The 56,525-nt window shown below is 66.3% G+C and carries 54 protein-coding genes and 1 pseudogene (2 of these 55 running past the window's edge); 40 read left to right on the top strand and 15 right to left on the bottom strand.

Annotated elements, in window-relative coordinates; all coding sequences use genetic code 11:
* A protein-coding gene (locus CFB35_RS25770) for an aldehyde dehydrogenase family protein (protein WP_089465732.1) crosses the window boundary here: on the top strand, positions 1-588 show its 3' portion. Its footprint begins 918 nt before the window's first position; only the last 588 of its 1,506 coding nucleotides appear in the window; the start codon falls outside the window, past its left edge; the stop codon is at positions 586-588.
* Between the two features lie 146 nt (positions 589-734).
* Here CFB35_RS25770 and CFB35_RS35110 read toward each other — a convergent pair whose 3' ends face one another.
* Positions 735-902 carry a hypothetical protein gene (locus CFB35_RS35110; protein ID WP_155634553.1) on the bottom strand — a complete coding sequence of 56 codons (168 nt, stop codon included), beginning with the start codon at positions 900-902 and terminating at the stop codon, positions 735-737.
* Positions 903-1,347: 445 nt separating this feature from the next.
* On the opposite strand from CFB35_RS35110, the gene CFB35_RS25765 reads away from it, so the two are divergent.
* The 6 genes from CFB35_RS25765 (at position 1,348) to CFB35_RS25740 (ending at position 7,076) form a co-directional block, all read left to right on the top strand.
* The gene (locus tag CFB35_RS25765; RefSeq protein WP_059584400.1) at positions 1,348-2,301 is read left to right on the top strand and encodes a choline ABC transporter substrate-binding protein; all 954 of its coding nucleotides are present in this window, start codon (positions 1,348-1,350) and stop codon (positions 2,299-2,301) included.
* Between the two features lie 61 nt (positions 2,302-2,362).
* On the top strand, positions 2,363-3,292 hold the full coding sequence (locus CFB35_RS25760) for a 3-keto-5-aminohexanoate cleavage protein (protein ID WP_059584402.1): 930 nt from the start codon (positions 2,363-2,365) through the stop codon (positions 3,290-3,292).
* An 89-nt stretch (positions 3,293-3,381) separates the two neighbouring features.
* Positions 3,382-4,347, top strand: a complete 966-nt coding sequence (locus CFB35_RS25755) for an L-carnitine dehydrogenase (protein WP_059584403.1) — start codon at positions 3,382-3,384, stop codon at positions 4,345-4,347.
* A gap of 10 nt (positions 4,348-4,357) precedes the next feature.
* Positions 4,358-4,846 carry a thioesterase family protein gene (locus CFB35_RS25750; protein ID WP_059584405.1) on the top strand — a complete coding sequence of 163 codons (489 nt, stop codon included), beginning with the start codon at positions 4,358-4,360 and terminating at the stop codon, positions 4,844-4,846.
* A gap of 56 nt (positions 4,847-4,902) precedes the next feature.
* Positions 4,903-5,859: an alpha/beta hydrolase gene (locus CFB35_RS25745; RefSeq protein ID WP_059584407.1), complete on the top strand. Its 957-nt coding sequence runs from the start codon at positions 4,903-4,905 to the stop codon at positions 5,857-5,859.
* A 23-nt stretch (positions 5,860-5,882) separates the two neighbouring features.
* Positions 5,883-7,076: a TauD/TfdA family dioxygenase gene (locus CFB35_RS25740; protein WP_059584408.1), complete on the top strand. Its 1,194-nt coding sequence runs from the start codon at positions 5,883-5,885 to the stop codon at positions 7,074-7,076.
* Positions 7,077-7,269: 193 nt separating this feature from the next.
* On the opposite strand, the gene CFB35_RS25735 is transcribed toward CFB35_RS25740, so the two are convergent.
* The 3 genes from CFB35_RS25735 to CFB35_RS25725 form a co-directional block, all read right to left on the bottom strand.
* Positions 7,270-7,569, bottom strand: coding sequence for a DUF4148 domain-containing protein (locus CFB35_RS25735; RefSeq protein WP_050012329.1), 300 nt, complete (start codon positions 7,567-7,569; stop codon positions 7,270-7,272).
* A gap of 214 nt (positions 7,570-7,783) precedes the next feature.
* On the bottom strand, positions 7,784-8,770 hold the full coding sequence (locus CFB35_RS25730) for an oxidoreductase (protein ID WP_059585085.1): 987 nt from the start codon (positions 8,768-8,770) through the stop codon (positions 7,784-7,786).
* Between the two features lie 166 nt (positions 8,771-8,936).
* The gene (locus tag CFB35_RS25725) at positions 8,937-9,227 is read right to left on the bottom strand and encodes a DUF3331 domain-containing protein (protein ID WP_006484717.1); all 291 of its coding nucleotides are present in this window, start codon (positions 9,225-9,227) and stop codon (positions 8,937-8,939) included.
* Positions 9,228-9,891: 664 nt separating this feature from the next.
* Between CFB35_RS25725 and CFB35_RS25720 the strand changes: the two genes are divergently transcribed.
* The 10 genes from CFB35_RS25720 to CFB35_RS25675 all read left to right on the top strand — a co-directional run bounded on the left by CFB35_RS25720 (position 9,892) and on the right by CFB35_RS25675 (position 20,519).
* Positions 9,892-10,656 carry an SDR family oxidoreductase gene (locus tag CFB35_RS25720; protein WP_089465806.1) on the top strand — a complete coding sequence of 255 codons (765 nt, stop codon included), beginning with the start codon at positions 9,892-9,894 and terminating at the stop codon, positions 10,654-10,656.
* Positions 10,657-10,735: 79 nt separating this feature from the next.
* Positions 10,736-11,578 carry an ureidoglycolate lyase gene (locus tag CFB35_RS25715; protein WP_089465731.1) on the top strand — a complete coding sequence of 281 codons (843 nt, stop codon included), beginning with the start codon at positions 10,736-10,738 and terminating at the stop codon, positions 11,576-11,578.
* Between the two features lie 23 nt (positions 11,579-11,601).
* Positions 11,602-12,879 (top strand): L-fuconate dehydratase, encoded by a 1,278-nt coding sequence (locus tag CFB35_RS25710; RefSeq protein WP_089465730.1) that lies wholly within the window; start codon positions 11,602-11,604, stop codon positions 12,877-12,879.
* A gap of 89 nt (positions 12,880-12,968) precedes the next feature.
* A complete protein-coding gene (locus CFB35_RS25705; RefSeq protein ID WP_089465729.1) occupies positions 12,969-13,745 on the top strand; it encodes an SDR family oxidoreductase in 777 nt (258 codons plus the stop codon).
* 12 nt (positions 13,746-13,757) lie between these two features.
* Positions 13,758-15,296 carry a sugar ABC transporter ATP-binding protein gene (locus CFB35_RS25700; protein ID WP_089465728.1) on the top strand — a complete coding sequence of 513 codons (1,539 nt, stop codon included), beginning with the start codon at positions 13,758-13,760 and terminating at the stop codon, positions 15,294-15,296.
* 26 nt (positions 15,297-15,322) lie between these two features.
* Positions 15,323-16,360 carry an ABC transporter permease gene (locus CFB35_RS25695; RefSeq protein WP_059584416.1) on the top strand — a complete coding sequence of 346 codons (1,038 nt, stop codon included), beginning with the start codon at positions 15,323-15,325 and terminating at the stop codon, positions 16,358-16,360.
* Between the two features lie 94 nt (positions 16,361-16,454).
* The gene (locus tag CFB35_RS25690; protein ID WP_059502372.1) at positions 16,455-17,396 is read left to right on the top strand and encodes an ABC transporter substrate-binding protein; all 942 of its coding nucleotides are present in this window, start codon (positions 16,455-16,457) and stop codon (positions 17,394-17,396) included.
* A 70-nt stretch (positions 17,397-17,466) separates the two neighbouring features.
* Positions 17,467-18,357, top strand: coding sequence for an amidohydrolase (locus tag CFB35_RS25685; RefSeq protein WP_089465805.1), 891 nt, complete (start codon positions 17,467-17,469; stop codon positions 18,355-18,357).
* A gap of 68 nt (positions 18,358-18,425) precedes the next feature.
* Complete coding sequence (locus CFB35_RS25680) at positions 18,426-19,193, top strand: FadR/GntR family transcriptional regulator (RefSeq protein WP_089465804.1); 768 nt, start codon at positions 18,426-18,428, stop codon at positions 19,191-19,193.
* Between the two features lie 180 nt (positions 19,194-19,373).
* Entirely contained in the window at positions 19,374-20,519 is a 1,146-nt protein-coding gene (locus tag CFB35_RS25675; RefSeq protein ID WP_089465727.1) for an alpha-hydroxy acid oxidase, read from the top strand.
* A gap of 51 nt (positions 20,520-20,570) precedes the next feature.
* Here CFB35_RS25675 and CFB35_RS25670 read toward each other — a convergent pair whose 3' ends face one another.
* Positions 20,571-21,812, bottom strand: a complete 1,242-nt coding sequence (locus tag CFB35_RS25670) for an FAD-binding oxidoreductase (protein WP_060314317.1) — start codon at positions 21,810-21,812, stop codon at positions 20,571-20,573.
* A gap of 713 nt (positions 21,813-22,525) precedes the next feature.
* On the opposite strand from CFB35_RS25670, the gene CFB35_RS25665 reads away from it, so the two are divergent.
* The 13 genes from CFB35_RS25665 (at position 22,526) to CFB35_RS25610 (ending at position 38,323) form a co-directional block, all read left to right on the top strand.
* A complete protein-coding gene (locus CFB35_RS25665; protein WP_124862821.1) occupies positions 22,526-22,804 on the top strand; it encodes a hypothetical protein in 279 nt (92 codons plus the stop codon).
* Positions 22,805-22,810: 6 nt separating this feature from the next.
* Entirely contained in the window at positions 22,811-23,536 is a 726-nt protein-coding gene (locus CFB35_RS25660) for an SMI1/KNR4 family protein (RefSeq protein ID WP_059584425.1), read from the top strand.
* Positions 23,537-23,965: 429 nt separating this feature from the next.
* Complete coding sequence (locus tag CFB35_RS25655; RefSeq protein ID WP_059585088.1) at positions 23,966-24,664, top strand: YfiR family protein; 699 nt, start codon at positions 23,966-23,968, stop codon at positions 24,662-24,664.
* Complete coding sequence (locus CFB35_RS25650) at positions 24,661-25,929, top strand: diguanylate cyclase domain-containing protein (RefSeq protein WP_059584426.1); 1,269 nt, start codon at positions 24,661-24,663, stop codon at positions 25,927-25,929. The genes CFB35_RS25655 and CFB35_RS25650 overlap by 4 nt, the downstream gene beginning before the upstream one ends.
* Before the next feature lie 86 nt (positions 25,930-26,015).
* The gene (locus tag CFB35_RS25645; protein WP_059584428.1) at positions 26,016-26,528 is read left to right on the top strand and encodes an OmpA family protein; all 513 of its coding nucleotides are present in this window, start codon (positions 26,016-26,018) and stop codon (positions 26,526-26,528) included.
* A gap of 288 nt (positions 26,529-26,816) precedes the next feature.
* Entirely contained in the window at positions 26,817-28,697 is a 1,881-nt protein-coding gene (gene tssF, locus CFB35_RS25640) for a type VI secretion system baseplate subunit TssF (protein WP_089465725.1), read from the top strand.
* Between the two features lie 133 nt (positions 28,698-28,830).
* Positions 28,831-30,969 (top strand): type VI secretion system Vgr family protein, encoded by a 2,139-nt coding sequence (locus CFB35_RS25635; RefSeq protein WP_059584432.1) that lies wholly within the window; start codon positions 28,831-28,833, stop codon positions 30,967-30,969.
* Positions 30,970-30,987: 18 nt separating this feature from the next.
* The gene (locus CFB35_RS25630) at positions 30,988-31,452 is read left to right on the top strand and encodes a DcrB-related protein (protein WP_059584433.1); all 465 of its coding nucleotides are present in this window, start codon (positions 30,988-30,990) and stop codon (positions 31,450-31,452) included.
* Entirely contained in the window at positions 31,449-35,747 is a 4,299-nt protein-coding gene (locus tag CFB35_RS25625) for an RHS repeat-associated core domain-containing protein (RefSeq protein WP_226094019.1), read from the top strand. The genes CFB35_RS25630 and CFB35_RS25625 overlap by 4 nt, the downstream gene beginning before the upstream one ends.
* 1 nt (position 35,748) lies before the next feature.
* Positions 35,749-36,372 carry a hypothetical protein gene (locus tag CFB35_RS34620; protein ID WP_124657679.1) on the top strand — a complete coding sequence of 208 codons (624 nt, stop codon included), beginning with the start codon at positions 35,749-35,751 and terminating at the stop codon, positions 36,370-36,372.
* A gap of 372 nt (positions 36,373-36,744) precedes the next feature.
* Entirely contained in the window at positions 36,745-37,185 is a 441-nt protein-coding gene (locus tag CFB35_RS25620) for an SMI1/KNR4 family protein (RefSeq protein WP_059584436.1), read from the top strand.
* Positions 37,186-37,246: 61 nt separating this feature from the next.
* Positions 37,247-37,603 carry a hypothetical protein gene (locus CFB35_RS25615; RefSeq protein WP_143328758.1) on the top strand — a complete coding sequence of 119 codons (357 nt, stop codon included), beginning with the start codon at positions 37,247-37,249 and terminating at the stop codon, positions 37,601-37,603.
* Positions 37,604-38,101: 498 nt separating this feature from the next.
* Positions 38,102-38,323, top strand: a complete 222-nt coding sequence (locus tag CFB35_RS25610) for a hypothetical protein (protein ID WP_059584438.1) — start codon at positions 38,102-38,104, stop codon at positions 38,321-38,323.
* Between the two features lie 100 nt (positions 38,324-38,423).
* Here the strand turns inward: CFB35_RS25610 and CFB35_RS25605 are convergent, their stop codons facing one another.
* Positions 38,424-39,077, bottom strand: a complete 654-nt coding sequence (locus CFB35_RS25605; protein ID WP_089465723.1) for a hypothetical protein — start codon at positions 39,075-39,077, stop codon at positions 38,424-38,426.
* Positions 39,078-39,863: 786 nt separating this feature from the next.
* Here CFB35_RS25605 and CFB35_RS25600 point away from each other — a divergent pair.
* The 6 genes from CFB35_RS25600 (at position 39,864) to CFB35_RS25575 (ending at position 45,360) form a co-directional block, all read left to right on the top strand.
* Entirely contained in the window at positions 39,864-40,982 is a 1,119-nt protein-coding gene (locus CFB35_RS25600) for a branched-chain amino acid ABC transporter substrate-binding protein (RefSeq protein WP_059584440.1), read from the top strand.
* Between the two features lie 183 nt (positions 40,983-41,165).
* Complete coding sequence (gene livH, locus CFB35_RS25595; protein ID WP_059584442.1) at positions 41,166-42,092, top strand: high-affinity branched-chain amino acid ABC transporter permease LivH; 927 nt, start codon at positions 41,166-41,168, stop codon at positions 42,090-42,092.
* Positions 42,093-42,103: 11 nt separating this feature from the next.
* A complete protein-coding gene (locus tag CFB35_RS25590) occupies positions 42,104-43,375 on the top strand; it encodes a high-affinity branched-chain amino acid ABC transporter permease LivM (RefSeq protein WP_059584443.1) in 1,272 nt (423 codons plus the stop codon).
* Entirely contained in the window at positions 43,372-44,145 is a 774-nt protein-coding gene (gene livG / locus CFB35_RS25585; RefSeq protein WP_059584445.1) for a high-affinity branched-chain amino acid ABC transporter ATP-binding protein LivG, read from the top strand. The genes CFB35_RS25590 and livG overlap by 4 nt, the downstream gene beginning before the upstream one ends.
* Complete coding sequence (locus CFB35_RS25580) at positions 44,145-44,846, top strand: ABC transporter ATP-binding protein (RefSeq protein ID WP_006484776.1); 702 nt, start codon at positions 44,145-44,147, stop codon at positions 44,844-44,846. The genes livG and CFB35_RS25580 overlap by 1 nt, the downstream gene beginning before the upstream one ends.
* Before the next feature lie 163 nt (positions 44,847-45,009).
* Positions 45,010-45,360, top strand: a complete 351-nt coding sequence (locus CFB35_RS25575; protein ID WP_059584447.1) for a VOC family protein — start codon at positions 45,010-45,012, stop codon at positions 45,358-45,360.
* 33 nt (positions 45,361-45,393) lie between these two features.
* On the opposite strand, the gene CFB35_RS25570 is transcribed toward CFB35_RS25575, so the two are convergent.
* From CFB35_RS25570 to CFB35_RS25560, 3 genes are all read right to left on the bottom strand, one after another.
* Positions 45,394-45,801, bottom strand: a complete 408-nt coding sequence (locus tag CFB35_RS25570) for a DUF2000 domain-containing protein (protein WP_059584448.1) — start codon at positions 45,799-45,801, stop codon at positions 45,394-45,396.
* Positions 45,802-45,845: 44 nt separating this feature from the next.
* Positions 45,846-46,703: an AraC family transcriptional regulator gene (locus CFB35_RS25565; protein WP_059584450.1), complete on the bottom strand. Its 858-nt coding sequence runs from the start codon at positions 46,701-46,703 to the stop codon at positions 45,846-45,848.
* A 73-nt stretch (positions 46,704-46,776) separates the two neighbouring features.
* Positions 46,777-47,754: an AraC family transcriptional regulator gene (locus tag CFB35_RS25560; RefSeq protein ID WP_059584452.1), complete on the bottom strand. Its 978-nt coding sequence runs from the start codon at positions 47,752-47,754 to the stop codon at positions 46,777-46,779.
* 41 nt (positions 47,755-47,795) lie between these two features.
* Here CFB35_RS25560 and CFB35_RS25555 point away from each other — a divergent pair, with 41 nt between their 5' ends.
* A complete protein-coding gene (locus CFB35_RS25555; protein WP_059584457.1) occupies positions 47,796-48,545 on the top strand; it encodes an SDR family oxidoreductase in 750 nt (249 codons plus the stop codon).
* 261 nt (positions 48,546-48,806) lie between these two features.
* Positions 48,807-49,451 carry a hypothetical protein gene (locus tag CFB35_RS25550; protein WP_059584459.1) on the top strand — a complete coding sequence of 215 codons (645 nt, stop codon included), beginning with the start codon at positions 48,807-48,809 and terminating at the stop codon, positions 49,449-49,451.
* Positions 49,452-49,467: 16 nt separating this feature from the next.
* Here CFB35_RS25550 and CFB35_RS35470 read toward each other — a convergent pair.
* Positions 49,468-49,626, bottom strand: a pseudogene (locus CFB35_RS35470) (AraC family transcriptional regulator); the annotation flags it as partial.
* Positions 49,627-49,717: 91 nt separating this feature from the next.
* Positions 49,718-51,019 carry an aspartate aminotransferase family protein gene (locus CFB35_RS25545; protein WP_059584461.1) on the bottom strand — a complete coding sequence of 434 codons (1,302 nt, stop codon included), beginning with the start codon at positions 51,017-51,019 and terminating at the stop codon, positions 49,718-49,720.
* Between the two features lie 77 nt (positions 51,020-51,096).
* Between CFB35_RS25545 and CFB35_RS25540 the strand changes: the two genes are divergently transcribed.
* Positions 51,097-51,981, top strand: a complete 885-nt coding sequence (locus CFB35_RS25540) for a LysR family transcriptional regulator (protein WP_059584463.1) — start codon at positions 51,097-51,099, stop codon at positions 51,979-51,981.
* Positions 51,982-51,994: 13 nt separating this feature from the next.
* Here the strand turns inward: CFB35_RS25540 and CFB35_RS25535 are convergent, their stop codons facing one another.
* Genes CFB35_RS25535 through CFB35_RS25520 form a run of 4 tightly spaced genes read right to left on the bottom strand, consistent with a single transcriptional unit; the run spans position 51,995 to position 56,149 of the window.
* Positions 51,995-53,428, bottom strand: coding sequence for an isochorismate synthase (locus CFB35_RS25535; RefSeq protein WP_059584465.1), 1,434 nt, complete (start codon positions 53,426-53,428; stop codon positions 51,995-51,997).
* Positions 53,425-53,730: an isochorismate lyase gene (locus CFB35_RS25530; protein ID WP_059584467.1), complete on the bottom strand. Its 306-nt coding sequence runs from the start codon at positions 53,728-53,730 to the stop codon at positions 53,425-53,427. The genes CFB35_RS25535 and CFB35_RS25530 overlap by 4 nt, the downstream gene beginning before the upstream one ends.
* Positions 53,727-54,500, bottom strand: coding sequence for a thioesterase II family protein (locus CFB35_RS25525; protein WP_059584469.1), 774 nt, complete (start codon positions 54,498-54,500; stop codon positions 53,727-53,729). The genes CFB35_RS25530 and CFB35_RS25525 overlap by 4 nt, the downstream gene beginning before the upstream one ends.
* Positions 54,497-56,149, bottom strand: coding sequence for a (2,3-dihydroxybenzoyl)adenylate synthase (locus CFB35_RS25520; protein WP_059584472.1), 1,653 nt, complete (start codon positions 56,147-56,149; stop codon positions 54,497-54,499). The genes CFB35_RS25525 and CFB35_RS25520 overlap by 4 nt, the downstream gene beginning before the upstream one ends.
* 214 nt (positions 56,150-56,363) lie before the next feature.
* Here CFB35_RS25520 and CFB35_RS25515 point away from each other — a divergent pair, with 214 nt between their 5' ends.
* Positions 56,364-56,525 carry the 5' portion of a helix-turn-helix transcriptional regulator gene (locus tag CFB35_RS25515; RefSeq protein WP_059584474.1) on the top strand. The gene runs 780 nt beyond the window's last position, so the window shows 162 of its 942 coding nt (coding positions 1-162); its start codon is at positions 56,364-56,366; the stop codon falls past the right edge of the window.

Raw genomic sequence — 56,525 nt, 5'->3', positions numbered from 1 at the left:
TGCACGGCCGGGTCGCGCGCGTACATCCACTCGAAAGTGTTCGACGGCGTGATCGAGCGCGTCGCGAAGATCGCCGCGAGCCTGAAGATCGGCCCGGGGATGGACCCGGCCACGCAGGTCGGCCCGCTCGTGTCGGCGAAGCAGCGCGAGCGCGTATGCGGTTACATCGACTCGGGGTTCGGCGAGGGTGCGCGCGCGGCGGCGGGCGGCCGCGCGATCGAGGGCCCCGGCTTCTTCGTCGAACCGACGGTGCTGGTCGATACGACGCATGCGATGCGCGTGGTGCGCGAGGAGATTTTCGGGCCGGTGCTCGTCGCGATGCCGTTCGACGACGCCGACACGGCCGTACGGCTCGCGAACGACACCCCGTATGGCCTCGGCGCGAGCATCTGGTCGAACGATCTTGCGGCGATCCACAAGCTGATTCCGCGTATTGCGGCCGGCACTGTGTGGGTCAACTGCCACTCGCTGCTCGACAACGCGTTGCCGTTCGGCGGGATGAAGCAGTCGGGCTTCGGCCGCGAACTCGGCCGCGCGGTGATCGATCAGTACACGGAAAGCAAGTCGGTGATGATGAACTACGCGTGAGCGTCGCGGCGAATGCGTGCGTTTCCGGCGCATCGGAAACGCAAGCGCGGCCGTCACGCGCGGATCAGCCCCCCCGACGATGACGCACGCCGCGCCGGCGACGCGGATCGTGCTCGCCGAATGCCGCGCGATGCCAGGTATGCCGATCAGACGTTGTATCCCGCGTCGCGCATCAACTGGCGTGCCGCATCGCCGCGCGGGGCCTCCTCATCGAATCGCGCGCGAAGCTTCGCATCCGCGCCGTGCATCACGCCGCGGTACATGGGCGCGATGAGGGCGACAAGGGCGACGACGAAGAAAGCGGCAAGCATCATGGTGTTCCTTGGCGGAAAGATCGAAGACTGACGTCGCGACGGGCGGCCGTGTCCGTCTGCATTCGTTCCGGCGACGCGCGACGTCCGGGCCCGGTGCGGCACGGCAACGGGGCGAGCCGCGCGCGAACGCCCGGCGACTGCCAGCATAGGGCCGGCCCATGGCATCCGGCAACGCGTCGGAAATCCGTCAGCAACACCGTGACGGAATCGAAAGGTGCGCGCCGCATCCGGGCAATCCGGCGGATCTCCATAAAAACCCCAAACCCCCGTCCGTCAAGCCTCGGACGAAACCTAGTGGTTTCCACTCATAGTCGCAAACAGGCAAGAACAGGTCGCCGCCGGTCTTCTCGCGGCGAATATGGCTCGTTACTTTTACTCCCACGATGCAGGCCGGCGCACACTTCGCGCACCGGCTGCCGCGAGACCAACCGGGAGGAATCGAACCATGAAGTCGACGAAGATCGCCGCGCTTGCCGCGGCCGTGCTGGCGACGGGCGCGTTCACGCAGGCCGCGCTGGCCGAGACGGAGGCCGCGACCTGCCGCACCGTGCGTTTCGCGGATATCGGCTGGACCGACATCACGTCGACCACCGCGCTCGCGTCGACCGTGTTCGAGGCGCTCGGCTACAAGCCGACCACGACGATCGCATCGGTGCCGATCTCGTTCGCCGGCCTCAAGAGCAAGCAGCTCGACGTGTCGCTCGGCTATTGGTGGCCCGTGCAACAGAAGCAGTTGCAACCGTTCCTCGACAGCAAATCGATCAACGTCGTCGAGCCGCCGAACCTGTCCGGCGCGAAGGCGACGCTCGCGGTGCCGAGCTACGCGTACCAGGCCGGCCTGAAGACCTTCGACGACATCGCGAAACACCGCGCGGAACTCGACGGCAAGATCTACGGGATCGAGCCGGGCAGCAGCGCGAACGCAACGATCCAGAAGATGATCGACACGAACCAGTACGGGCTCGGCGGCTTCAAGCTCGTCGAATCGAGCGAGGCCGGGATGCTCGTGACGGTCGAGCGCGCGATTCGCGAGAAGAAGTGGGTCGTGTTCCTCGGCTGGGAGCCGCACCCGATGAACATTCAGCTCAGCATGAATTACCTGTCGGGCGGCGACGCGGCGTTCGGGCCGAACTACGGCGAGGCGCGCGTGTACACGCTCACCGCGCCCGACTTCATCGCGCGCTGCCCGAACGCGGGCAAGCTCGTGACGAACCTGCGCTTCTCGACGCAGCTCGAGAACCAGCTGATGCAGTCGGTGATGAACAAGACCAAGCCGGCCGAGGCCGCGAAGGCGTACCTGAAGAAGAACCCGCAGGTGCTCGATCCGTGGCTCGCGGGCGTCAAGACGTTCGACGGCAAGGACGGCCTGCCAGCCGTGAAGGCGTATCTCGGCCTGTGATGGCCGGCGCCCGCGCGCTACCCGCAATGCGACACAACCCGAATCAAGCGAGGCATCCAGCATGAATCACGAAGTCATCATCACCTGCGCCGTCACCGGCGCGGGCGATACGGTCGGCAAGCATCCGGCCATTCCCGTCACGCCGAAGGAGATCGCGGCCGCCGCGATCGAAGCCGCGAAGGCCGGCGCGACGGTCGCCCACTGCCACGTGCGCGATCCGCTAACGGGGCGCGGCAGCCGCGACCCGAACCTGTATCGCGAGGTGGTCGACCGCATCCGCTCGGCCGACGTCGACGTGATCATCAACCTGACAGCTGGCATGGGCGGCGATCTCGAGATCGGCCCCGGCGAGGACCCGATGCGCTTCGGCAAGGGCACCGATCTCGTCGGCGGCCTCACGCGTCTCGCGCACGTCGAGGAACTGTTGCCCGAGATCTGCACGCTCGATTGCGGCACGCTGAATTTCGGCGACGGCGATTACATCTACGTATCGACGCCCGCGCAGTTGCGCGCCGGCGCGAAGCGCATCCAGGAGCTCGGCGTGAAGCCGGAGCTGGAAATCTTCGATACGGGCCATCTGTGGTTCGCGAAGCAGTTGCTGAAGGAAGGGCTGCTCGACGATCCGCCGCTGTTCCAGTTGTGCCTCGGCATTCCGTGGGGCGCGCCGGCCGACACCGGCACGATGAAGGCGATGGTCGACAACCTGCCGCCGGGCGCGCACTGGGCCGGCTTCGGAATCGGCCGCATGCAGATGCCGATGGTCGCGCAGGCGATGCTGCTCGGCGGCCACGTACGCGTGGGCCTCGAAGACAACATCTGGCTCGACCGCGGCGTGCATGCGACCAACGGCACGCTCGTCGAGCGCGCGCGCGAAATCATCGAACGGCTCGGCGGGCGCGTGCTGACGCCGGCCGAAGGCCGCCGCAAGCTCGGCCTGCCGGCGCGCGGCGAGCGTCCGCTCGAACGCCGCGCGATCGCCGAATTCGCGTGAGCGTTTTCACCCACTGACCGGCATGACACGGCGGCGTGCGTCCACGCGCGGCCGCCATCGATTTCCCCTGATTCGAAGGATGCGTTGACATGGCTGTGAAGACCGACATCAAGACGTTCGCCGCGATCGGCACCGGCGTCATCGGCAGCGGATGGATTTGCCGTGCGCTCGCGCACGGCCTCGACGTGGTCGTGTGGGACCCGGCGCCCGGCGCCGAAGCACGGCTGCGCGCGAACGTCGCGAACGCGTGGCCCGCGCTCGAGCGCGTCGGCCTCGCGCCGGGCGCCGATCCGGCGCGGCTGCAGTTCGTGTCGACGATCGAAGCGTGCGTCGCCGATGCGGATTTCATCCAGGAAAGCGCGCCCGAGCGCGAGGCGCTGAAGCTCGAACTGCACGAGCAGATCAGCCGCGCGGCGAAGCCGGACGCGATCATCGCGTCGTCGACGTCGGGGCTGCTGCCGACCGACTTCTATGCGCGTGCGACGCATCCGGAGCGCTGCGTGGTCGGCCACCCGTTCAATCCGGTCTACCTGCTGCCGCTCGTCGAGGTGCTCGGCGGCGCGCGCACGTCGCCGGAAGCGGTCGAAGCCGCGATGGAGATCTACCGCAAGCTCGGCATGCGGCCGCTGCACGTGCGCAAGGAAGTGCCGGGCTTCATCGCGGATCGTTTGCTCGAAGCGTTGTGGCGCGAGGCGCTGCATCTCGTCAACGAAGGCGTCGCGACGACCGGCGAGATCGACGACGCAATCCGTTTCGGCGCGGGTATCCGCTGGTCGTTCATGGGCACGTTCCTGACCTATACGCTCGCCGGCGGCGACGCGGGCATGCGACACTTCATGCAGCAGTTCGGCCCCGCGCTCGAACTGCCATGGACGAAGCTGGTCGCGCCGAAGCTCACCGACGCGCTGATCGACAGCGTCGTCGAAGGCACGACCGAACAGCAGGGCGCGCGCAGCATCAAGGAACTCGAACGCTATCGCGACGAGTGCATCACCGAGGTGCTGAAGGCGATCGCCGCGGTGAAGGCGCGGCACGGGATGCGATTCGAGGAATAAAGGACTGGCGATGACGGGCGATACCCCGCTGACGATTTACCGCGACGTGGTGCGGCCCGAATGGGTCGACTACAACGGCCACCTGCGCGATGCGTTCTACCTGCTGATCTTCAGCTTCGCGACCGATGCGTTGCTGGATCGCATCGGCCTCGACGACGCCGCGCGTCGCACGCGGGGCCGCTCGGTCTACACGCTCGAAGCGCACGTGAACTACCTGCACGAGATCAAGGAAGGCACGCCGGTGCGCGTCGATGCGCGCGTGCTCGCGCACGACGCGAAGCGGCTGCACCTGTATCTCGAACTGTTCGCGCAAGGGCATGACGACGCGGTATCGGCGAGCGAGCAGATGCTGCTGCACGTCGATACGCGCGACGGCGCGAAGTCCGCGCCGTTCGACGACGACGTGGCCGCGCGCGTGGCTGAACTGCATGCATTGCAGCGCGATCGCGCGGCGCCCGCTTACGCCGGCCGTGTGATTGCGCTGCCGCCGCGCCGCTAGCGGCGTGCTTCACCGTTCGATCTTCGACCTTCCACTTCCACCGCGGAGCGCACACGATGCTCGAACCGGAAATCGCGGCGTTCGTCGCGGCCGTCGACGCGTGGTATCCGGCCGATGCGGCGGCGCGCCCGCCCGGCGAGCAGCGCCGCCTCTACGACCGCTTCGCGGCCGAATGGACGCCGGCCGCGCTGCCGGCCGGCATCGTGCAGCAGAACGCCGAGTGGCACGCGCCGGACGGCCGCACGATCGCGCTGCGGCGCTATACGTGCGTGCACGGCGCGCCGCGCGGCACGGTGCTGTTTTTTCATGGCGGCGGTTTCGTCGTCGGCTCGCTCGACAGCCATGCGTTGATCACCGCGCAACTGGCGGCCGATACCGGCCTCGACGTGATCGCGGTCGACTATCGGCTGGCGCCCGAACACCGTGCGCCGGCCGCGCTTGAAGATTGCCTGGCCGTCACGCGTGCCGCACGCGATGCACGCTGGCCGTTCGGGCGCTGCGTGCATCCGCTGACGCTCGCGGGCGACAGCGCGGGCGGGATGCTCGCGGCGGCGGTGGCGACCGCGCTGCGCGATGCGGGCGAAAGCGGCGTGGACGGCATCGCGCTCGTCTATCCGATGCTCGGCTTCGAACCGCAATCGCCCGCGCGCGAAGCCGAAGCGCACGCGCCGATGCTGACGCTCGACGACGTGCACCGCTATCGTGAGCTGTACTGGAGCGGCAGCCTTCGCGACGTGCTGCGCGACGGCGATCCGCTGCTGCGTGCGTCGGTGCCGCTCGAAGCCACTCGCTTCGACGGGCTGCCGCCGGTGCTGGCGATCGGCGCGGAGCATGATCCGCTGCGCGACGATGCGCGCGTGTACGTCGAGCGGATTCGCGCGGCCGGCGGCGTCGCGCACTACTGGATGGGAGAGGGGCTGGTGCACGGCTGCTGGCGCGCGCTCGGGACGAGCCCGCAGGCCGCACGGATGCACCGGACGGTCGGCGGGTTCTTGCTCGCACCATACGCGTAGCGGGCGTTTTCCGGGAGGCAACGATGCAGGCAGCAGCGCAACACCGTATCGAGGACTGGCGGACGTTTTCGGCCGACGCGGCCATCGCGGCGGCGACGATCGGCGATGGCGCGGTGCACGTCGAGTGGAGCGACGCGCGACGATCGCCATTTCATTTCGACTGGCTGCGCGACAACTGCGCGTGTTCGGCGTGCGTGCATGCGATCACGCGCGAACAGGTGTTCGAGATCGCCGATGCGCGCGACGATCTGTCCGCGCTCACCGTGCACGTCGAAACCGACGGCGCGCTGCATGTGGAATGGAACGACGGGCACCGCAGCGCGTGGTCGCCGGGATGGTTGCGTGCGCATGCGTACGACGACGCGTCCCGCGCCGAACGCGTGGCCGCGCACGGGCGGCACGTATGGACCGGCGACGATGCAACGGCGATCGGTGTGTTCGCGTGGCGCGACGTGATGGATGACGACCGCGCGTTGTTCGCATGGCTCGGCGCATTGCAGCGCACGGGGCTCACGCTCGTCGAGGGCGTGCCGGCCGAGCGCGGCCGCGTGGACGAGATCGCGCGCCGCGTCGGCCTGATCCGCGAAAGCAATTTCGGCGTGCTGTTCGACGTCGAATCGAAGCCGCGCCCGGACAGCAATGCGTATACGTCGCTGAATCTGCCGCCGCACACCGACCTGCCGACGCGCGAATTGCAGCCGGGCGTGCAGTTCCTGCATTGCCTTGCGAACGATGCGACGGGCGGCGACAGCATCTTCCTCGACGGCTTCGCGCTCGCGGATGCGCTGCGGCGCGAACATCCGGACGATTTCGAGCGGCTCGCGTCGACGCCGTTCGAGTTCTGGAACAAGAGCGCGAATAGCGACTACCGCTGTTCGGCGCCGGTGATCGGGCGCGATGCGCGCGGCAACGTGACGGAAGTGCGTGTCGCGAACTTCCTGCGCGGGCCGCTCGATGCGCCGGCCGGCTCGGTGGCGGCCGTCTATCGTGCGTACCGGCGGTTCCTCGCGCTGGCGCGCGAACCGCGCTTTCGCGTGCAGCGCCGGCTGCGGGCGGGCGACATGTGGGCGTTCGACAACCGGCGCGTGCTGCATGCGCGCACGGCGTTCGAGCCGTCGACGGGCCGCCGGCACTTGCAGGGCTGCTACGTCGATCGCGACGAGTTGCTGTCGCGGTGGCGGGTGCTGTCGCGGTCGGTGCCGGCCGCGGTGCGCTGACCCGCGCACACGGCGCATTCACGCACGCCTTTTCGGGGAAAAGGCACCCGGACGCCAGGCGTCCGGGCGAAGCCACCCGCTGCCGGGCGGCGGAGGTATGCGTTTCACATAGAAGACGAGCCCCGCGAACGGGGCTCGTCAGGACTGCGTGACTTCATCGCGCGACGCGCGGCGCCCGCCGGGGCGCCTCGGCTTACTGGCCGAAGAAGATCGAGTCGCGTGCGTTCGACGAAGCGGCAGCCGGTGCGCCCGAGTGGACGAGCGGCGCCGGTTGCGCACCGTAGCCGCTGGTGTCGGCGCCATGCACGCGCGCTTCGGCGCTCTGGATGTCGTTCGGGTAGTACGGGCTCGACACGCCCGGCTTGTAGCCGGCTTGTTCGAGCTGGACGAGTTCGTTGCGCACTTGAGCGCGCGTCACGGTGCTTTGGGCAAACGCGCCGAACGAAGCGGACAGGGCGGCAGCGGCAACGACTGCGGAAACGAGCGATTTCATGGTGACCTCCGGTGTTTTATTGAGTTCGCTCCCGACACCATGTCTTGAGCGATTGATCAAATCTTAGTCACCGGCGTGTTCAGGGTAAACGCTGATTTTGACGATAAATTGTTTCCTGGCTGGTAACAGTGCGGCGTCGAATCAGTCTTTCAACGGGCTTTCTTTTCGGTGGGCGTAATAAGTATGAAGAATGTTGCGGCGGGCGGTGCGCGGTTCAGCGTGCCTCGGCCGCCGTGTCGAACGGCCGGCGCTGCGAGCGTCCGGCAGGCGCGTCGGCGCTGAGAAAGCGCACACCCGTCGCGGCTTCCGATGCTTCCCACAGCAACGCCGCCGACGCCGCATTGCGTGCCGCGCGCGGCACGCTCGCCGGCGCCGGCAGCCCGCGCGATTCGAACCAGCCGGACGGACCGATATACGCGCCGCCGGCCAGATCGGGCGACGTCGCCGCATGAATCGCCGGCAGCGCGCCCTGGTCGGCCGGCTGGGCGAGATAACGGTTCGCGGCACGCATCAGCGCGGCGCGGGCGGGCGAGCGGTCCATCGCCGGGCCCGCGAACTGCAGGTTGGTCGCCGCGTAGCCGGGGTGCGCGGCCACGCTGATGCCGGCGAACGCCGCGCGTTCGAAGCGGCGCTGCAACTCGAGCGCGAACACGAGGTTCGCGAGCTTGCTGTCGCAGTAAGCGAGATAACGGTTGTAGCGCTGCGCGGCGCGCAGGTCGTCCACGCGAATCCGGCCGCCGCGGTTGAAGCCGCTCGACATCGTGACGACGCGCGGCCGGCGCGCGGCGCCCAGCGCCGGCAGAAGATGGCCGGTCAGCGCGAAATGGCCAAGGTGGTTGGTGCCGAACTGCATCTCGAAGCCGTCGCGCGTGTGCCGCAGCGGCAGGAACATCACGCCGGCGTTGTTGCACAGGATGTCGACGCGGCCGTGGCGTTCGCCGACGTCGGCCGCGAAGCGCGCGATCGACGCGAGATCGGCGAGGTCGAGCGGATCGACTTCGACGCGTGCATGAGGATGAAGCCGGCGGATCGCGTCGGCCGCCTGCGCGCCGCGTGCGGCGTCGCGGCAGCCCATCACGACCGCCGCGCCTTTCGCGGCCAGCGTCTCCGCGAGCTGCCAGCCGAGGCCGCTGTTGGCGCCCGTCACGACCGCGACCTTGCCGCCTTGCGCCGGGACGTGGCGCGCGCTCCATGCATGCATGTCTGCCTCCATCGGCGCGACCGGTCGGCCGCGACACGTAATCGTTACATCGAGTGATGTAACGATAGTGCGGACGGACGTCGCAGACAAGCAGGAGAATTAGACCGGCGCTTCTAGGGCTGGCATATGGCGTGGCATCGCCAGCCCGGCGCACGGCCGGCAGGCGTTACCTGCTGCCGGCCAGCGCGAGCACCTCGGCGGCGGAGATCATGGCGGCGGCGTTCGCGGGGGCCGGGCGCTCGGCCGGGCGGAACACTTCGTCGCCGCGGTGGATGACCTGGCGCGACAGCGCGCAGGTACCGGTGCGCTGCGCGAAGCGGCGGCGCCAGCGTTGTTCGCCGTAGTGACAGCGGCCGGGTTCGACCCAACGCACGACGAGCAGCGTATCGGAACGTTCCAGAATTTCGACGTGGACGTCGGCGGGATCGAGCGCAGGCAGGGATTTGGAGGCCTTCATTTTGCCGTTTCCTAAAGCTCGTGCGGTTTCGGCCGTGGCAGTGGATGTCACTACCCGATGGCGAATCCGTAGCGGTTTCCATGAGTGGTGCGCTAAATGTAAGCGTCTGTGACCGGAAAAAACATCCTGTCCGGCTCGAATTACCTTTTGCCGATTTAGAAACAATCCACGCTTATTTTCTTGAAAAACCATGAACAAAAAGCCCCGGACGGAAAGTCCGGGGCGGAAAATCGGGCCGCGCGCCGTGTCTGCTCGCCCAGTCACGGGATACATCGCCGGGGGACGGAGGTGCCCGCAGGGATCCGGCGCGGGCAGGGGGGCGATGTACCGAAAGCGCGGTCCGGCAGCACCATGATGACGTGCGCCACCCGTTGACACCCTGACGCGAACATGACTTTTTTGTCAGTTTACGTTGTCCGCCGCTCCGGGCGTTGCCCGGTGTTCGGCTGGAAGGCCCGCTGGTATTGAGTTTGAGCGAACCGCGGGGTGGTGCTTCAACGCCGCTCGCCCGCCGAATTCTTGCGCCCGACGGATTGAGCAGCCCTGGGTAAATACTGAATCCCAAGTTCGTGACAAACACGCCGTCCCTTCCTATGATTGGTTGGACCTTTAGTCCTTTGTGCCAATCGGCCGACTGGCGGCCGGCTTTTTCGGAGACATGCTCATGAGATTGCAGGGCAAACGCGCGCTGGTGACGGCGGCCGGGCAGGGCATCGGCCGCGCGACCGCGCTGCGGTTCGCGAGCGAGGGCGCCGACGTGCTGGCGACGGACGTCAACGAAGCCGCGCTGGTGCGGCTCGAGGCTGACGCCGAGCGTGCGGGCGGCCGGCTGGTCACGCGGCGGCTCGACGTCACCGACGCGGGCGACATCACCGCGCTCGCCGCGAGCGAACGCGTGTTCGACGTGCTGTTCAACTGCGCGGGCTACGTGCACCACGGCTCGATCCTCGAGTGCGACGAAGACGCGTGGGCGTTCTCGCTGAACCTGAACGTCACGTCGATGTACCGGCTGATCCGCGCGCTGCTGCCCGCGATGCTCGAAGCCGGCGGCGCGTCGATCGTCAACATGGCGTCGGCCGCGTCGAGCGTGAAGGGCGTGCCGAACCGCTTCGTGTACGGCACCACCAAGGCGGCCGTGATCGGGCTGACCAAGGCGGTGGCCGCCGATTTCGTCGAGCGCGGCATCCGCTGCAACGCGATCTGCCCGGGCACGATCGAATCGCCGTCGCTCGAGCAGCGCATCGCCGACCAGGCGCGCACGCGCCACGTGTCCGCCGACGAGGTACGCCAGGCATTCGTCGCGCGCCAGCCGATCGGCCGCATCGGCACCGCGGACGAAGTGGCCGCGCTCGCGCTGTATCTGGCGTCCGACGAAGCGTCGTTCACCACCGGCACGATTCACCTGATCGACGGCGGTTGGTCGAACTGACCGCGTCTGGCCGACCGCGTCTGGCCGACCGCGTCTAGCCGACCACGCCTTCCCATTCACTTTCCGTTCAGACAACGACATGAAACTGCTGAGATTTGGCGACAAACACCATGAAAAGCCGGGCCTGCTGGATGCGCAGGGCCACATTCGCGACCTGTCCGGCGTGATCGACGATATCGCCGGCGACGCGCTGACCCCCGCGTCGCTCGCGCGGCTGCGCGATCTCGACCCGTCGACGCTGCCGCGCGTCGACGGCACGCCGCGGCTCGGCGCGTGCGTCGGCCGCGTCGGCAAGTTCATCTGCATCGGGCTCAACTACTCGGATCACGCGGCCGAATCGGGGATGGAGGTGCCGAAGGAGCCCGTCGTGTTCGGCAAGTGGACGAGCGCGATCTCGGGCCCGAACGACGACGTCGAGATCCCGCGCGGCTCGGAGAAAACCGACTGGGAAGTCGAGCTCGGCGTGGTGATCGGCCAGGGCGGCCGCTATATCGACGAAGCCGATGCGCTGTCGCACGTCGCCGGCTACTGCGTCGTCAACGACGTGTCGGAGCGCGAATACCAGCTCGAGCGCGGCGGCACGTGGGACAAGGGCAAGGGCAACGACACGTTCGGCCCCATCGGCCCGTGGCTCGTGACGGCCGACGAAGTGCCCGATCCGCACGCGTTGCGATTGTGGCTGGAGGTGGACGGCCACCGCTACCAGAACGGCACGACCGCGACGATGGTGTTCCGCGTGCCGCACCTGATCAGCTACCTGAGCCGCTTCATGAGCCTGCAGCCGGGCGACGTGATCTCGACCGGCACGCCGCCGGGCGTCGGCCTCGGGCAGAAGCCGCCCGTCTACCTGCGTGCCGGACAGGTGATCACGCTCGGCATCGACGGGCTCGGCGAGCAACGCCAGCGCACCGTGCAGGCCTGATTCCCTTCAACGGACGGTTCGTCATGCCTATCATTCGATCGATGCGCGTCCTCGACGTGCGCTTTCCGACCTCGCGCCAGCTCGACGGGTCCGACGCGATGAATCCGGACCCCGATTATTCGGCGGCCTACGTCGTGCTCGAAACCGACCGCGGCGGGCTCGAAGGTCACGGGCTCACGTTCACCATCGGCCGCGGCAACGAAATCTGCTGCGCGGCGATCGATGCGATGCGTCACCTCGTCGTCGGCCTCGACCTCGACTGGATTCGCGAGGACATGGGCCGCTTCTGGCGGCACGTCACGTCGGACAGCCAGTTGCGCTGGATCGGCCCCGACAAGGGCGCGATCCATCTGGCGACGGGCGCCGTCGTCAATGCGGTATGGGATTTGTGGGCGAAGGCCGCCGGCAAGCCGCTGTGGCGGCTCGTCGCCGACATGAGCCCGGAGGAGCTGGTGCGGGCGATCGACTTCCGCTACCTGACCGACTGCCTGCGCCCGGACGAAGCGCTCGACCTGCTGCGCCGGCAGGCGCCCGGCAAGGCCGCGCGGATCGCCGCGCTGGAGCGCGACGGCTACCCGTGCTACACGACGTCGGCCGGCTGGCTCGGCTACAGCGACGACAAGCTGCGCCGGCTGTGCCGCGAGGCGGTGGACGAGGGTTTCGACTACGTGAAGCTGAAAGTCGGCGCGAACCTCGAGGACGACATTCGCCGCGTGACGATCGCGCGCGAGGTGATCGGCCCCGAGCGCAAGCTGATGATCGACGCGAACCAGGTGTGGGAAGTGGACGCGGCGATCGACTGGGTGCGCGAGCTCGCGTTCGCGCGGCCGTGGTTCATCGAGGAGCCGACGAGCCCCGACGACGTCGAAGGGCATCGCAAGATCCGCGAGGCGATCGCGCCGGTGCAGGTCGCGACCGGCGAGATGTGCCAGAACCGCGTGCTGTTCAAGCAGTTCATCGCGCGCGGCGCGATCGACGTCGTGCAGATCGATGCGTGCCGGCTCGGCGGCGTAAACGAGATTCTCGCGGTGATGCTGATGGCCGCGAAATACGGGCTGCCGGTGTGCCCGCATGCGGGCGGCGTCGGGCTGTGCGAATACGTGCAGCACCTGTCGATGATCGATTACGTGTGCATCTCCGGCACGAAGGAAGGGCGCGTGACCGAGTACGTCGATCACCTGCACGAGCATTTCGTCGAGCCGTGCGTGGTGCGCAACGCGGCGTACATGCCGCCGACCGCGCCCGGTTTCTCGATCGAGATGAAGCCCGAATCGCTGGAGCAGTACCGGTTCCGCGGCTGACGCGGGCGACGCACGACGGCGCGCGCTGTGCGCGTCGGGCGCACCCCGCGCGCCGTGCGCGGCGACAACATGAACGACGGAGACGCGAAGTGGATTTGAATCTGCAAGACAAGGTCGTGATCGTGACCGGCGGCGCGTCGGGCATCGGCGCCGCGATCTCGATGCGGTTGGCCGGCGAAGGCGCGATCCCGGTGGTGTTCGCACGCCACGCACCGGACGACGGCTTCCGGCGCGAACTTACGCGGAAACAGCCGCGCGCCGCGTGCGTCACGGTCGAACTGCAGGACGACGCGCAGTGCCGCGACGGCGTCGCGCAAACCATCGCGCGCTTCGGCCGCATCGACGGGCTCGTCAACAACGCGGGCATCAACGACAGCATCGGTCTCGACGCCGGGCGCGACGCGTTCGTCGCATCGCTCGAACGCAACCTGATCCACTACTACGTGATGGCGCATTACTGCGTGCCGCACCTGAAGGCGGCGCGCGGCGCGATCGTCAACATCTCGTCGAAGACGGCCGTGACCGGGCAGGGCAACACGAGCGGCTATTGCGCGTCGAAGGGCGCGCAGCTCTCGCTGACGCGCGAATGGGCGGTCGCGTTGCGCGACGACGGCGTGCGCGTGAACGCGGTGATCCCGGCCGAAGTGATGACGCCGCTCTACCAGAACTGGATCGCCGGCTTCGACGACCCGCAAGCGAAGGTCGCGGAGATTGCCGGCAAGGTGCCGCTCGGCCGGCGCTTCACGACGGCCGACGAAATTGCCGACACGGCCGTGTTCCTGCTGTCGGAGCGCGCATCGCACACGACGGGCCAGTGGCTGTTCGTCGATGGCGGCTATACGCATCTCGATCGGGCGATCAGCTGAGGGCCGCGCGCGATGCAACCCGACCTGAACCCGAACACCGCCACGCCGCTGATCGCGCTGACCGGCATCGGCAAGCGCTTTCCGGGCGTGCAGGCGCTCGACGATTGCCGTTTCGATTTGCGTGCCGGCGAAGTGCATGCGCTGATGGGCGAGAACGGCGCCGGCAAGTCGACGCTGATGAAGATTCTCGCGGGCGTGTACCAGAAGGACGAAGGCGAGATCCGGATGGACGGCCGCCCGGTGGAGATCGCCGATCCGCGCACCGCCCAGGCGCTCGGCATCGGCATCATCCATCAGGAGCTGAACCTGATGAATCACCTGAGCGTCGCGCAGAACATCTTCATCGGTCGCGAGCCGCGCGGCCGCTTCGGCGTGTTCGTCGACGAAGAGAAACTCAACCGCGACGCGGCCGCGATCTTCCGGCGGATGCGGCTCGATCTCGACCCGCGCACGCCGGTCGGCCGGCTGACGGTCGCGAAGCAGCAGATGGTCGAGATCGCGAAGGCGCTGTCGTTCGACTCGCGCGCGCTGATCATGGACGAGCCGACCGCCGCGCTGAACAACGCGGAGATCGCCGAACTGTTCCGCATCATCCGCGACCTGCGCGCGAACGGGGTCGGCATCGTGTACATCTCGCACAAGATGGACGAGCTGCGCCAGATCGCCGATCGCGTGACCGTGATGCGCGACGGCAAGTATGTCGCGACCGTGCCGATGGCGGGCACGTCGATGGAATCGATCATCTCGATGATGGTCGGCCGCCAGCTCGATACGGAAAGCCGCACGCCGCCCGATACGTCCGCGAACGAGATTGCGCTCGAGGTGCGCGGGCTGTCGCGCGGCCGCGCGATCCGCGACGTCGGCTTCACGCTGCGGCGCGGCGAGATCCTCGGCTTCGCCGGGCTGATGGGCGCGGGCCGCACCGAGGTCGCGCGTGCGGTATTCGGCGCGGATCCGGTGGACGCGGGCGAGATCCGCGTGCACGGCCGGGCCGTGACGATCCGCACGCCCGCCGATGCGGTGAAATATGGCATCGGCTACCTGTCCGAGGATCGCAAGCACTTCGGGCTCGCGGTCGGGATGGACGTGCAGAACAACATCGCGCTGTCGAGCATGCGCCGCTTCGTGCGCCGCGGCCTGTTCCTCGATGCGCGCGCGATGCGCGACGCCGCGCAGTCGTACGTACGGCGGCTCGCGATCCGCACGCCGTCGGTCGCGCAACCCGCGCGACTGCTGTCGGGCGGCAACCAGCAGAAGATCGTGATCGCGAAGTGGCTGCTGCGCGACTGCGACATCCTGTTCTTCGACGAGCCGACGCGCGGCATCGACGTCGGCGCGAAAAGCGAGATCTACAAGCTGCTCGACGCGCTGGCCGCCGACGGCAAGGCGATCGTGATGATCTCGTCGGAGTTGCCCGAGGTGCTGCGCATGAGCCACCGGATTCTCGTGATGTGCGAAGGCCGCGTGACCGGCGAATTGCGCGCGGCCGACGCCACGCAGGAAAAGATCATGCAGCTCGCGACGCAGCGCGAGTCGACCGTGTTGTCCTGAATCAGACGCTCAGACGCCTAACGATCATGTCCAACGATACGCATCCCGTTCCGCCCCTGGCCACCGGCGACACGCCGGCCGCCGCATCGAGCCTGAAGTCGCGCTTCTTCAACCCGGCCGCGCGGCAGAAGCTGCTCGCGTTCGCGAGCCTCGTGCTGCTGATCGCGTTCTTCAGCTTCGCGTCGTCGAACTTCCTCGAAGTCGACAACCTCGTGTCGATCCTGCAGGCCACCGCCGTGAACGGCGTGCTGGCCGTCGCGTGTACGTACGTGATCATCACGTCCGGCATCGACCTGTCGGTCGGCACGCTGATGACGTTCTGCGCGGTGATGGCCGGCGTCGTGCTGACGAAGTGGGGGATGCCGCTGCCGCTCGGGATCCTGGCCGCGCTGTGCTTCGGCGCGCTGTCGGGCTGCGTGTCGGGCTTCGTGATCGCGAAGATGAAGGTGCCGCCGTTCATCGCGACGCTCGGCATGATGATGCTGCTCAAGGGGCTGTCGCTCGTGATCTCGGGCACGCGGCCGATCTACTTCAACGATACGCCGGGCTTCACGTCGATCGCGCAGGATTCGCTGATCGGCAACCTGATCCCCGCGCTGCCGATCCCGAACGCGGTGCTGATCCTGTTCCTCGTCGCGATCGGCGCATCGATCGTGCTGAATCGCACGATCTTCGGCCGCTACACGTTCGCGCTCGGCAGCAACGAGGAGGCGCTGCGGTTGTCCGGCGTGAACGTCGACGCGTGGAAGATCGCCGTGTACACGTTCAGCGGCGCGGTGTGCGGGATCGCCGGCCTGCTGATCGCGTCGCGGCTCAATTCCGCGCAGCCGGCGCTCGGGCAGGGCTACGAGCTCGATGCGATCGCGGCCGTCGTGATCGGCGGCACGTCGCTGTCGGGCGGCGCGGGCAGCATCGTCGGCACCATCATCGGCGCGTTCATCATGAGCGTGCTGACCAACGGGTTGCGCATCATGTCGGTCGCGCAGGAATGGCAGACGGTCGTGACGGGCGTGATCATCATCCTCGCCGTCTATGTGGACATCCTGCGCCGGCGCCGCCGCTGATGCACGCGCGCAGGAAGAAACGAACACGGGCACCCAGGCGCTGCACCGCCGGCCGGGCCGGCATTTCAGTCGATACCAACCAAGGAGACGCGAAGTGATCAGGAGCAAGGTGTTGAACGCGATCGTCGGGCTGACGTTCGCCGTCGGCGTCACGGCCGGCGCGCAGGCGCAGGAGACGTACATCCCGCTGATCTCGAAAGGCTTCCAGCATCAGTTCTGGCAGGCCGTGAAATCGGGCGCGACGCAGGCCGCGAAGGACTACAAGGTGAAGGTGACGTTCGAAGGGCCGGAAACGGAGGCGATGGTCGACAAGCAGATCGACATGCTGTCGGCCGCGATCGCGAAGAAGCCGGCCGCGCTCGGCTTCGCGGCGCTCGACAGCAAGGCCGCGCTGCCGCTGCTGAAGAAGGCGCAGGCCGAGAAGATCCCGGTGATCGCGTTCGATTCGGGCGTGGACAGCGACATTCCGGTAACGACGGCCGCGACCAACAACAAGGCGGCCGCCGCGCTCGCCGCCGACAAGCTCGCCGCGCTGATCGGCGACGAAGGGCAGGTGGCCGTGGTCGCGCACGACCAGACGAGCCGCACCGGCATCGACCGCCGCGACGGCTTCCTCGAACGGATGAAATCCGCGCACCCGAAGGTGCAGGTCGTGACCGTGCAGTATGGCGAAGGCGATCAGCTGAAATCGACCGAAGTAACGAAGTCGATCCTGCAGGCGTATCCGAAGCTCAAGGGGCTGTTCGGCACCAACGAGGGCTCGGCGATCGGCGTGGTCAACGGCGTGCGCGAGATGAAGCGCAAGGTCGTGATCGTCGGCTACGACTCCGGCAAGCAGCAGAAGGATGCGATCCGCAGCGGGCTGATGGCCGGCGCGATCACGCAGAACCCGATCGGGATCGGCTACAAGACGGTCGAGGCGGCCGTGAAGGCGATCAAGGGCGAGAAGCTGCCGAAGGTCATCGATACCGGCTTCTACTGGTACGACAAGACCAATATCGACGATCCGAAGATCGCGGCGGTGTTGTACGACTGACCGTGGCGTGCCGGCGGCGATCGCGACGATGCGCGCCGCCGCCGCCGAGTCGATTGAACACGAGGGGATCATGGGCGCAGTGCGTATCGATTCGCATCAGCACTTCTGGCGTTATCGCGCGGCCGACTATCCGTGGATCGGCCCCGGCATGGGCGTGCTCGCGCGCGACTACCTGCCCGATATGCTGTGGCCGCAACTGCATGCGCAGGCGCTTGGCGCGTCGATCGCGGTGCAGGCGCGCGCCGGGCGCGACGAGACGGCGTTCCTGCTCGACCTCGCGCGCGACGACGCGCGCATCGCGGCGGTGGTCGGCTGGGAGGATCTCGGTGCGCCCGCGCTGGCCGACCGCGTCGCCGAGTGGCGCAGCCCGAAGCTGCGCGGCTTTCGTCATCAGGTGCAGGACGAAGCCGACGTCGGCGCGTTCGTCGCCGATCCCGGCTTCAACCGCGGTGTGGCGTGGCTGCAGGCGAACGGCTACGTGTACGACGTGCTCGTGTTCGAACGCCAGTTGCCGGCGGTCCGTGCGTTCTGCGCGCGGCACGATGCGCACTGGCTCGTGCTCGATCATTGCGGCAAGCCGGCGCTCGCCGAGTTCGGGCGCGACGACACCGCGTTCGCACGCTGGCGCGCGTCGCTGCGCGAGCTCGGCGCGCTGCCGCACGTCGCATGCAAGCTGTCGGGGCTCGTGACCGAGGCCGACTGGCGGCGCGGCCTGCGCGCGCAGGACATCCGGCATATCGAGCAGTGCCTCGACGCGGCGCTCGACGCATTCGGCCCGCAGCGGCTGATGTTCGGATCGGACTGGCCCGTGTGCCTGCTCGCGGCGTCGTATGACGAGGTGGCGTCGCTCGTCGAGCGCTGGGCCGAATCGCGGCTGTCGGCGGCCGAGCGCGGCGCGTTGTGGGGCGGCACGGCCGCGCGTTGCTACGCGGTGCCGGGCGATGTGAAGCGCGGCATATAGAATAGGCGCGAACGGTCCATGCGATGCGTCGGATCGTCCGCAACGAAACCGATTACCAGCGTCAACGTATGTCCATCCAGCCGATTCAGAACCGCCGCCTCTACCAGCAGATCGCCGACAAGCTCAGCGCGATGATCGAGTCGGGCGATTTCCCGCCGGGCAGCTATCTGCCGCCCGAGCGTGAGCTCGCCGAACAGTTCGGCGTGTCGCGCACATCGGTGCGCGAGGCGCTGATCGCGCTCGAGGTGAGCGGGCTCGTCAGCGTGCGCGTCGGCGACGGCGTGAAGGTGCGGCTTCCTGAAACGGCGGCCGCGCCCGAACCCGCGCCGGCACCGGTCGGGACGGTCGCGCCGTTCTCGATCGTCGAGATCGATCCGGAGCTCGGCATCGCACTCGATCTCGATACCGAAATCCCGCCGTTCGCGCTGCTGCAGGCGCGCCGGCTGATCGAGCCGGAAGCCGCGTCGCTGGCCGCGCAGCACGGCTCGGACGCGCAGATCGAAGGTATCCACGAAGCGTTCCTGCGCAACCAGGACGACAACCGCAGCGGCTCGCTCACGCACCCGGGCGACCGGCTGTTCCATATCCGCATCGCGGAAGCGAGCGACAACGCCGCGTATGCGCTGATGATCAAGCAACTGCTGGCGCACAAGTACGACCCGATGTTCCAGCGGCTGCAGTCGCTGTACATGCCGAACGACATGCCGCACCGCTCGGAGCTGGAACACCGCTCGATCCTCGACGCGATCCGCGCGCGCGACCCCGACGCCGCGCGTCGCGCGATGGCCGAGCATCTCGATGAAGTGATCCGCATCTTTGGCCGCGCGCTCGACTGAGTGCGCGAGTCGATTCGCCGCATGGTCGGCCGCGGCCGACACGATGCGGATTTTCGCGTGCCGATGCGGCGTGCGCATCGCGCGAGGGTATCGGCCGCCGGGACAGAACGAACGCTGCGATGCGAGCGATGCGCGCCGGTCGATCGGCGTGCCGCTCGCGCGCCGAATGGAGTGTGACGAATGCGCGTGAACGATTGCCACAATTTCCACGACTTCCGCGAGCTGGCCAGGCGACGGTTGCCGGGGCCGATCTTCAATTACATCGACGGCGCGGCCGACGATGAAGCCACGTATCGACGCAACACGAGCGCGTTCGAAAGCTGCGATCTCGTGCCGAACGTGTTGCGCGGCGTGCGCGACGTCGATCTGTCGGTGACGGTCATGGGGCAAAAGCTCGGCATGCCGGTGTACTGTTCGCCGACCGCGCTGCAACGCCTGTTTCACCATGACGGCGAGCGCGCGGTCGCCGCCGCCGCCGCGAAATTCGACACGATGTTCGGCGTGTCGTCGCTCGGCACCGTGAGCCTGGAAGAAGCCCGTGCGATCAGCCCGGGCCCGCAGGTCTACCAGTTCTATTTTCACAAGGACCGCGGCCTCAACCGCGAGATGATGAACCGTTCCAGGCAAGCCGGCGTGAACGTGATGATGCTGACGGTGGACAGCATCACCGGCGGCAACCGCGAGCGCGACAAGCGCACCGGCTTCTCGATTCCGTTCCGGCTGACGCTCGCGGGGCTCACCGAATTCGCGTTGAAGCCGGCCTGGGCGATCAACTACCTGACCCACGAGCGATTCCGTTTGCCGCAACTCGACCGGCATGTCGACATGGGCGGCGGCGCGATGTCGATCAGCCGCTACTTCACGGACATGCTCGATCCGTCGATGTCGTGGGACGACGTCGCCGCGATGGTGCGGGAATGGAACGGGCAGTTTTGCCTGAAAGGCGTGATGTCGGTCGACGACGCGCGCAGGGCGGTGGACATCGGCTGCACCGGCATCGTGTTGTCGAACCACGGCGGACGGCAACTGGATGGCTCGCGCGCCGCGTTCGACCAGCTTGCCGAGGTGGTCGATGCGGTGGGCGACCGGATCGACGTGATGATGGACGGCGGCGTGCAACGGGGTTCGCACGTGCTCAAGGCGCTGGCGCTCGGTGCGAAGGCCGTCGGGCTGGGGCGCTATTACCTGTTCCCGCTCGCCGCCGCCGGGCAGCCCGGCGTCGAGCGCGCGTTGCAACTGATGCGCACGGAGATCGAGCGGGACATGCGGCTGATGGGCTGCGCGTCCGTTTCTCAGCTCGGGCGGGGCCAGCTTCGTTTTCGCTGACGGCGGCGGGCACGACGCCGTCAGGCCTGCGCGCCGGCCGGCATCGCCCGCTCAGAAGCGATCCGCGCGATACGGCGCCGGATCGGTGAACGGCGCTTCCCCGGTCATCATCTCGGCGAGCAGGCGGCCGGTGACGGGGCCGAGCGTCAGCCCGTGATGGTTGTGCCCGAACGCGAACCAGAGCCCGCGATGCGCGGGCGCGGGGCCGATCACCGGGCGCATGTCGGGCGTGCACGGCCGGAAGCCGAGCCACGGATGCGGGTCGAGCCGCTCGCCGAAACCGAACACCGGCCGCGCGACGCGTTCCGCGCGTTCGAGCTGCACGCCGGTGGGCGGCACGCGGCGCCGCGCGATCTCGACGCCGGTCGTCAGCCGCAGCCCGCGCCGCATCGGCGCGATCACGTAGCCGTATTCGCGATCGACGATCGGCGCCGACGGCACGCCGCGCGCGGACGGCGCGTAGTGCATGTGATAGCCGCGTTTCTCGCGCAGCGGGATCTTGTAGCCGAACTTGCCGAACACCGTGTCGGACCACGGGCCGAGCGCGACAACGACGGCCGGCGCGGCCGCGGGGCCGTCGTCGGTCCGGACCTGCCAGCCGGGCGACAGCGCGTCGAGGCTCGCGGCGTCGCCGGTCAGCAGCGTGCCGCCGCCCTGCACGAACAGTTGCGCATACGCTTTGACGAGCGCGGCCGGATCGACGACGCTTTTCGGGTCGAGCCAGTGCAGCGCGCCGCAGAAGCCCGATGCGAGGCTCGGTTCGTGCGCGCGCAGCGCGGCCGCATCGAGCGGCGTGATGCCGAGCCCGTGGCGGCGCGCGGTGAGGCCGGCGTCGGCCACGCCGCGCTCGAATGCGGCCGGCGTGCGGAACGCTTCCAGCCAGCCGCTGGCGCGGACCAGTTCACCGGCGCCGGCCCGCGCGATCAGCGCGTCGTGTTCGACGATGCAGCGCTCGATCAGCGGCAGCATGTCGCGCGAGGCCGCCGCGTGACGCAGCGGCGCCGATTCCCACCAGAACCGCGCGAGCCACGGTGCGAACGCGGGCAGCGACGCGCTGTGCCAGTAGAGGTCGGTCGAGCGGTTCAGCGCATAGCGCATCAGCGTGAACGGGCTGCGCGGGAACGGGTACGGTTCGACCGACGAGCGCTCGATCAGCCCGGCATTGCCGAAGCTCGTGCCTTCGCCGGGCGCGCCGCGATCGACGAGGGCGACCTTGCGGCCGCGATCCTGCAGGTGCAGCGCGGCGCAGACGCCGACGATGCCGGCGCCGAGAACGATGACGTCGAAATCCATCGGTATGAATGAACAACGGTCGAGACAGGTTGGAAACCGACGTTGCAGTCGGGGCGAATTCCGGAGGAGGGCTGCCGACGGACAGCTTGCCGTCAGGATACCCGCGATGTCATGCGATTCGCAAAAACCGATTCGGCTTGCCGGATGCGTACTTACGATTCGCGATATTCCGGATTCTAACCGGGCGCCAGGCGCGGGCGGGACTGACGTTCGTCGATGGCGACGGCATGCGCGCGCCGGCGCCCGCGATTCTCGATGCGTTGCACACCACGTGTCGACACCCTGTCATAAGCCGCCGATCGTGTTGATCATTTGATCCGGGGCATCGGTAAATCGTACGATGCTGCATCGCGGAATTGCCAAATTTACCCGTTGCGTCATTCCGGAAGATCCAGGTCCCGCTGCACCGCCGGCTTACCGGCGTAATTCGAGGGACTGCTTAATTGAAAGGTATGGACTCGCCCGAGGCGGGCCGTTATGATGGCGCCGCTTGCCCTGAGAGACAACCGACCGCGCCAAGAAAAAGACATAAACGTGGGAGAAGATAGCGATTTTCTCGAATGTCCGTCTGCTGGCGAATGCGATTGCGTTGATGGCCTGAAAGCCGCGAATCGCGTTTCGTCGGAGACGCATTCCGAAATTAATATTTCGGACACCGACATGTAGTAATGCCGCGTCGCATGCGGCAATCGAAAAAGAAAGCGAGAGGGCCCATGAAAGAGTTGCCAGGAATCGCCGGATTGGCCGAGTCCGCGGGATCGTCCCCGCTTGCCGGCGCGCTGCAGTCGGGCGCGATGCAATTGGCCGCGGCGGCGAATCCCGCCGTCGGCAAGATCGCACCGACGGTCCAGAACAATCATGTGACGGTCGTGAACGGCCCGAACCAGACGAACATCGTCACGCAGGGCCAGCACGCGAGCATCGTGCGCAAGGCGATTTCGGTGCAGTCGCAGGACGAACACATCCAGCACACGGCGAAGACGGCGGTGTGAGTGGCAATGATCGAGCTTTCCGCAACGACTTACACGACCGAACTGAAGCGCTTCAAGCTGCGCGGCCAGGTCTGGCTTGCAGCGAACGAGATTCCCGCCGACGTGCAGGTGCCGACCGCGTGGCGCGTGCTGCTGGATACGCCCGACGCCGCGCTCGGCAACTGGCTCGCGAAGATGTGGGCGGGCGTCGCCGGCCGCCTGCCGGCGGTCGAGCAGTTCTTCGCGGAGAAGCTGCGGCGCCCCGCCGTGTTCCAGAAGGAGAGCGGCGATCTGTGCCTGCTGTATCCGTACACGGTCGAACAGGACGACCTGAACTTCTTCATCGGCCATCCGCCGCTCGGCGAGCTCGTATCGGACGACATGCCGCTGTGGCGCGCGTTACCCGACGATCTGCGCAGCTTCTACCAGTTCACGCACAACGGCTGGACGTTCTTCCCGGCCAACTCGATGGGCCCGTTGCCGATTGGCGACCAGACCGCGTTGACCGACAAGCTCGACCTGACGCCCGACGAGACGCGCCAGCTCGGCGTGAATCCCGATCTCGTGTGGACGGTGTTCCAGAATGGCGGCGGCGACTATCTGTGCCTCGACCTGCGCAACAGCGCCGGCGACGGGAGCGACGCAGGGCGGATCTGGTGGCACGAGAACCCGACCGAACTCGAACCGGTGGATTTCTGGGCCGTGATGAACGCGTGGTTCGAGATTTTCGTCGAGGAAGCCGACAAGCGATGACGACCTGGTGCGTCGTTTCGGGCCGGTGCGCATACAACCGTAGGTCCATGCCGCGTGCCGCACGCGCGACTTCTGCGGTTGCGAATGCAGTGTTCCGGCCGACCCGAAAGCCGTTGCGAGATGTCATTCGATTTGCCGGCGCTCACCTGACGCGTGGGAACGTATGAGGTTTTCCGCGCACGGGCGTCCAATCCACTGATCAATCTGCACGCGTCGACACCCGATCGGCTTCGGTCGACGCGATTGCCAGCCTCGTCGTGCCGCGGCACCGGATCCATACCATTCAGGGTGTTTTTCGCGGGTGTTTCCCACTGCTTGGTGATCCGAATTTTTACCTAAGATGAAGAAATCGTGCGCGTCGTTCGGTGCTTGCGCGCATGGAGGGAGGCAGGAGGCAGCGCCAGAGCGATGCCGGCGGATGTTGCGATCATGGAAGCGAAAGTGTGTGCGGCTGCTGCCTGTCTTGCGACGGCAGCGACGCCGACGGGCGCGGCGCAGGGCGCCGCACGGACGACGCGCCGGCCCGGCCGGATCACTTCGCTGCGCCACGCGTTGTTCGCAATCGTTTGCGTGTTGGGCGCCGCGCCTGCCGTGCTCGCCGGAGCGTTCGCCGATACGGACGGCCCGGCCGACAATGGGTTCATCGCAGCCGCCGCCGCGAGCCCGGCCGATCCCGCCATTTCGTCACATGACGCGGCCGTGCGCCACGTCGTACTCGGCATCATCAGCTTCACGCGCTGGCCGACGACGCCCGTGCGCCTGCATCTGTGCATCACCGGGCGCCCCGACTACGCGCGCGGCCTGACCGACACGCTGCAGGCCGGCTCGACGCTGCTCGACGTGCAACGCGTCCGCTTCGACGATCCGTCGCTCGGCATCGCATGCGACGTCGTCTATCTCGGCGCCTTGAACAACGACGAGCGCGCGCGGGTGAGAGCCGCATTGGCCGGCCATCCGGTGCTGACGATCGCGGAACACGATCCGTCCTGCACCGCGGGCGGCATGTTCTGCCTCGACGTCGACGGCGATCGCGTGTCGTTCGACATCAACCTCGATGCCGTCGCGCGCAGCGGCGTGCGCGTGCATCCGAACGTCCTCAATCTCGCACGACGGCCGGTGACGCCATGACACGGCCCTCGCTTCCCGTTCCCGCTTCGCCCGTGCCGCGCCCGACGTTGCAAAGCGTGCTGCGTCGCGCACACTTGCGGCTCGCGTTCGTCGCCGTGACGATGGCCGCCGTGTCGTTGATCGTCGTCGCCGTGATCGCGTTGCGCGCGTATGCCGGCAACAACCTGAACCTGCTCGCGCGCTCGCTCGGTTACACGGTCGAGGCGGCGCTCGTGTTCGGCGATCGCGTCGCGGCGAACGAGGCGATCGGCATGATCGCCGGCGACGAGGACGTCGCGCAGGTGGTCGTCACCGACAGCAACGGGCAACTGTTCGCCACGTGGCAGCTGCCGGCCGGAAGCGGGATCGCGCGGCTCGAGCGCGCGGTCGCCGACGTGGCGCTGCCGGGGCCGGTGACCGTCCCGGTGATGCACGACGGCATCATCGTCGGCCACGTCGTCGTGCGCGGCCGCGGGCACCAGTTCTTCGGCTTCCTGCTCGGTGGCGTCGGCGGCATTCTCGGCTGCCTGGCCGTCAGCGTGTTCGGTGCGTACGTCAGTTCGAAGCGCCTGCTGCGCAACATCGTTTCGCCGCTGCGCGCGCTGGCGGGCGTCGCGCACGCGGTGCGGCGCGAGCGTGCGTTCGCGCGGCGCGTCGAGCCGGCGGCGATCGCCGAACTGAACCAGCTCGGCGACGACTTCAACGCATTGCTCGACGAATTCGAAGACTGGCAGAACACGCTGCGCGACGAGAACGCGTCGCTCGAACACAAGGCGACGCACGATGCGCTCACCGGGTTGCCCAACCGCGTGCAGTTCGAATCGCGTCTCGCGCTGGCGCTGTGCGACGCCACGTTGACGGGGCAGCGGGTCGCGGTTCTCTATCTCGACTGCGACCGCTTCAAGGAGATCAACGATGGTCTCGGCCACGATGCGGGCGACGCGGTGCTGATCGGCATCGCGTCGCGGCTGCGCACGCGGGTGCGCGAGGCCGATCTCGTCGCGCGCCTGGGCGGCGACGAATTTGCGGTGATGCTGGCGGCGGTGCCTGAAGCGGGCAGCGTGTGCCGGATCGCCGACGAGATTCTGTCCGGCATGGCGCCGTCGATCGAGCTGTCCGACGGCCGCGTGGTGGCCACCATGATGAGTGCCGGCGTTGCGCTGTTTCCCGATCACGCATCCGACGCGAGCGGCCTGCTGCGCGCGGCGGATATCGCGATGTACCGCGCCAAGCGCGCGCGGCCGGGATCGTGGCAACTGGCGGAGAGCGTGGCAGGGCCGGTGTGATGTCGATCGACTCGCGCCGCGGGCGAGGCCGCGGCGGCGGTTAAAAGAAGCGCTTGCAGAGCGGGCGCGATGGAAGGGGATGCGAAATGAACCACTCGTTTCCTGTGAGCACGGGGCGGATGTGCGTCGGGAGTGCGCTGCTGCTGTGCATGCTGCTGGGGGGCTGCAACACGCCGCCGCCGCTTCATCGGGGGCTGACGCAGACGCAGGTGACGGCGCTGAAGTCGGCCGGGTTCCAGGAGACCGGGCAGGGGTTCGAGTTCGGTTCGACCGGGCCGATTCTGTTCGATTTCGATCGATACAACCTCAAGCCGGACGTCAGACGGATCGTCGAACGGATCGGGCGAACGTTGCGGTCGGCGGGCATCAACGGCGTGCGGGTTTATGGGTATTCGGATAACGAGGGGACGGAGAAGTACGACATCGAATTGTCGAGGCGGCGGGCGGAGGCGGTGGCGATCGAACTGGTCGACGTCGGGCTCGACGCGAAGCAGATCGCGATTGCCGGCAAAGGGAAGCGCGATCCGGTGGGCGATAACAGGACGCCCGCAGGGCGCGCGCAGAATCGGCGGGCGGCGATTGTGGTCTCGCCGCGGTGAGGTGGCACGCCGCGCATGGGTGGTGTGTGTAGACGCGCCGACACGCACGCCGTGCCGTCCGCTGTAACGGTTCGCCACCATTGACGCGAAAGTGCCCGAGCGGCCGTTTGCAAGCGGCGAGCCTTGATGTTCGCGGCATTCAGGCGCGGCATCGGCAGTATTCGTCATCGCAGAAATGACGCCCGGTCGATGCGTCGCGAATGAAACAATAGGTGGTCCCAATAAAATCGTTCCGCCTTTTTGAACGCCGCATCGTCATACGCACATGCGGCGACGGACGGAACGAGGATGGCCATCGAACCCAAGGATCTGCTGCCGCACTTCGAGCGTGAACTGACGCTGCTGCGCCGTTCAGTGCAGGAGTTTGCCCAGCGCTTCCCCAAAATTGCCGCCCGGCTGGCGATCAACGGCGAGCATTCGGACGATCCGCACGTCGAACGCCTGTTGCAGTCGTTCGCGTTGATGGCGGCGAGCCACGACATGCGCATCGAAGATGACGTGCCGGCGTTTACGCACGGTTTTCTCGACACGCTGCACGGTGTTTTCCTGCGCCCGTTTCCTTCATGCGCGATTGCGCAATTTCTGGGCGACCGCAGCAGCGACCTGACTGCGCCGCGCGTCGTGTCGCGCGGCGACAAGCTGATCACGCCCATCGGCAAGGAAGTATTCCGCGTCGCGGACGACGTCGCGGTCGTGCCGCTCACGGTGTCGTCGGTGCGTTACACGACATCGTCGATCGCGCCACGCGACGTCGCGTGGCCTGCGGAAACGACCGGCTTGCTGACTTTCACGTTCGAGCTCACCACGCCGAACGCCACCTTCGCCATCGTGCCGGACACCGTGCGCGTGCATTTCACCGGCACGCGGGAAATCGTCGCGGCGCTCACCGACGCCGCGTTGCTCCTTGCCGGCCGAAGCTTTGCCGAAGCAGGCGATTCGACGCGCTGGAAGCGTCTGCCGGACGCGACGTTCACGGCCGCCGGCTTCGATCCTGCCGATGCGCTGCTCGACGTGCGGCCGGACGATGCGCTTTGGCCGCTCCATTTGCTGATGGCGTATTGCGCGATGCCGGAGCGTTTCGACTTTGTCGACGTGGACATGCGGAAGATCAAGCGAATCGCCGGCGGCAGCCGTCGCGTCGCGCTTCACCTCGCGATCGCGGGCGTGCATCCGGATTCGCACCGCGCCCGGCGCCTGGCCGCCGCCACGGGCGACCACGTCCGGTTGTTTTGTACGCCGGTCGTCAACCTGTTTCAGGACGAGGCCCAGCCGATCGAGACGCGCGCGGGTTGCGCGCACTATGCGGTGAGGGCGCTCGCGCAGGCGGGCGCGCCGCGCACCGCTATCTGGTCGATCGATGCCGTGCGTCATGTCTGCGACTCGGGAACGTCGACGCTGGCGCCGTTCCGGTCGCTAAGCCATGGCACGGACAGGCGTGCCGGGTTGTTCTGGACGGTGTTGCACGACGAGGCAAGGCGGGCACCGAAGGAACCCGCCGATCCGCGCGCCAAGGAGACGGACGCGCGCCCGGCGCCGTCCCCGGCCGACGCTGCCGAATCGCTCCGCGGTGTCGAACTGGAACTCGTTGACCAGGACGGGCGACCTGCCGACCCCGGCCATCGCAAGCTGGAGATCCGGCTGTCCTGCACGCAGGGCGATCTGTCCGCGATGCGCGAGCGCGAACTGGCGTTGCCCGCGGGCGATCCGGCGGGAACGGTCATGTTGCTGAACCGGCCGACCGCGAGCCGGCCGACCGCTTTCCGCCATGGGGAGCTGTGGGATCTGCTGTCGCTTCTCGTGCCGCAGGCGGTCCGGCTGGACAAGGGCGGCCTGACCCAGCTCAGGCGGCTTTGCGCGCGCTGGGCGGAGAACTCGATGGACGCCGGCCGGCGCTTCGATGCGATCGTGTCGTTGTCGACCGCGCGCGTGCGGGGCTGGCTGCCCGGCAAGCCGGCATCGGCGTTCGTGCACGGGCTGGAGGTGCGGCTGGTCGTGGACGAGCAGCGTTTCGCCGCGTTCAGCCTGAGCGGATTCGCGCACGTGATGGACCGGTTCTTCGCGCCCTACGTGCCGGTCACGAGCTTCGTGCAGGTCGTGCTGTTTTCGGCCGCTACGGGTGCGGTGCTTCGGCGTGGGGCGCCGCGTCCGGGCACCCAGCCACTGGTCTAGTTTCCCGATTTTCAGGGCTCGAACGAAAACGTTTGCGGACGTCTTTCAAGCCGTCGGGTTTTACCCTACATTATCGAGGCTTCGGGCCGGCGAGCCGGCTTACGGAACCTGAGATCACACGCAAGGAACAAGAATGAGTTTCGCTCCGAACGGGGGTATTCCCAATGGATTGGGCGGTGGTGCGCTCGGCTCGTTGAGCGCGCTCGGGGGCCTCGCCGGCCCGGTCGCGTCGAGTGTGGCCGGCAGTCTCGGGCCGCTCGCAGGGCTGGCCGGGCACGTCGACACCGTCCAGCGGGCACTGCAACTCGCACAGACCGGCTTCTCGCTGATGGAGAAGACGCCCGGCGCGATTGCCGAGGCGATCAACGGCGCCGCCAACCCCGCGCGCCTGACCCAGCTCAACCGCTACGTCACGCTTGATACGCCGCTCGGCCCGGATGTGCTGCTCGTCAGCGCGGCTGTCATCGACGAGCATGTGAACCGGTTGCCGGAGATCCACCTCGACCTGCTGTCGCATCGCCACGACCTGCGCCCGGACGATCTGATCGGCCAGCAGGTCAAGATCCGCTTCGACCAGCAGGCGCGCCTGTCGACCCTCGAACGCGTCGTGGCCTCGGGCACCGGCGACAACGACCGCTACTTCGACGGCTACGTCGCGTCGTTCGACCGCGCCGGCAACCCCGGGAACGTCACGCAATACCACCTGACGGCCGTGCCGTGGTTCTGGTTCCTCACGCGTTCCACCGACTGCCGGATCTTCCAGAACAAGACCGCGCAGGACATCCTCACCGAGATCTTCCAGGAACACGGTTTTTCCGATTTCGTGTTCGATATCCGGACGAGCCAGAAGCCGCTCGAATACGTCGTGATGTACCAGGAGAGCTACTACAACTTCTGCGCGCGGCTGATGGAGCAGGAGGGGCTCGTGTGGACGCACCGCTACGAGAAGGACAAGCACTTTCTCGTGATCGGCGACACGAACCTGCTGTTCCGCCCGATCGACGGGCTCGCCACCGTGCCGTTCGCGGCGACCGAGGCGAGCGAGGACAGCGGCATCGACCAGTTGCACGAAGGTCGGCGTTTCGGCGTCGGCAAGATCACGTTCCGCGACTTCAATCACCAGAATCCGTCGTCGCCGCTGATGCTGGTGGAGGCCGGGCCGCAGAACCTCAAGCACGCACGGCTCGACGCGACCGAGCGGTTCGAGCACCAGTCGCTGTACGACCACGGCGACGACGGTAACCGCTACGCGCGTTTCGCGATGGAGGCCGAGGAGGCGCAGGCGCATCGCTATACGGGCAGCGGCTATGCGTGGCGCATGACCACGGCGGGAACCGTGGCAGTCGCGAACCACCCGGTGCTCGAAAACAACCAGGAGTACGTGATCCTGCACGTGCGTCACGAGGCCGTGAACGACTACACGCAGCACAGCGCGAAGCTGCCGTACCGCAACAGCTTCTCGCTGCTGCCGAAGAAGATCCCGTACCGTGCGCCGCGCGCGACGCCGAAGCCGGTGATTCACGGCACGCATTCGGCGATCGTCGTCGGGCCGAAGGGCGAGGAAATCTATACGAACGGCAGCGCGGTGAAGGTGCATTTCCCGTGGGACCGGCGCGGCAAGAAGGACGGCTCCGATTCGATGTGGGTGCGCGTGTCGCAGCCGTGGGCGGGCGACGGCTGGGGCGCGGCCGCGATTCCGCGGATCAAGCAGGAAGTGCTGGTGGCGTTCAATCAGGGCGATCCGGATAACCCGGTGATCGTCGGCCGCGTGTTCAACGGCGAGCAGGGCAACCCGTATCACGGCGCGGCCGGCCAGACGATGGGGATCAAGAGCCAGACGCACAAGGGGCAGGGGTCGAACGAGATCCGCATGACCGACACGAACGGCATGCAGGAATTCTTCATGCACGCGCAGAAGGACATGAACACCGTCGTCGAGAACAACGAGACGCACAAGGTGATGGGGCCGATGCGTACCGTGCTGGTGGCGACGGGCAGCGAAGAAAAGCAGATTCCGCAGGGCAACCTCACCGAGACGATCGCCGAGAAGCGCAGCACCACGGCCACGACCGTCGAGGTGACGACGCCGGCCAAGGACGGCGGCGGCGGCACGCAGGTCTATGTGGCCGAGCGCGGCATCCTGCTGAAGGTGCAGGACAGCTCGATCTCGCTCGCGCCGGAAGGCATTCGCCTCGAGCACAACGGCTCCGTGATCCTGATGACCGACGACGGTGTGACGGTCAACGGCAAGCGCATCGATCTCAACAAATAAACTCGAACGAAACCAGCCATGCACTACGCAATCCATGAAGGCACATTCGAATTGCCGGACGCGGCGCTTGATCGCACCGTCAACATGCTGATTCTTCCCGTCGGCCCGGGCGGGCTGAGTCTCGTCGTGTCCCGCGGCCGGCTGCGCGAGCAGGAGTCGATCGACGCGTTCGTCGAGCGCGAATGGGCGCAAGCGTCGCGCACCGCGCAGAATCTGAATGTGCAGTCGCGACGCCCGGTGACGGTCGGGCGGGCGGAATGCCCCGGCGTGCAAACGGAATCGACGCATGAACAGGACGGTCGCACCTTTCATCAGATGCAGACGGCGTTTCGGCTCGATGCCGGTGGGCAGGTGATCGTGATGACGTTGACCAATGCCGCGCCGCTCAACGACGAACAGCGTGCGCTCGCCGCGCGCATGCTGGAGAGCTTCCAGCCGCGCCCGGTTGCGCCCACGCTCGTTTCGGATGCCGGCCGCCCATGAGTCAACCGGCCGCTCGCAAGGACGATCCCTTTACCCACACGACGCTTGCGGGCGATTTGCTCGGCATGGGCGGGTCGCTGCTGGGCGGCCTGGGTATCGGATGGGCGCTGACCACGATAGCGGAAGGCCTCGTGTTCGGCGCGTTGGGTGCGCTCGAAATTGGCACCGGCGGGCTGGCGACGCCGATCGTGCTGGCGATCGGCGTCGGCGTGGCCGCCTACATGCAGGGCTCGGGCCTGAACGACAAGATCGACGAGGCCGCGAAGGGGCTCGGCAACGCCATTTCTCCGCCCGTGGAGAAAGGCACGATCCAGAACGGCTCGCCCGATGTGTTCGTCAACGGGAAGCCGGCCGCGCGCGCGGCCGATGGCGCGGACATGGATCCGGTTCTGTGCAGCGACCATCCCGGTCCGCAATTCGTCGCGCAAGGGTCCGACGTGGTGTTCATCAACGATCTGCCTGCGGCGCGGGTCGACGACAAGACCACCTGTGACGGCACGATCTCGAAGGGCTCGCCGGACGTTTTCTTCGGCGGCGGCACGAAGACCGTGCGCGACATCAGCGCGGCGCGGCCGTGGGTCGCCGGGCTCGGCGCGGCAATCGGTATAGCGCTTGCGCTCTGTGGCCGAGGCAAGGGAAGCTGGGGCGATTTCGTCAAGGGCAAGCTGCCGTGTCTCGCGATGAATTTCGCGGCCGGCATATTCGGCACATGGCTCGGCAGCAAGATGCAGCCGTCGGCCGGCCATCCCGTCAACGTGATCACCGGCGGCAAGATTCTCGACGGCAGCGACGATACTGACTTCGTGTTGCCGGGCCCGCTGCCGATCGTCTGGCGGCGTTTTTACAGCAGCCACGACGATCGCGCCGATGGCCTGTTCGGTGTCGGCTGGAGCGTGCCGATCAGTGTCGAGTTGAGGGTGGCGCGGGAGAACGGCGTCGTCACGTCGATCACGTACTGGGACGAACAGGGGCGCGAGATCGAGTTTCCGGCGGTGTCGCCGGGTGAGAGTCATTTCAGCGTGCCGGAAGGCATTTACCTGATTTGTACCGCCGGCGGGCACTATGTGGTCGAAACGGTCGATGGTTTGTATCGCGATTTCGGCCGCGCGGGCAGCGATGCGGACAGCGAGATGCTCAAGCTGCGGCGGCTCGAGGATAGCAACGGCAACTGGATCGAGGTCGAGCAGGAAGCGGTAGATGAGGTCATGCGGCCGGTACGGTTGCATGACAGCGCGGGTCGCGTGCTGACGCTGGGTTACGAGAAGCCTCATCCTCGACGCATTGCCACGATCGAACTGACGCGCGGTGTCGACGGAGAGCAACCCGACACGCTGGTGCGTTATGCGTACGACGATGCCGGCCAACTCGTGGCCGTGACTGATCGCAGCGGCCACACCGGGCGACGGTTTGCCTACGAGTATGGGTTGATGGTCCAGCACACGTTGCCCGGCGGCTTGAACTGCTTTTATGCGTGGCAGGATGTGGGCCGCGACGCGCGTGTCATGCGCCATTGGACCGACGACGGCGAAGCGTACACGTTCGACGCAGATCTCGCGCAGCGTTCGGTGACGATCACCGATCAGATCGGGCGCGTGACGGTCTGGACGTGGAACGAGGATCAGCAGCCGACGAGTTATACGGATGCCGAAGGCAACGTGTGGCGGCTCGAATGGAACGCGATGCGGCAGCTGGTCAGCACGACCGATCCGGCCGGCCATGTCACTCGCTTCGAATATGACGAGCGCGGGCGGCAGACGCAGCGCATCGACGCGCTCGGCCACGTCGAGCGGACCGAATGGAATGGGCACTACGATCTGCCTGTTGCGGAAATCGATCCGACCAACGCGCGATGGATCTATCGTTACGACGCGCGCGGCAACCTGACGATGACGCGCGATCCGGCGGGTTTTGCGACCGAGTATTACCGCGACGATCGCGGGCTCGTGCATACGATTCGTGATGCGCGCGGCGGGTACAAGTTCCTTGAATGGAATGGCCGGGCGCAGTTGACCGCGTATACCGACTGTTCCGGCAAGGTCACGCGGTTTGCGTATGACGCACGCGGTGCGCTCGCTCGGGTGACCGATGCGGCCGGCAATGCCACGGTGTACGAAACGGATGCGATGGGGCGAGTCACGGGGATCGGGACGGCCGATGGTGCGCGTCAGATGTTCCGTTACGACGCGGCCGGAAGGCTGATTGAGGTCGTCGATCCAAACCAGCGCAGCACGCGCTACGAAGTCAATCCGCGTGGATTGTTGCTTGCACGCACGGATGCTGCGGGTCGGGTCGTGCAGTTCGGCTATGACCAGGCGTTCCGGTTGGCGAGCCTGACCAACGAGAATCGTGAGACGTATCGCTTTCAGTACGACCGTCGCGATCTCGTTTCCGCACAGATCGGTCTCGATGGCCACAGGCGTATGTACGAGTACGACGTGTGCGGTCTAGGCACGATCGTACGCGATGGGCAGCTCGAGACACGATACGAGCGCGACGCGATTGGGCGGCTGACGGCGAAGCAAGCCGCGCACGAGCGTTGCGAATACCTGTACGACGAGGCAGGCCGGATCACATCGGCCGAGTTGTACACGCTTGCTGCCCGAGGACCATCGTTGAAGAATCGCGTCAGCCTGAAGTACGACAAGCGTGGAGAAGTCGTCGAGGAATACACGCCGACCGGCTGGCTCGCACACACCTACGACGAGCTCGGCAATCGTGTCAGCACGACGATTTCCGGCGAGCGCACGATCGACTGGCTGCATTACGGGTCGGGGCATGTACACCAGATTCGTTTCGACGGTGCCACGGTTGCGGACATCGAACGGGACGACCTGCATCGCGAGGTGCTGCGGACGCAGGGCAAGCTGACGAGTCACTTCGGGTATGACGCGGTGGGGCGCCGTGCGCGGCAAACTGCGCAGCGCGGCGCGGCGGGCGGCGAGTTGCTTGCGAAGCAGTGGCAATACGATGCCGCTGGCGACGTGATCCAGAAGCGTGACCAGCGTTACGGCACGACGAGCTATCGGTATGACCCGACGGGGCGCATCGAACAGGCGGTGGGGCCGGGATTGCCGTCGGAAGTGTTTCGGTGGGATGCCGCGGCGAACCTGGTGTCGAGCGATCACCCGGGTGGCTACGTCGAGCACAACCGGCTCAAGATGTTCGAGGACAAGCGCTTCGAGTACGACGCGTATGGGCGGCTCGTTCGTAAGGTGAGCGGGCATGGGCCGGCTAAAGAGCTCACGCTTGAATACGACGACTGGAACCAGTTGAAGACCGTCGTGACGAAGGACCGGCTCGGGGTTGCAACGACGCATTTCGAATACGACGCGTTCGGTCGACGGATCAGGAAGCTCAATGGCAGTTATGCGAGTACGGATTTCCTGTGGGACGGCATGCGGTTGGTGCAGGAGACGTATCACGATCGTCAGGGCGAGGAAGCGCTGACGTACTTGTACGAGTCCAATAGTTATGTGCCGCTTGCCCGGATCGATCAAGGGAAGGCAGCGGCTAATGATGCGGATGGACGGGATTCGGTTTACTACTTCCACAATGATGTATCGGGGTTGCCGGAGGAACTGACTGACGCTGGTGGCGAGCTGGTTTGGCAGGCGCGCTACAAGGTGTGGGGCAATGCGGTGCAGGAGGAGTGGGTTGCGCGGGCGCCGCAGCGACCGACAGCGGTGTGGGGAGAGGTTCAAGCGGCCGCGTCAGCGCCGGCTCACGCACCGCGACCGCAGAACTTGCGCTTCCAGGGGCAGTATCTGGACCGCGAGACCGGCCTGCACTACAACACGTTCCGGTTCTACGATCCGGATATCGGGCGGTTCATCAATCCAGATCCGATCGGGCTTGCCGGTGGGCGCAACCTTTATCAATATGCGCCCAACCCGATTTCGTGGATTGACCCATGGGGATGGGCGGTAACTCCCCTGGATGCGCCTGGGTATTCAACGTATGGTCTTTACGAGCCCGGAGCGAATGAACCCTACTACGTTGGCCATACCGGACAATCGCTCGACGATCGCCTCTCTGAACATGTAGGCACAGGACGAGCCGCTCGAGGGCGAACAGAAATCCGCTCTCTTGAAGGGCCAGGCGGGACGTTGACATATAGTCAAGCAAAGGGGTATGAGCAAGCATATAGGGAAAAATTTAATACCAAAACCGGGTTTCCAGGCAATGTCATTGAGCCGATCAACAAGTTGAGAACGGATGAGCGTGGCCTTTCTCATGTGAAGTTTTATAATGAAAAGGCAAAGGAAATCGGGTTGGGTCGATGTGGAGGCAAATGATATGGCTTTATTGAAAGTAACGCCGGGTGACGTTGTTGCAATTCCCGGAGAAGTGAATGGTGAGTGGGGGTTTGTGTATTCTCGAGTGATTTTTGTTGGGGCGACAAAATGGATTGAGGTTTTTGATGATTTTAATGTTGACTTCGCGGCGGTGTTGGAGGGGGGGAGGGCTGAAAAATTCGAAAAGAAGTCTCGTCTGTTCAATCCAATTATGGCGTCATTTGATTTTGGGAAAAATTTTTGCTCTGTAAAATGGCCCATACTTTCATCGGATCCTCTTTATGTTTCGGATAAATCTGGCTTCTCGAAAATAGAATTTGAGGGGCCGTCGTATCAAGAGTTGGGAATTTATTATAAGGGTGGCGAGAAATTCACTGAAAAACCGGGCGTGCGCAGGGATTTGGATGATATGACGATATTTTCTAATCCGCAGCTTGTTAGGCGTATAAATTTATATCTTTCTGGCTACCTCGAAAAAGGCGTGGCATGGAACTCGCGATTGGTGAAATCGATTATTGAAAAAGAGGGGATGGACTGGTGGATAGGCGGAATAAACGCATGCAATGACAAAGCAGATGCGATTGCGCTTGCATTCAAAGAGTGGCGTGCAAAAAGGAAACGATGAAATTGCATCGGTCTGCAGAGGTCGCCAAGGAATACACACCTCGGCTATCGAAAGGTATGTATCGCTTGACTGATGCAGAGCATTTCAGCGAAGGGAACAGATAGCTTCACTACGCGATCAAGAATGACCCGGCGCTCGCTTCAGCACTCGAGGCAAGGTATCCCGGAATTTCCGAATACGTTGCCCCAACGAGACTCGGTACGTTTAGAGGAAGAGCATTTAGCGGTACAACCTGGCATCACCACGGTCAAGTGGGCGGGCTTTTGCAATTGGTTGACCGATCTATCAATTGGGCTGTATTAGGAAAAATAAAGATGATGGAGGCGGGGTGCTGGCTGGTTTTTGAGGAGGTGGATTATTATCGCGACAACGATGAAATCGGGCATAGAGAAGCTCGAGAGAGAGTTAGGCGTCCAGCTACCGGAAGCGATGAAGGGACACTACCTCAAGTTCAATGGGTGCATGCCAGTTCTCGACTGGTTTCCAATGAAGGATGATTGGGAGCCGATATGGGTCCACGACTTCCTTCCTATCGGAACGCAGGATGCGAGCGCGCCTAGCATTCGAAGCATTTATGCGCGAGTCACGGGTAAGGGAGGATACCCTCGAACCTTTGTTCCATTTGCCACTGATCCTGGCGGTAATCTCTTCTGTGTCGACACCGATAGCGGTGCCGTACATTATTGGTTGACCGACACCTACGACGAAACGTTGACGGACTTGGAGAACCGCCTGAAGGCTGATCGGCGTCTGACTGATTCATTTGACCAATTCATCAGCTCGCTCGTTTCTGAAGATCAGGCATTCGGCTAGCGTTTGGTCGCGGTAGTGTCATCGGCACAAGGAACAGGAATTATGGAATGCCAATGAGATTTTGAATAGTATCGATGCGGAGATATCCAAGCCGGGATTTTTCGATTTTTTTACTGGCATGGACTTCGATGGCTTACTTGAAAAAAGGGATGCCGCATCATTCGGCGATCTCTGGGTGCAAGCGTTTAGCGAAGTCGACGGACTCGACCTCGTAGTCGGCGACAGGAAATTCCTGGATTTTATTAGAGAGAAGGCATTCAAGCTCTCGTTTCGAGCCTCGGGAAATTCCGACATCGCGGGAAGAGTTTCAGACGACGTCGAACTGATCACAAAGAGCATGTTGGCCGGGAAATCGGATAGCTGGCCAGTTAGGGTTTTGTGGGGCAGCTATAAAAATAGGGACTTTCCCGCTGAATGAGGATGACGGGGCACACGCTCAGCACAAGTGACATTCACAAGCGTGCGCACTCAAAAACCCAGCGTTGGCTGCACGAGTATCGAGCCTGGCGCACAACGTCGAGTCTGAACTCGCCGAATTGTTTCAAATCGTCACGTTCTGATCAAGCATGTTCCGAATAGGCGGCGCAGGCATCGACCTGCTCGCCATTGCCGTCAACGCACGCAATAACAAGAAAGCTGATCAAGCCGCGTACCTATACCCAATGGCTAACGTACGCTCACATGTGTGCCAACGATGGTTTAATGGGTAATGTCCAACTGACGATGTCGTGTGCCCGCAGTGCACGTGAACGGAAGTGCCAGACGGCACTGATCTTCAATCGAAGTATCGCTTCCACCGATTCACCAACAAAGGAGGAATCCGAACCATAAAAACGCCGCGGTAAACGAGCGCGGGCCGCAAGTGCTACCAACACTCACGACCCGCTAACCACAGCCAACTGAACAGGAGTTGTCCATGGCTAAGCCGAATCATAAAGCACGACCACCGAAGACGGAACGTTTCGTCACGATCCAGGAGATGTGGGGTACCCCGAAGACCATGGATCCGAGGCCGGAGACGTTTTATCCGTACATGAAGATTGGTGGCATGTGGCTGATCAACGATGCGTGTTTTGTTCCGGGCCGCAAGGCGAGGATCGATATTGAGCCGGGCAGGCTGATCATCACGCAGATGTAAACGGCAACGCCGCGGGATGCGGCCGCGCTGCGCGACGTCGCGCAGCGCGCCGGACGGGGTAGAGCAGCCGTAACCGGCGGCAGCCACCCCAAACCACGCATCACCAAGCGATATCGCAAGACGACCGCGACGTCCCCGCACCGCCGGTAGCCGTGCATTTCGTCCCTGAGCCGTTGTCATAGAACGTCCGCGTCTCTGGCTGCGGCACCGACGGATCGAACGGATTCGGCGCGCCGTGCGGACCACGCGGTGCATCGTACGGCCGCTGCGGCGCATACGAGCCGCCACTCACAGCCGCCCGCGATCCATTAGCGCGCAGGTATTCATTCCAGTTCCGCTCGCGCTGCTCATACCGCGGCACAGCGCGCCCCAAACTGTCGCTCCCGCCCGCGCCGAGCGCGACACGATTCGGCGGCAAGACGAGATCGGGTTCCCGTTCAGAAGAAGCGGGCGGCGATGCAACAAGCGCATCGCTCGTCACCCGCAACGGCCGCGTATCCGGCGTATCGAAAGGGCTGCGTTCGGCAGGCGTGGCGAACTGCACCCGCCTGCGGCTCAACCGCGCCGCATGCCCATCATCCCGGGCGGCCGCACGTCGCTCCGAGCGGAACACATTGGCACCGGCCGACCGGTCGGTCAGCGTATCGCGTCCGGAAGCATGGGCAGCACAAACAGAAAGCGCACACGCAATCGCGGCGGCGGAAGAGAGGCGGATTGGGCAATTCATCGATGATTCGAAGCAGGTGATGTGCATTGAACAAAAACGGCAAATCACTGGCTGGCGGCTGAGCGACAAGGGGGACGTCGAAGCGTCCCTGAAGCGACTGCGAGGCGCGGCGGGCGCGACTTGCAGGGAGGCTGGCTGGATTGCTGAAGCGAGGCCACATTATTTCATGGAAATCTCAAAAAGCTTTCAAAATGTTTAGCGTCAAAGGTAAACAGTAAGATTTGCCGCGATGTCGAGCGCCCGTTCTGGTGCGCACTCACACAATCATCAGTCGATTGGTTTCCCGCGATCGACTCCTGGGCCGCCCACAAAACGCACCATCGCGGATCACGCCCTCGCCGGACGCCACGCCCAGCAAGGAACCCACCCCGGTCTCCCCGCCCAATAGCAACCCGATTGCACCCAAAGCAAGCGTTCCCGCCTTCCGGAGGTTGCGCCCCCGTCGCCACCCGCCCACCTCCAAAACGTACGTGTTTTCCCTCAATCGACAGGCATTTTTGACAGACGATTGAAAAACGCCCATATAATTTCGGCTGCCTTGCCAATGGCTGTCGGACCATCCCTCCGAACGAGCGATTTGGCAAGCGGGGCAGGCGAAACGCTTGCGCAATGCAAGACGCATCACGATGTCTTTCCGAACCAGACGTCCCCTTCGGGGACTGCAAGAGCCGGGCCCCGCTACGCAACATTCCGCTGGAGTTCCGTCTTCTATGTGTCTCGGGCGTGTCCCCTGTCCTCGCCCCGGGTGCTGTTCGATTGCGCAAGTCATGCCGCCTTTGCCCGTATGACTAAACAACATCGAGGAGCTCCCAGATGACGCTGTCCCGTCTTACGTCCATTTCCGTCGCCGCCGTGCTGTTCGCCGCGGGCGCCGCCGCCGCGCAAGCGGAAACCGTGAAGATCGCCATCGCTGGTCCGATGAGCGGCTCGGTCGCCCAATACGGCGACATGGTGAAGGCCGGCGCGCTGACCGCGATCGAACAGATCAACGCGGCAGGCGGTGCGGGCGGCAACAAGTTCGAAGTCGTGATGATGGACGACGCGTGCGAACCGAAGCAGGCCGTCGCCGTCGCCAACAAGATCGTCAGCCAGAAGATCAAGTACGTGATCGGCCACGTGTGCTCGGGTTCGACGATTCCCGCTTCGGACATCTACGAGAACGAAGGCATCGTGATGGTCACGCCGTCGGCCACCGCGCCGCAGCTGACGGAAGGCAAGAAGCGCCACTTCATCTTCCGCACGATCGGCCGCGACGACCAGCAAGGTCCGGCTGCCGCGCATTACATCATCAACAACGTGAAGCCGAAGAAGGTCGCGGTCCTGCACGACAAGCAGTCGTACGGCCAGGGCATCGCGTCGTCGGTGAAGAAGGACCTCGAAGCCGCGAAGATCCCGGTCGTGCTGTTCGAAGGCATCAACGCCGGCGATTCGGACTACTCGGCGATCATCACGAAGCTGAAGTCGCAAGGCGTCGATTTCGTCTACTTCGGCGGCTACCACCCGGAAATGGGCCTGCTGATGCGCCAGGCGCGCGAGCAGGGCGTGAAGGCGACGTTCATGGGGCCTGAAGGCGTGGGCAACAAGGACGTGACGGCGATCGCCGGCCCGGCCTCGGAAGGCATGCTGGTCACGCTGCCGGCCGACTTCTCGGCCGATCCGGCCAACGCGGCGCTCGTGAAGGCGTTCGCGGACAAGAAGCGCGACCCGAACGGCCCGTTCCAGATGCCGTCGTACGCAGCGGTGAAGATCATCGCCGACGCGATCGCGGGCGCGAAGACGACGGACCCGACGAAGGTCGCCGCGTACATGCACAAGACGACGTTCGACACGCCGATCGGCAAGGTCGCGTATGACGCGCAGGGCGACCTCAAGGCGTTCAAGTTCGTCGTGTACACGTGGCACAAGGACGCGACGAAGACCGCCGCCAAGTAACAACGGAGTATCCGCTCGCGCACCCGCCCCGCCCGAAACCCGGACGGGGCGGGTGCGTATTGGCCGCGCATCTGCCCCATGCGCGCCAAAGGGCGGCCCGAGACGACACCGTGCGCTGCGCGCGGCCGGCCGCCGTGATCCGGCGACGGCACGCGACCCAGCGCCAACGGGAGCTTCCCGCACATGACTGACTTTTTTCCCCAATTCGCCCAGCAGCTCGTCAACGGCCTGACGCTGGGTGCGATCTATGCGTTGATCGCCATCGGCTATTCGATGGTCTACGGCATCATCGGCATGATCAACTTCGCCCACGGCGAGATCTACATGATCGGCGCATACGTGGGCCTCGTGACCCTGACGGCGATCGGCATCTCCGCCGGCTATCCGCTGCCGCTCGTGCTCGGCGCCGCGCTGATCGTGTCGGTGATCGTCACCGGCCTGTACGGCTTCGCGGTCGAGCGCGTCGCGTATCGCCCGCTGCGCGGCGGCCCGCGCCTCGTGCCGCTGATCTCCGCGATCGGCATGTCGATCTTCCTGCAGAACTACGTGCAGATCGGCCAGGGCGCGCGCGACGTGTCGGTGCCGGTGCTGATCTCCGGCGCGTTCGAGATCCATCTCGGCGGCGACTACGACGTGACGGTTCCGTATGCGCGCCTGCTGATCGTCTGCGTGACAATCGTGCTGATGATCGCGCTCACGCTGTTCATCTCGCATTCGCGGATGGGCCGTGCGTGCCGCGCGTGCGCCGAGGACATGAAGATGGCGAACCTGCTCGGCATCGACACGAACCGGGTGATCTCGTTCACGTTCGTGCTCGGCGCGATGCTGGCGGCCGTCGGCGGCGTGCTGATCGGGCTGACGATCGGCAAGCTGAATCCGTATATCGGCTTCGTCGCGGGCATCAAGGCGTTCACCGCCGCGGTGCTCGGCGGGATCGGCAGCATTCCGGGCGCGATGCTCGGCGGCGTGCTGCTGGGCCTCGCCGAAACCTTCGCCGCAGGCTACATGCCGGCCGAGTACAAGGACGTGGTCGCGTTCGGCCTGCTCGTGCTGATCCTGCTCTTCCGCCCGACCGGCCTGCTCGGCAAGTCGGACATCGAAAAGGTTTGACGGAGACGCAGATGAGTCAAGTCATTTCCGTTCGCCGCCCGGCTGCCGACGCGTCGATCGGCCAGGCGCTGAAAAATGCCGCGGCCGCCGCGCTCCTGACGGCGATCCTCACGATTCCGGTGCTCGGGCTGCAACTGAAGCTCGAAGGCTATCAGGTGGTGCTGACGCCGCACTGGCGCCCGGTATGGATCGCGGTCGCGGCCGTGTTCCTGTTCCAGTTGTTCAAGCCGTGGCTCGTGCGCGCGAAATCGGCGGTGAAGCTGCCGGCGATGCCCGCGATGGGCGCGCAGCAGCAGCGCGTGATCATCTGGGTGCTGCTCGCCGTCGGCCTCGTGTGGCCGTTCTTCGGCTCGCGCGGCGCGGTGGACGTCGCGACGCTCGCGCTGATCTACGTGATCCTCGGCCTCGGGCTGAACATCGTGGTCGGTTTCGCGGGGCTGCTGGATCTCGGCTATGTCGGCTTCTACGCGGTCGGCGGCTATACGTACGCGATGCTGAACCAGTATTTCGGGCTGTCGTTCTGGGAATGCCTGCCGATCGCGGCGATTGCCGCGGCGACGTTCGGCTTCCTGCTCGGCTTCCCGGTGCTGCGCCTGCGCGGCGACTATCTGGCGATCGTCACGCTCGGCTTCGGCGAAATCATCCGCCTGCTCGCGAACAACCTGACGAGCCTCACCGGCGGCCCGGACGGCATCTCGAGCATACCGAAGCCGACGGTGTTCGGCTTCGAAATGGCGCGCTCGGCGAGCGTCGAAGGCGCGAAGACCTTCCACGAACTGATCGGGCTGGAATACAGCGGCGAGCACATGGTGATCTTCCTGTACCTGATCGCGCTGGTGCTGGTCGGCTTCACGCTGTTCGTGACGAGCCGCCTGATCCGCATGCCGATGGGCCGCGCATGGGAAGCGCTGCGCGACGACGAGATCGCCTGCCGTTCGCTCGGCCTGAACCCGACGCGCATCAAGCTGTCGGCGTTCACGCTCGGCGCGGCGTTCGCGGGTATCGGCGGCGCGTTCTTCGCCGCGCGTCAGGGCCTGGTGAATCCTGAATCGTTCACCTTCATCGAATCGGCGCTGATTCTCGCGATCGTCGTGCTCGGCGGGATGGGTTCGCAACTCGGCGTGATTCTCGCGGCGATCCTGCTGACCGTGCTGCCGGAAGTCGCGCGCGGATTCGCCGAGTACCGGATGCTGATCTTCGGTCTGGTGATGGTGTTGATGATGATGTGGCGTCCGCAGGGCCTCTTGCCCGCGAGCCGTCCTCACGTGGAGCTGCCGCAATGAGCGCGAATGCAGAACTGTTGAAGGTTGCCGGGCTGCAGATGCGCTTCGGCGGGTTGCTCGCGGTGGACGGCATCGATTTCGACGTGCGCCGCAACGAGGTGTTCGCGATCATCGGGCCGAACGGCGCGGGCAAGACCACCGTGTTCAACTGCGTCGGCGGCTTCTACAAGCCGACCGGCGGCGACGTCGTGCTCGACGGCCACGCGATTGGCGGGCTGCCGAGCCACCAGATCGCGTTGAAGGGCCTGGTGCGCACGTTCCAGAACATCCGCCTGTTCAAGTCGCTGACCGTCGTCGAGAACCTGCTCGTCGCGCAGCATCGGAAGGTGAAGGCCGGGCTGCTGCACGGCCTGTTCGCGACGTCCGCGTATCGTCGCGCCGAGAAGGAAGCGCTCGAACGCGCGGCCGTGTGGCTCGACCGGATGGGGCTGACCGCGGTCGCCAACCGGCCGGCCGGCACGCTGTCGTACGGGCACCAGCGGCGTCTGGAGATCGCGCGCTGCATGATCACCGAGCCGCGCCTGCTGATGCTGGACGAGCCGGCTGCCGGCCTCAACCCGCAGGAAAAGATCGAGCTGCAGCACCTGATCGACAAGCTGCGCCGTGAATTCGGCGTATCGGTGCTGCTGATCGAACACGACATGAGCCTCGTGATGGGCGTGTCCGACCGCATCCTCGTGATGGAGCACGGCCGGCCGATCGTGATCGGCACGCCGGAAGCGGTCCGCAACGACCCGCGCGTGATCAAGGCGTATCTGGGGGAAGAGTGATGCTGAAGCTGGAACAGGTCCATACGCACTACGGCGCGGTCGAGGCGCTCGCGGGCGTGTCGATCGAAGTGAACAAGGGCGAGATCGTCACGCTGATCGGCAGCAACGGCGCCGGCAAGACGACGCTGATGATGACGGTATGCGGCACGCCGCGCGCGTCGTCGGGCCGCGTGCTGTTCGAGGGCAACGACATCACCGCGATGTCGACGCACCAGATCATGCGGCAGGGGATGGCGATCTCGCCGGAAGGGCGGCGCGTGTTCCCGAGCCTGACGGTGCTCGAGAACCTGAAGATGGGCGGCTTTTTCGCGAGCCGTCACGAGATCGACGACGGCATCGAGCACGTGTTCAAGCTGTTTCCGCGCCTGAAGGAACGCGCGGCGCAGCGGGCCGGCACGATGTCGGGCGGCGAGCAGCAGATGCTGGCGATCGGCCGTGCGCTGATGAGCAAGCCGCGTTTGCTGCTGCTGGACGAACCGACGCTCGGCCTCGCGCCGCTCGTGATCGCGCAGATCTTCGACATCATCCGGACGATCCGCGACGAGGGCGTCACGGTGTTCCTGGTCGAGCAGAACGCGAACAAGGCGCTCGGCGTGGCCGATCGCGGCTACGTGCTCGAAACGGGGCGCGTGGTGCTGGCCGACACGGGCGCGAACCTGCTCGCGAACGACCGGATCAAGCAAGCGTATCTCGGCGGTTGATCGGCGGGAAGCCGCTGGCCTGCAACGGGCCGGCGGCTTTTTAGCGTTGTTTCCGGATGTGTCGGTACGATGGGGGCCATTCCCGTTTGTGTAGCGAATCCGCAGCCGATTCGGCTTCGATCGTAGTCGAATCGGCGACTTCCTCGCTTCCCGGAGCAAACCGATGAAGGTCAAACGAATCGTCGCCAATATCGACACACGCTCGATCGACGACGCAAAGCGCTTCTATCGGCACATCTTCGGCCTCGACCTGCTGATGGACCACGGCTGGATCGCGACCTACGGCAACGCCGAGCAGATGGACGTGCAGATCAGCTTCGCGTCGCAGGGCGGATCGGGCACGCCGACGCCCGATCTGTCGATCGAGGTCGACGATCTCGACGAAGCGCTTGCGCGTGTTCATGCGGCCGGCGTGCCCGTCGAATACGGCCCGGCCGACGAGCCGTGGGGTGTACGGCGGTTTTACGTGCGCGATCCGTTCGGCAAGCTCGTCAACGTGCTCTCGCATCGCTGACCGGCGACGGCGAGCCGGGCACGCCGCCGGCGTTCACGCATGCAACGCGAGCCCCTTCACCGCCTTGTCCACGGCCTTCTTCGGCCCGCGCAACGCCAACCCGACCAGATCGGGATTCTCCGCATCCTCGGCGCGAAACGCTTCGCGGTTGGCCGCATCGTGCCCGGTCGAGAACATCGCGCGCACGTAGGGCACGATCGTCAACTCGCGCGACAGCGCTTGCCGGTGCGCGGCCTGCAATCCGTTCAGATCGGCCGCGAACACCAGCATCGGCTGGCCGAGCATCCGGCCGTAGCGGCGCCCGGCCGCATCCTCGTAAGGCTCGCCGAGCGCATCGGGCGCACCGGCTGCGACGCCCGTCGCGAGAAACGCGACGACATTGAGTTTCTGCCACGCGGCGAGATCGTCGCGCACGATCAGCGCTACTTTGGTATCGAACATGCTTGCTCCTGGTTGGAGCGCCCATGATCCGACGCCGCGCGCGATCAGTCTGGAACGTTTGTGCAGAGTTGCCGGTACGCGGCCGGCGTGATCCGGTACGCGCGGCGGAACCAGCGGCCGAGGTGGCTCTGGTCCGCGAAGCCGACGTCGGCGGCCGCCTGCGCGGGCGTGCGGCCGGCGGCCAGCAGCCGGCGCGCGGCACGCAGCCGCAAACGCACGAGGTACGCGTGCGGCGACGTGCCGAACGCGCGCTGGAACATGCGCGTCAGCCGGAACCGGTCGATGCCGGCGACGCTCGCGAGTTCGTCGAGGCCGATGTTGTCGCCCATGTGTTCGTGCAGCAGGTCGCGCACGCGTGCGATCGCGGGCGGCACGACGCCGCTTTCCAGCACAAGCGGGCCGCCCAGATGGCTGCCGAGCCGCATCAGCAGGCGGTCGAGCGTCTGGTCGCGCGCGAGCCGGCCTTCGTTGTCGTGGAGCGCGAAGAACGCGTTCCGGATCGCATCGACGAGGCCGCGATCGTCGACGAGCGTGTGGCCGAACGTGGCTTCGACGCTGCCGAGGCCCGGCAGGTCGAGCCGGCGCGCGGCGCGCTCGACCCACGCCTGCGGCAGGTACAGCATCCCGTACGTGAAGCCGCCGGCTTCGGGCGCGTGGCCGTCGTGCATCGCACCCGGCTCGATCAGGATCGCGCGGCCCGGCACGCTCGTATGCAGCGAGCGGTGGCACTGGAAGCGCTGCACGCCCTGTTCGGTGAAGCCGACCAGCATGTCGTCGTGGTCATGCGCGTCGTACGCATGGCCGTTGAAATGCGCGTGCAGGCTTTCGATGCCGGTTTCCGCGTCGCGGCGCGCGACGAGCCAGTGGTCGGGTTCGCCGGTGGCTTTCGCATCTGTCGTCATCGGCTACCTCTCACGTCGTCGTTGTGTGACGGACCCTCTAAGCAGGCGGCGGAACAGCGGAGGCGCGTGCGGTTCATGCTCCGTTCACCGCCGCCTGTTCGTCGCGCGCATATTGCGCGGGTGGCCGGCCAACATGCCGCGCGAACGCGACGCTGAACGTGCTCGCCGAGCTGTAGCCGACGCGCGCCGCGATTTCCGCGATGCGGCCTTCGTTGCGGCGAAGCAGATCCTTCGCGAGCGCCATGCGCCACGTCAGCAGGTATTCCATCGGCGCGACGCCGACCGCGCGGCTGAAGCGTTCGAAGAACGTCGAGCGCGACAGCGCGGCTTCCTTCGCGAGTTCGACGATCGTCCACGGGTGCGCGGGGCGTTCGTGCATCCGGCGCAGCGCGGCCGCGAGGCGGCTGTCGGCGAGCCCGCGCACGAGCCCGGGCGACGCGTGCGTGCCGGTCGTGAACCGCAGCGCCTCGATCAGCAGCACTTCGAGCAGACGCGCCAGCACGATCTCGCGGGCAGGCCGCTGTGCGCGAGATTCGTCGCGCACCAGTTGCACGAGCGTGGTCAGCCGCGGTTCGCCGCGCACGTGCACGAAGCGGGGCAGCAGCGACACCAGCAGCGATGCATCGGGCGAACCGAAACTGCAGTTGCCGGCCATCATCCGCGTGTCGACCGGGTTGGCCGGATCGCCGATCCGGTATTCGCCGTGGTCGAGCATGACGGGCGGCGCGGTGTCGACGCCCGGCGGCGGCGGTTCGAGGCTCGACATCGCGACGCCGTAGGCCGCCGGAATCAGCATGAAGTCGCCGGCCAGCAGTTCGATCGGCGCATGCCCGTCGATCGCGATCCGGCAGCCGCCGTCGAGGACCGCGCAATAGAACGGCTCGCCGGCGACCGTGCGGTTGATCGCCCACGGGCTCGCGCCGCGCACGTACTTCGAGTACCGCGCGCCCGGTTGCAGCAGCGTCACGACTTCGGTCAGCGGGTCGATCATCGCCGGACTCTCGCAAAAGAAAAGCGGATTGTCGATTGTAGCGAATACGGCTCCCGCCATCTATCGTACGGACACGTGCTCAACACACCCCAGGAGTTCACATGAATACCGTACTGATTACCGGCTGTTCCTCCGGCTTCGGCCTCGAAATCGCGCGGCATTTTCTGGCGCGCGACTGGCAGGTCGTCGCGACGATGCGCAAGCCGGCCGACGACGTGCTGCCGCCGTCGGAGCGCTTGCGCGTGCTGCCGCTCGACGTGACGAGCGCGGACAGCATTCGCGCCGCGATCGACGCGGCCGGCCCGATCGACGTGCTCGTCAACAACGCGGGCTTCGGCGCGGCCGCACCGGCCGAACTCACGCCGCTCGACACGGTGCGCGCGCTGTTCGACACCAACACGATCGGCACGATCGCGGTGACGCAGGCCGTGCTGCCGCAGTTTCGCGCGCGCGGCGCCGGCGTGGTCGTGAACGTCACGTCGAGCGTCACGCTGAAGGCGCTGCCGCTGGTCGGCGCGTATCGGGCGAGCAAGGCGGCGGTGAATGCGTTCACCGAATCGATGGCGGTCGAACTCGCGCCGTTCGGCGTGCGCGCGCATCTGGTGCTGCCGGGCCGCGCGCCCGACACGCGTTTCGCGGACAACGCACGGGCCAACATGCACGGCTTCGAGCACGAAGCGTATGCGGACTTCGTCGGCAAGGCCGTGGCGCGGATGCTCGATGCGTCGGGGCCGATCACGCACGCGCAGGACGTCGCCGAAGCCGTGTGGCGCGCGGCGACCGATCCGTCGAGCCCGATGCGTATTCCGGCCGGCGCCGATGCGCAGGCGTGGGCGGCGGAAGCGGGTTGAACGGCCCGGCCGACGAGCCGAGGGGCGTACGGCGCCCCTTTGTGCGCGATCCGTTCGGCAAGCTCGTGACCGTGCATCGCTGATCGATCATCGCGAATCGCGCGCGCCGTTCACGCATGCAACGACGTTAGGTAGCTTCCTCGAATTATCGACTTCATCCTTGACTACGGCTCAGCCTCGTCCACAATTACAGTGGTCAATGTAATGGTTGCGCGTTGTCGGTGGCGCAGACGCGTAGTCCGGTAAACGGAGGAGACTCGTATGAACGACACGACAATGGAGACGGGCGGGGATACACGATCCGCTGGTTACAGGGCTTTGATCTGCGTGCTGCTTGGTGGATTGGGGCTATTGAGTTTCGGCGACCATTTCTATCATGTCCGCAATGGCATCTTGAGCTACAACGTCGGCCCGTTTATCGACGCGCAATCCGTATTCGTCTGGCCGATCTTCGTCGCCGCGATCACGCTGATACTGGCCTTCACGTCTTTCCTTACGAAGAACGCGACGCCTTCTTCGTTCTCCAAGTTGTTATTGCCGTTCGCGATCGTTCACGCGGCATACTTTTGTTCCGGGATTTGGGGCATTTCCCACCCGACCGAGCTGACGTTGGCGCTTATCGCGTTGTGGGTCGTGCGTATCGCGTTGACGTCCGAATACCGTGCGCAGATCGTCGTCGTGTCGTTGGTGCTTGCCGTATGCGGTCCTCTTGGCGAGGGATTTGTCTCGATGTTGGGGCTGTTCGACTATGCGCCGACGCTCAAGCAGTTCGTCAGCGTTCCATACTGGTTGTCGTGCCTGTACCTGAACGCTGGTGCGCTTGCCGTCACGGCCGCTCGATGGATCAGGATCGGCGATTTGTTTCAAGCGAATCAGGCCAGCCTGTCACACAAGACTACGGCGTAGGGAAATCTGCGCGGCCGCGACGACCGCCCGGTTCCGCATAACCGGCCAGCATGTCGTCGTGGTCGTGCCCATCGTACGCGTGGCCGTTGAAATGCGCACGCAGGCTTTCGATGCCGGTGTCCGCATCGCGGCGCGTGACGAACCAGTGGTCGGTCGCGCCGGCCCGGTTCGTCGCGGTCGTCGTCGGGTTCCTCCCACGTCGTCATCGCTTGACGGGACGGATACGCGGTCGGCGTCGCGACGATGGCGCGAGGCGGGGGAGGACGTCAAAGCGCGCGGGTAATCGCCTGCTCCAGCAGCGACAGGCCGAGATCGATCTCGTCTTCGCTGACGGTCAGCGGCGGCGCGATGCGGAACACGCCGCCCATGCCGGGCAACTGCACGATGTTCATGCTGAGCCCGAGCTTCATGCACTCGCGCGTGATCTTCGCGCCGAGCCCGTCCGCCGGCTCCTTGGTGCGGCGATCCTTGACGATCTCGACGCCCAGCAGCAGCCCGCGCCCGCGCACGTCGCCGATGCAGTCGAAGCGCTCCATCAGGTCGAGCAGGCCGCGCCGCAGCCGCTCGCCCATCGTGTTCGCGCGCGCGACGAGGCCGTCGCGCTGCACGACGTCGAGCACGCGCAGGCCGACGGCGGCCGGCAGCGGATCGGACACGTGCGTCGTGTAGAACAGGTAGCCGAGCGCGTGCGCGCGTTCCTCGATCGCCGCGGACGTGACCATCGCCGCGAGCGGCAGCCCGGCGCCGAGCGTCTTCGACAGCGTCAGGATGTCGGGCGTCACGCCGTCGCGCTGGCACGCGAACATCGTGCCGGTGCGGCCGACGCCCGTCTGCGCCTCGTCGAGGATCAGCAGCATCCCGCGTGCCTCGCACTTGCGCTTGAGCGCGGCCATGTAGCCTTCCGGCAGCTCGATGATCCCGCCCGAGCTGAGAATCGGCTCCGCGATGAACGCGGCGAGGTTGCCGCTCGACTGCCGGTCGATCAGGTCGAACGCGTAGTCGAGTTCGGCGAGCGGGTCGTACGCGCCGTTGCGCTCGAAGCGCGGCCGGTACGCGAACGGTGCCGGAATCGCGAACGAGCCGACCGACGCGGGGCCCACGCCCTTGCGGCCGGCGCTGTAGGTGGCCGATGCGGCGGCGCCCGTCATCCCGTGCCACGACTGCGCGAAGCCGACGATCTCGTACTTGCCGGTGACGAGCTTCGCCATCCGGATCGCCGCCTCGTTCGATTCGGCGCCGGTGCTGAGCAGCAGCGCGCGGTCGAGCCCGGCGGGCGTGATGTCGGCGAGGCGCGTTGCGAGATCGACGACCGGCCGCGACAGCATCCCGCTGAACAGGTGGTCGAGCTTGCCCGCGTATTCGCCGATGACGGACACGATTTCCGGATGGCTGTGGCCGAGCACCGCGCTCATCTGGCCCGACGTGAAATCGAGGATCGCGCGGCCGTCGGCGTCGTAGACGAAGCTGCCTTTCGCGCGCTCGACGATCATCGGCTCGAACGTGCCGCCGTAGCGGACCAGGTGCTGCGTGGCGTTGCGCCAGAAGGTTGCGTCGTCGTTCAGGGACATCGGGCGGCTCCGGGCAAAGGGCAGGGATCGCTTGCAGTCTAGGCGCGCGTCTGGTTTGATGGAAACGAATAGTTCTAATGCAAGCTAGAAGAGGGGCTAATACCTTGGCGCTTTCGCTCGAAATCGACCTGCTGCGCTCGTTCGTCGTGATCGCCGAGGTGCGCGCGCTGAGCCGCGCGGCCGCGCGGGTCGGCCGCACGCAATCCGCGCTCAGCCAGCAGATGAAGCGCCTCGAGGAAGCGGTCGACCAGCCGCTGTTCCAGCGCACCGGCCGCGGCGTGGTGCTCACGCATCCGGGCGAGCGGCTGCTCGTGCATGCGCAGCGCATCCTGCGGCTGCACGACGAGGCGATGGCCGACCTGTGCGGCACGGGGCTGTCGGGGACGATCCGGTTCGGGTGCCCGGACGATTACGCGCAAGTGTGGCTGCCGTCGCTGCTGCGGCAGTTTTCGAGCCAGCATCCGCAGGCGATCGTCGAAGTCGTGTGTGGGCCGACGCCGCGGCTGATCGAACACCTGGAGAAGCGTGCGGTCGATCTGGCGATGATTTCCGTGCCGGACGACGGCGCGACCGACGACATCATTCGCCGCGAGCAACTGGTGTGGATCGGCTATCCGGGGCTCGAGCCCGCGCATTTCGATCCGCTGCCGCTCGCGCTGTCCGATCGCGATACGCTCGATCACCTCGCGGCGTGCGACGCGTTGAACCGCGCCGGCCGCGACTATCGCGTCGCGTATGCGAGCAGCAGCCTCGCCGGGCTGATCGCGCTGGTGCGCTCGGGGCAGGCGTTCGCGGTGATGACGCAGACGGCCGTGCCGGCCGACCTCGCGATCGTCAACGGCGACCCGCACTTGCCGCCGTTGCCGGCCGTGGGCATTACGCTGCGGTTCGACCGGAAGCGGCCGTCGCACCTGACGGCCGCTTTCGCCGACCATATCCGGCAAACGCTGCCGTTGCTTTGACGGCTGGCGCGAATCAGTCGACCGTCGACGAGGTCGACGCGTGCGTGCGGCCACGCACGGCCGCCGCCGTATCGCGCACGCGGATCGCCGCCCGCATGCCCGACAGCTTCAGTTCGGTTTCCTGATATTCGTTGGCCGGCTCGGAATCGGCGACGATGCCGCAGCCCGCGAACAACCGGCACGCGCCGCCCGCGACCAGTGCCGAGCGCAGCGCGACGATGAAATCGCCGTTGCCGTGCGCATCGATCCAGCCGATCGGCGCCGCATACCAGCCGCGATCGAAGCCTTCGTGCGCACGGATGTGGTCGAGCGCCGGTGCACGCGGATGGCCGGCGACCGCGGGCGTCGGGTGCAGCGCGGCGACGACCTGCAGCAGCGTCGCATCCGGATTCAGCGTCGCGCGGATCGGCGTGCTCAGGTGCTGCAGCTTCGGCAGCCGGTGCAGCGACGGTCGATCGGGCACGTCGAGCGCGCGCGACAGCGGCCCGAGCGCGGCGCGGATGGCGTCGACGACGAGCGCGTGTTCGAGCCGCTCCTTCGCCGAAGCCATCAGTGCGGCGCCGAGCGCACGATCGTCGTCGGGCGTCGCGCCGCGCCGGATCGTGCCGGCCAGCGCATGCGTGCGCACGTCGCCGGCCGCGACACGCGCGAGCCGTTCCGGCGTGGCGCCGACGAAGCACGCCCCTTCGCGACGGACCGCGAACAGATGCGCATGCGGGTCGCGCCGCCGCAGACGGCGCAGCAGCGGCGCGATCGCGACCGGCCGCGCGTACTGCTCGAGCACGTCGCGCGCGAGCACGACCTTGCCGAATGCGCCGTCGTGGATCGCGTCCACCGCGCGACGGACTTCGTGCTGCCATTCGCTCGCCTGCAGCGCCTGCGTGTGCAGCAGTTGCGGCGCCTCGTCTTCCGCGGCCGGCGCAAGGGCGCCGAGCGAGTCGATCCGTGCAAGACACGCATGCGCGAGCGCGGCCGGATCGTCGTGGGCGGAGACGACCTGCTGGCAGACGGCCCAGTGCGCATCGCCTTCGCGCACGATCAGCAGCTTCGCGAGCGTCATGCTCGCATCGGCAAACGGCGACCAGTGCGCGCTGCGCGGGCCCCGCGAATCGAACCGGAAGCCGCCGACGAGCCGCGGCGGCTGCGGGCCGGCCGTGACCGCGTCGCGCACGAGCGTGCGCCAGCGCGCGTCGATCTGCGCGAAGCGCGTGTCGCCGGCGGCGCTCAGTTCGACTGCGCAGTCCCAGCCGAACAGCGTGACGGACGCATCGCCGGCTTCGTGGAAGCACCACGGCGTGACGCCGTCGTCCCACGCGGCGATCAGGTCGAAGAAGTCGAGCGCGCGCAGCGGCACCGAGACCGACGCCAGCGTCGGCGTGCCGGTGGCGGCGGCGCGGCGGGCCGCCCGCGCGAACGTGTCGTGCAGCAGCGGAAGGCCGGCGGTCATGCGAGCCCCCGCTGTTGTCGCCAGTATCGGGTTTGCTGCGCGATGTACCACGCGATGAGCTGGGCGAACAGCTTCTCGACGTAGTCGGCGTCGAGGCCGGCCTGTTCGGCCCAGCGGCGCCGGTCGGGCAGCATCGCGGCCACCCGCTCCGGCGCGGCGATGCTCGCCTCGTCCGGCTTGAAGCGCGACGCGGCTTTTACGTACTGCATGCGCCGGCCGAGCGCGTCGATGATGTCGGCGTCCAGGCGATCGATCGCTTCGCGAATGTCGGGCAGCCCCGTGCAGGCGTCCGGTGTTTTCATGTGTACTCCTTTCCGTAACGAAGGGACTGGTCGATCCGTTCGACCAGATGGGCGATCACCGCCGGGTATTGGTGCCGCAGGTAGAAGTGGTCGCCGTCGAACGTCGCGACGCGGATCGGGCGCGTCGCGACGTCCTGCCACGCATGCGCCTCGTCGCTGTCGAGCTCGGTATCGGCGAGCGGCAGCATCACGCCGAGCGGCGCATCGATGCGCGGCGGACGCTCGCGCCGATACGTTTCGATCGCGCGGTAGTCGTCGCGGATCATCGGCAGGTAGATCGCGCGCATTTCCGGGTCGGCGAGCAGCGCGGCGTGCTCGCCGGACAGCCGGGCGACGTCGCCGATGAGCGCGTCGTCGGATTGCAGGTGCAGATCCGACGGGCGCTGGCGATGCGGCGGCGGCAGCGCGGAAACAGCCACGTAAAGCGGCGCGGCGCCGCGCGCCTCGAGCCGCACCGCGACCTCGTACGCGAGCGCGGCGCCGAGGCTGTGCCCGAACAGCACGAGCGGCGCGTGTGCATGGCGTTGCAGCGCGTCGGCGGCGGGGCCGGCGAGCGCGTCGATCGAGTGCAGGCACGGCTCGCCGAAGCGTTCCTCGCGGCCCGGATACTGCAGCGCGAGCAGATCGACGTCCCACGGCAGCGCCCGGCTCCAGCCGCGAAAGAAATTCGCGGTGCCGCCCGCGTGCGGAAAGCAGACGAGCTGCGCGCGCGGGCACGGCGACAGCCGCAACTCGCGAATCCAGTTCGACTCGGTCGGGCGCGCGCTCATGCGGCCGCCGCCTGCAACTGGCGGCGCAACAGGTCGCGCAGCGATTTCTTGCTGGTCTTGCCGATGCCGGTTTCCGGAAAGCGCGGCATGAATTCGATGCGATCGGGGATCTTGAAGGCCGCGAGCCCACAGTCGCGCAGGTAGCGTTTCAGCATCAGTCTGGACGGAGCAGGCGCGCGTGCGACGACGAACGCGCAGGTCCGCTCGCCGAGCATCGGGTCGGGCATCGCGACGACCGCCGCGTCGTGCACCTGCGGATGCGCGAGCAGCAGGTTCTCCACTTCCTCGGCCGAGACCTTCTCGCCGCCGCGGTTGATCTGATCCTTGTCGCGGCCTTCGACGACGAGGTCGCCGTCCGCGGTGCGCCGCACGCGGTCGCCGCTGCGGTAGAAGCCGTCGGCCGTGAACGCCGTCGCGTCGTGCTCCGCGAGCCGATAGTAGCCGCGGATCGTGTACGGGCCGCGTACCTGCAGTTCGCCGATTTCGCCGGGCGCGACCGGTGCGCCGGCTTCGTCGACGATGCGCACTTCGTCGCCTTCGGAGACGGGGCGGCCCTGGGTGCGCGCGATGCGCTCGGGCGTATCGTCGAGCCGCGTGCAGCAGATGAGCCCTTCGGCCATGCCCAACACCTGCTGCAATCGACAGCCGAGCACGGGCGTCACGCGTGCGGCCGCGTGGTCCATCAGCCGGGCGCCGCCGACCTGCAGCACGCGCAGGCTCGACAGGTCGGCCTGCCGTTGCGGCTGCTCGTCGAGCCACAGCAGCGCGAGCGGCGGCACGAGCGCGGTATGCGTGACGCGTTCCTGCGCGATCAGCGCGAAGCTCTGGTCGGGCTCGGGCCGGGAGGTCGTCACGACCCGGCCGCCCGCGAGCAGCGCGCCGATCGTGCCGGGGCAGCACAGCGTGAAGTTGTGCGCCATCGGCAGCGCGGCGAGGTAGACGGTGTCGGCATCGACACCGCTCGCGGCGCTGCACGCGCGCACGTTGTACAGGTACTCGCGATGGCGGCGCGGAATCAGCTTCGGCGTGCCGGTCGTGCCGCCCGACAACTGGAAGCACGCGATGTCGTCGGCGCGCGCCGCGCAGGCGTGCACGGGTGGCGCGTCGTACAGCGCGTCGAACGACGTGAATGCGTGATCGTCGCCGGCCATCACGACGTGCTCGAGCGTCGGGCAGTCGGCCTGCAAGGCGGCCGCCAGCGGCTGGCAGTCGAAATCGCCGAGTCGCGACGCGCCGAGGTAAGCACGCGCACTGGCGAAGCGGCAGAACGCGCCGATCTCGTAGTGACGGTGGGCCGGCAGCGCGAGCACCGGCCGCACGCCGAGCTGGAACAGCGCGAAGCAGGTCTCGATGAAGCGCGCGCCGTTCGGCAACTGGACGACGACCGCGTCGCCGCGCGTGAGGCCGAGCCGTGCGAGGCCGCCCGCGAGGCGGCGGATGCGCGCCAGCAGATCGCGATAGCGCAGGCGGCGCGCGCCGTCGACGATGGCGAGCGCGTCGGGATGGCGCCGCGCGCACGCGTCGAGCGCGTCGAAGAACGTCGTGTCCTGCCAGTAGCCGGCGTCGCGATAGCGGCGCGCGAAGTCGTCGGGCCAGTCGGGCGCGTCGGCCGGCACGGCCGCCGCCAGGGAGGAAGGGGAGGGTTGCATGCGCTGACCTTGGGTTCCGGCAAGTTGTCAGAAAATGTAAATGAGAGGTATTATCATTTGGAACGGGTGCTGCGATAGCGCCGTTTCTTTCGATATCGCGGCAATTTCGTTCGATCAGGCGCCGGTCGCGCGGCGCCCGGCCAATCCGGCCGGACAATCGGCCGGCTGCCGGTGCGTGCCGGTCCGCGCGTGCCGCCTAACCAACGGACCTCCGATGAGATCGACCTCCTTCGCTTCGTCACGACGTCACCCGCCGGTGCTCGTGCCCGGCAATCACCCGGGCGTGGTGCACATCGACGCGGGCATGAAACTCATGAGCGGCACGCTGTGCTCGGATAGCCGCGACTGGTACGAGGAGCCGCTCGAAAAAGGGCTG

This window comes from Burkholderia sp. AU16482, from assembly GCF_002223285.1.
In the GTDB taxonomy this organism is placed as follows: Bacteria; Pseudomonadota; Gammaproteobacteria; order Burkholderiales; family Burkholderiaceae; genus Burkholderia; species Burkholderia semiarida.
The sequence above is the reverse complement of the archived record's forward strand: the minus strand, read 5'-3'. Positions and strand labels throughout refer to the sequence as shown.

Excerpts from the sequence above, each read along its gene's own strand:
- CFB35_RS25540 (WP_059584463.1), top strand. The coding sequence starts at position 51,097 with ATGCAAGCTAGAAGAGGGGCTAATACCTTGGCGCTTTCGCTCGAAATC.
- CFB35_RS25735 (WP_050012329.1), bottom strand. The coding sequence starts at position 7,569 with ATGAAATCGCTCGTTTCCGCAGTCGTTGCCGCTGCCGCCCTGTCCGCT.
- CFB35_RS25560 (WP_059584452.1), bottom strand. The coding sequence starts at position 47,754 with ATGGCGGGAGCCGTATTCGCTACAATCGACAATCCGCTTTTCTTTTGC.
- CFB35_RS25755 (WP_059584403.1), top strand. The coding sequence starts at position 3,382 with ATGGCTGTGAAGACCGACATCAAGACGTTCGCCGCGATCGGCACCGGC.
- CFB35_RS25535 (WP_059584465.1), bottom strand. The coding sequence starts at position 53,428 with ATGACCGCCGGCCTTCCGCTGCTGCACGACACGTTCGCGCGGGCGGCC.
- CFB35_RS25525 (WP_059584469.1), bottom strand. The coding sequence starts at position 54,500 with ATGAGCGCGCGCCCGACCGAGTCGAACTGGATTCGCGAGTTGCGGCTG.
- CFB35_RS25710 (WP_089465730.1), top strand. The coding sequence starts at position 11,602 with ATGCCTATCATTCGATCGATGCGCGTCCTCGACGTGCGCTTTCCGACC.
- CFB35_RS25555 (WP_059584457.1), top strand. The coding sequence starts at position 47,796 with ATGAATACCGTACTGATTACCGGCTGTTCCTCCGGCTTCGGCCTCGAA.
- CFB35_RS25600 (WP_059584440.1), top strand. The coding sequence starts at position 39,864 with ATGACGCTGTCCCGTCTTACGTCCATTTCCGTCGCCGCCGTGCTGTTC.
- CFB35_RS25645 (WP_059584428.1), top strand. The coding sequence starts at position 26,016 with ATGAACCACTCGTTTCCTGTGAGCACGGGGCGGATGTGCGTCGGGAGT.
- CFB35_RS25740 (WP_059584408.1), top strand. The coding sequence starts at position 5,883 with ATGCAGGCAGCAGCGCAACACCGTATCGAGGACTGGCGGACGTTTTCG.
- CFB35_RS25695 (WP_059584416.1), top strand. The coding sequence starts at position 15,323 with ATGTCCAACGATACGCATCCCGTTCCGCCCCTGGCCACCGGCGACACG.
- CFB35_RS25520 (WP_059584472.1), bottom strand. The coding sequence starts at position 56,149 with ATGCAACCCTCCCCTTCCTCCCTGGCGGCGGCCGTGCCGGCCGACGCG.
- CFB35_RS25685 (WP_089465805.1), top strand. The coding sequence starts at position 17,467 with ATGGGCGCAGTGCGTATCGATTCGCATCAGCACTTCTGGCGTTATCGC.
- CFB35_RS25635 (WP_059584432.1), top strand. The coding sequence starts at position 28,831 with ATGAGTTTCGCTCCGAACGGGGGTATTCCCAATGGATTGGGCGGTGGT.
- tssF (WP_089465725.1), top strand. The coding sequence starts at position 26,817 with ATGGCCATCGAACCCAAGGATCTGCTGCCGCACTTCGAGCGTGAACTG.
- CFB35_RS25745 (WP_059584407.1), top strand. The coding sequence starts at position 4,903 with ATGCTCGAACCGGAAATCGCGGCGTTCGTCGCGGCCGTCGACGCGTGG.
- CFB35_RS25715 (WP_089465731.1), top strand. The coding sequence starts at position 10,736 with ATGAAACTGCTGAGATTTGGCGACAAACACCATGAAAAGCCGGGCCTG.
- CFB35_RS25650 (WP_059584426.1), top strand. The coding sequence starts at position 24,661 with ATGACACGGCCCTCGCTTCCCGTTCCCGCTTCGCCCGTGCCGCGCCCG.
- CFB35_RS25720 (WP_089465806.1), top strand. The coding sequence starts at position 9,892 with ATGAGATTGCAGGGCAAACGCGCGCTGGTGACGGCGGCCGGGCAGGGC.
- CFB35_RS34620 (WP_124657679.1), top strand. The coding sequence starts at position 35,749 with ATGGCTTTATTGAAAGTAACGCCGGGTGACGTTGTTGCAATTCCCGGA.
- CFB35_RS25610 (WP_059584438.1), top strand. The coding sequence starts at position 38,102 with ATGGCTAAGCCGAATCATAAAGCACGACCACCGAAGACGGAACGTTTC.
- CFB35_RS25680 (WP_089465804.1), top strand. The coding sequence starts at position 18,426 with ATGTCCATCCAGCCGATTCAGAACCGCCGCCTCTACCAGCAGATCGCC.
- CFB35_RS25590 (WP_059584443.1), top strand. The coding sequence starts at position 42,104 with ATGAGTCAAGTCATTTCCGTTCGCCGCCCGGCTGCCGACGCGTCGATC.
- CFB35_RS25570 (WP_059584448.1), bottom strand. The coding sequence starts at position 45,801 with ATGTTCGATACCAAAGTAGCGCTGATCGTGCGCGACGATCTCGCCGCG.
- CFB35_RS25670 (WP_060314317.1), bottom strand. The coding sequence starts at position 21,812 with ATGGATTTCGACGTCATCGTTCTCGGCGCCGGCATCGTCGGCGTCTGC.
- CFB35_RS25700 (WP_089465728.1), top strand. The coding sequence starts at position 13,758 with ATGCAACCCGACCTGAACCCGAACACCGCCACGCCGCTGATCGCGCTG.
- CFB35_RS25575 (WP_059584447.1), top strand. The coding sequence starts at position 45,010 with ATGAAGGTCAAACGAATCGTCGCCAATATCGACACACGCTCGATCGAC.
- CFB35_RS25625 (WP_226094019.1), top strand. The coding sequence starts at position 31,449 with ATGAGTCAACCGGCCGCTCGCAAGGACGATCCCTTTACCCACACGACG.
- CFB35_RS25675 (WP_089465727.1), top strand. The coding sequence starts at position 19,374 with ATGCGCGTGAACGATTGCCACAATTTCCACGACTTCCGCGAGCTGGCC.
- CFB35_RS25760 (WP_059584402.1), top strand. The coding sequence starts at position 2,363 with ATGAATCACGAAGTCATCATCACCTGCGCCGTCACCGGCGCGGGCGAT.
- CFB35_RS25565 (WP_059584450.1), bottom strand. The coding sequence starts at position 46,703 with ATGACGACAGATGCGAAAGCCACCGGCGAACCCGACCACTGGCTCGTC.
- CFB35_RS25765 (WP_059584400.1), top strand. The coding sequence starts at position 1,348 with ATGAAGTCGACGAAGATCGCCGCGCTTGCCGCGGCCGTGCTGGCGACG.
- CFB35_RS25545 (WP_059584461.1), bottom strand. The coding sequence starts at position 51,019 with ATGTCCCTGAACGACGACGCAACCTTCTGGCGCAACGCCACGCAGCAC.
- CFB35_RS25630 (WP_059584433.1), top strand. The coding sequence starts at position 30,988 with ATGCACTACGCAATCCATGAAGGCACATTCGAATTGCCGGACGCGGCG.
- CFB35_RS35110 (WP_155634553.1), bottom strand. The coding sequence starts at position 902 with ATGATGCTTGCCGCTTTCTTCGTCGTCGCCCTTGTCGCCCTCATCGCG.
- CFB35_RS25620 (WP_059584436.1), top strand. The coding sequence starts at position 36,745 with ATGAAATCGGGCATAGAGAAGCTCGAGAGAGAGTTAGGCGTCCAGCTA.
- livG (WP_059584445.1), top strand. The coding sequence starts at position 43,372 with ATGAGCGCGAATGCAGAACTGTTGAAGGTTGCCGGGCTGCAGATGCGC.
- livH (WP_059584442.1), top strand. The coding sequence starts at position 41,166 with ATGACTGACTTTTTTCCCCAATTCGCCCAGCAGCTCGTCAACGGCCTG.
- CFB35_RS25660 (WP_059584425.1), top strand. The coding sequence starts at position 22,811 with ATGATCGAGCTTTCCGCAACGACTTACACGACCGAACTGAAGCGCTTC.
- CFB35_RS25655 (WP_059585088.1), top strand. The coding sequence starts at position 23,966 with ATGGAAGCGAAAGTGTGTGCGGCTGCTGCCTGTCTTGCGACGGCAGCG.
- CFB35_RS25665 (WP_124862821.1), top strand. The coding sequence starts at position 22,526 with ATGAAAGAGTTGCCAGGAATCGCCGGATTGGCCGAGTCCGCGGGATCG.
- CFB35_RS25750 (WP_059584405.1), top strand. The coding sequence starts at position 4,358 with ATGACGGGCGATACCCCGCTGACGATTTACCGCGACGTGGTGCGGCCC.
- CFB35_RS25725 (WP_006484717.1), bottom strand. The coding sequence starts at position 9,227 with ATGAAGGCCTCCAAATCCCTGCCTGCGCTCGATCCCGCCGACGTCCAC.
- CFB35_RS25730 (WP_059585085.1), bottom strand. The coding sequence starts at position 8,770 with ATGCATGCATGGAGCGCGCGCCACGTCCCGGCGCAAGGCGGCAAGGTC.
- CFB35_RS25530 (WP_059584467.1), bottom strand. The coding sequence starts at position 53,730 with ATGAAAACACCGGACGCCTGCACGGGGCTGCCCGACATTCGCGAAGCG.
- CFB35_RS25580 (WP_006484776.1), top strand. The coding sequence starts at position 44,145 with ATGCTGAAGCTGGAACAGGTCCATACGCACTACGGCGCGGTCGAGGCG.
- CFB35_RS25550 (WP_059584459.1), top strand. The coding sequence starts at position 48,807 with ATGAACGACACGACAATGGAGACGGGCGGGGATACACGATCCGCTGGT.
- CFB35_RS25605 (WP_089465723.1), bottom strand. The coding sequence starts at position 39,077 with ATGCACATCACCTGCTTCGAATCATCGATGAATTGCCCAATCCGCCTC.